This window comes from Mycobacterium sp. NGS54 (assembly GCF_059812465.1).
Map to the genome: position 1 here is coordinate 1 of NZ_JCALCS010000005.1, position 57671 is coordinate 57671.

Annotated in this window: 44 protein-coding genes, 2 tRNA genes and 4 pseudogenes (1 of these 50 running past the window's edge); 31 read left to right on the forward strand and 19 right to left on the reverse strand. The window is 67.3% G+C overall.

Annotated features, from left to right (window positions below):
- Window positions 1-76 (forward strand): annotated as a pseudogene (locus AC5Y5E_RS15895) (type VII secretion protein EsxI); the annotation flags it as partial.
- Between the two features lie 65 nt (window positions 77-141).
- Here the strand turns inward: AC5Y5E_RS15895 and AC5Y5E_RS15900 are convergent.
- A complete protein-coding gene (locus tag AC5Y5E_RS15900) occupies window positions 142-2133 on the reverse strand; it encodes a TPM domain-containing protein (protein ID WP_499903951.1) in 1992 nt (663 codons plus the stop codon).
- Window positions 2134-2173: 40 nt separating this feature from the next.
- Here AC5Y5E_RS15900 and AC5Y5E_RS15905 point away from each other — a divergent pair, with 40 nt between their 5' ends.
- From AC5Y5E_RS15905 to dnaG, 3 genes are read left to right on the forward strand one after another with little or no spacing between them, the layout of a single operon-like run.
- On the forward strand, window positions 2174-3442 hold the full coding sequence (locus AC5Y5E_RS15905; protein WP_499903952.1) for a deoxyguanosinetriphosphate triphosphohydrolase: 1269 nt from the start codon (window positions 2174-2176) through the stop codon (window positions 3440-3442).
- Window positions 3443-3452: 10 nt separating this feature from the next.
- Window positions 3453-4061 carry a superoxide dismutase[Cu-Zn] gene (sodC, locus tag AC5Y5E_RS15910; RefSeq protein ID WP_499903953.1) on the forward strand — a complete coding sequence of 203 codons (609 nt, stop codon included), beginning with the start codon at window positions 3453-3455 and terminating at the stop codon, window positions 4059-4061.
- A 27-nt stretch (window positions 4062-4088) separates the two neighbouring features.
- Window positions 4089-6023, forward strand: a complete 1935-nt coding sequence (gene dnaG, locus AC5Y5E_RS15915; protein WP_499903954.1) for a DNA primase — start codon at window positions 4089-4091, stop codon at window positions 6021-6023.
- On the opposite strand, the gene AC5Y5E_RS15920 is transcribed toward dnaG, so the two are convergent.
- Entirely contained in the window at window positions 5998-6276 is a 279-nt protein-coding gene (locus tag AC5Y5E_RS15920; RefSeq protein ID WP_499904263.1) for a hypothetical protein, read from the reverse strand. The genes dnaG and AC5Y5E_RS15920 overlap by 26 nt on opposite strands.
- 163 nt (window positions 6277-6439) lie before the next feature.
- Between AC5Y5E_RS15920 and AC5Y5E_RS15925 the strand changes: the two genes are divergently transcribed.
- Both AC5Y5E_RS15925 and AC5Y5E_RS15930 read left to right on the forward strand, forming a co-directional pair.
- Window positions 6440-6512, forward strand: a tRNA-Asn gene (locus AC5Y5E_RS15925).
- A gap of 76 nt (window positions 6513-6588) precedes the next feature.
- A pseudogene (locus AC5Y5E_RS15930) lies at window positions 6589-6876 on the forward strand (muconolactone Delta-isomerase family protein); the annotation flags it as partial.
- Here the strand turns inward: AC5Y5E_RS15930 and AC5Y5E_RS15935 are convergent.
- The 6 genes from AC5Y5E_RS15935 to AC5Y5E_RS15960 form a co-directional block, all read right to left on the reverse strand.
- Window positions 6876-7160, reverse strand: coding sequence for a hypothetical protein (locus tag AC5Y5E_RS15935; RefSeq protein ID WP_499903955.1), 285 nt, complete (start codon window positions 7158-7160; stop codon window positions 6876-6878). The pseudogene AC5Y5E_RS15930 and the gene AC5Y5E_RS15935 overlap by 1 nt on opposite strands.
- A 246-nt stretch (window positions 7161-7406) precedes the next feature.
- A complete protein-coding gene (gene cysE, locus AC5Y5E_RS15940; RefSeq protein ID WP_499903956.1) occupies window positions 7407-8090 on the reverse strand; it encodes a serine O-acetyltransferase in 684 nt (227 codons plus the stop codon).
- A gap of 2 nt (window positions 8091-8092) precedes the next feature.
- Entirely contained in the window at window positions 8093-9025 is a 933-nt protein-coding gene (cysK, locus tag AC5Y5E_RS15945; protein ID WP_499903957.1) for a cysteine synthase A, read from the reverse strand.
- Between the two features lie 324 nt (window positions 9026-9349).
- Window positions 9350-10996 (reverse strand): NAD-dependent malic enzyme, encoded by a 1647-nt coding sequence (locus AC5Y5E_RS15950; RefSeq protein ID WP_499903958.1) that lies wholly within the window; start codon window positions 10994-10996, stop codon window positions 9350-9352.
- Window positions 10997-11050: 54 nt separating this feature from the next.
- Window positions 11051-11332 (reverse strand): hypothetical protein, encoded by a 282-nt coding sequence (locus tag AC5Y5E_RS15955; protein WP_499903959.1) that lies wholly within the window; start codon window positions 11330-11332, stop codon window positions 11051-11053.
- A 104-nt stretch (window positions 11333-11436) separates the two neighbouring features.
- The gene (locus AC5Y5E_RS15960; RefSeq protein ID WP_499904264.1) at window positions 11437-15567 is read right to left on the reverse strand and encodes a bifunctional nitrate reductase/sulfite reductase flavoprotein subunit alpha; all 4131 of its coding nucleotides are present in this window, start codon (window positions 15565-15567) and stop codon (window positions 11437-11439) included.
- 319 nt (window positions 15568-15886) lie between these two features.
- On the opposite strand from AC5Y5E_RS15960, the gene AC5Y5E_RS15965 reads away from it, so the two are divergent.
- Window positions 15887-16369, forward strand: a complete 483-nt coding sequence (locus tag AC5Y5E_RS15965; RefSeq protein ID WP_499903960.1) for an LppP/LprE family lipoprotein — start codon at window positions 15887-15889, stop codon at window positions 16367-16369.
- 40 nt (window positions 16370-16409) lie between these two features.
- On the opposite strand, the gene AC5Y5E_RS15970 is transcribed toward AC5Y5E_RS15965, so the two are convergent.
- Window positions 16410-18350: an acyl-CoA dehydrogenase family protein gene (locus tag AC5Y5E_RS15970; RefSeq protein WP_499903961.1), complete on the reverse strand. Its 1941-nt coding sequence runs from the start codon at window positions 18348-18350 to the stop codon at window positions 16410-16412.
- Between the two features lie 120 nt (window positions 18351-18470).
- Here AC5Y5E_RS15970 and AC5Y5E_RS15975 point away from each other — a divergent pair, with 120 nt between their 5' ends.
- Window positions 18471-19034: a methyltransferase family protein gene (locus AC5Y5E_RS15975; protein WP_499903962.1), complete on the forward strand. Its 564-nt coding sequence runs from the start codon at window positions 18471-18473 to the stop codon at window positions 19032-19034.
- Here AC5Y5E_RS15975 and AC5Y5E_RS15980 read toward each other — a convergent pair.
- Entirely contained in the window at window positions 19031-21418 is a 2388-nt protein-coding gene (locus AC5Y5E_RS15980) for an ATP-binding cassette domain-containing protein (RefSeq protein WP_499903963.1), read from the reverse strand. The two genes, AC5Y5E_RS15975 and AC5Y5E_RS15980, sit on opposite strands and share 4 nt — an antisense overlap.
- Window positions 21419-21498: 80 nt before the next feature.
- Window positions 21499-21996 (reverse strand): MarR family winged helix-turn-helix transcriptional regulator, encoded by a 498-nt coding sequence (locus tag AC5Y5E_RS15985; RefSeq protein WP_499903964.1) that lies wholly within the window; start codon window positions 21994-21996, stop codon window positions 21499-21501.
- 118 nt (window positions 21997-22114) lie between these two features.
- Between AC5Y5E_RS15985 and AC5Y5E_RS15990 the strand changes: the two genes are divergently transcribed.
- From AC5Y5E_RS15990 to AC5Y5E_RS16005, 4 genes are read left to right on the forward strand one after another with little or no spacing between them, the layout of a single operon-like run.
- Entirely contained in the window at window positions 22115-24166 is a 2052-nt protein-coding gene (locus AC5Y5E_RS15990; RefSeq protein ID WP_499903965.1) for an ATP-binding cassette domain-containing protein, read from the forward strand.
- Entirely contained in the window at window positions 24163-25014 is an 852-nt protein-coding gene (locus AC5Y5E_RS15995) for a CbiQ family ECF transporter T component (RefSeq protein WP_499903966.1), read from the forward strand. The genes AC5Y5E_RS15990 and AC5Y5E_RS15995 overlap by 4 nt, the downstream gene beginning before the upstream one ends.
- Window positions 25015-25016: 2 nt before the next feature.
- On the forward strand, window positions 25017-25469 hold the full coding sequence (locus tag AC5Y5E_RS16000; protein ID WP_499903967.1) for an SRPBCC family protein: 453 nt from the start codon (window positions 25017-25019) through the stop codon (window positions 25467-25469).
- Window positions 25462-27270 carry a sulfatase-like hydrolase/transferase gene (locus tag AC5Y5E_RS16005; RefSeq protein WP_499903968.1) on the forward strand — a complete coding sequence of 603 codons (1809 nt, stop codon included), beginning with the start codon at window positions 25462-25464 and terminating at the stop codon, window positions 27268-27270. The genes AC5Y5E_RS16000 and AC5Y5E_RS16005 overlap by 8 nt, the downstream gene beginning before the upstream one ends.
- Window positions 27271-27285: 15 nt before the next feature.
- Here AC5Y5E_RS16005 and AC5Y5E_RS16010 read toward each other — a convergent pair whose 3' ends face one another.
- Entirely contained in the window at window positions 27286-27732 is a 447-nt protein-coding gene (locus AC5Y5E_RS16010) for an Rv2324 family transcriptional regulator (protein WP_499903969.1), read from the reverse strand.
- A gap of 111 nt (window positions 27733-27843) precedes the next feature.
- On the opposite strand from AC5Y5E_RS16010, the gene ddaH reads away from it, so the two are divergent.
- The 4 genes from ddaH to AC5Y5E_RS16030 are packed head-to-tail and all read left to right on the forward strand — an operon-like array spanning window position 27844 to window position 32256.
- Entirely contained in the window at window positions 27844-28689 is an 846-nt protein-coding gene (gene ddaH / locus AC5Y5E_RS16015; RefSeq protein WP_499903970.1) for a dimethylargininase, read from the forward strand.
- Window positions 28686-29921 carry an ornithine--oxo-acid transaminase gene (gene rocD, locus AC5Y5E_RS16020; protein WP_499903971.1) on the forward strand — a complete coding sequence of 412 codons (1236 nt, stop codon included), beginning with the start codon at window positions 28686-28688 and terminating at the stop codon, window positions 29919-29921. The genes ddaH and rocD overlap by 4 nt, the downstream gene beginning before the upstream one ends.
- A gap of 29 nt (window positions 29922-29950) precedes the next feature.
- Complete coding sequence (locus AC5Y5E_RS16025; RefSeq protein WP_499903972.1) at window positions 29951-31381, forward strand: amino acid permease; 1431 nt, start codon at window positions 29951-29953, stop codon at window positions 31379-31381.
- Window positions 31378-32256, forward strand: a complete 879-nt coding sequence (locus AC5Y5E_RS16030) for a universal stress protein (RefSeq protein WP_499903973.1) — start codon at window positions 31378-31380, stop codon at window positions 32254-32256. The genes AC5Y5E_RS16025 and AC5Y5E_RS16030 overlap by 4 nt, the downstream gene beginning before the upstream one ends.
- Before the next feature lie 92 nt (window positions 32257-32348).
- On the opposite strand, the gene AC5Y5E_RS16035 is transcribed toward AC5Y5E_RS16030, so the two are convergent.
- The 4 genes from AC5Y5E_RS16035 to AC5Y5E_RS16050 all read right to left on the reverse strand — a co-directional run bounded on the left by AC5Y5E_RS16035 (window position 32349) and on the right by AC5Y5E_RS16050 (window position 36402).
- The gene (locus tag AC5Y5E_RS16035; RefSeq protein WP_499903974.1) at window positions 32349-33308 is read right to left on the reverse strand and encodes an SPFH domain-containing protein; all 960 of its coding nucleotides are present in this window, start codon (window positions 33306-33308) and stop codon (window positions 32349-32351) included.
- Between the two features lie 79 nt (window positions 33309-33387).
- Window positions 33388-34725 (reverse strand): ABC transporter substrate-binding protein, encoded by a 1338-nt coding sequence (locus AC5Y5E_RS16040; protein WP_499903975.1) that lies wholly within the window; start codon window positions 34723-34725, stop codon window positions 33388-33390.
- Window positions 34722-35546 carry a carbohydrate ABC transporter permease gene (locus AC5Y5E_RS16045; RefSeq protein WP_499903976.1) on the reverse strand — a complete coding sequence of 275 codons (825 nt, stop codon included), beginning with the start codon at window positions 35544-35546 and terminating at the stop codon, window positions 34722-34724. Before AC5Y5E_RS16045 ends, AC5Y5E_RS16040 begins: the two co-directional genes overlap by 4 nt.
- On the reverse strand, window positions 35533-36402 hold the full coding sequence (locus AC5Y5E_RS16050) for a carbohydrate ABC transporter permease (RefSeq protein WP_499904265.1): 870 nt from the start codon (window positions 36400-36402) through the stop codon (window positions 35533-35535). Before AC5Y5E_RS16050 ends, AC5Y5E_RS16045 begins: the two co-directional genes overlap by 14 nt.
- Window positions 36403-36476: 74 nt before the next feature.
- On the opposite strand from AC5Y5E_RS16050, the gene AC5Y5E_RS16055 reads away from it, so the two are divergent.
- The 3 genes from AC5Y5E_RS16055 to AC5Y5E_RS16065 are packed head-to-tail and all read left to right on the forward strand — an operon-like array spanning window position 36477 to window position 40202.
- On the forward strand, window positions 36477-37994 hold the full coding sequence (locus AC5Y5E_RS16055) for a TldD/PmbA family protein (RefSeq protein ID WP_499903977.1): 1518 nt from the start codon (window positions 36477-36479) through the stop codon (window positions 37992-37994).
- Window positions 37991-39364: a metallopeptidase TldD-related protein gene (locus AC5Y5E_RS16060; protein WP_499903978.1), complete on the forward strand. Its 1374-nt coding sequence runs from the start codon at window positions 37991-37993 to the stop codon at window positions 39362-39364. The genes AC5Y5E_RS16055 and AC5Y5E_RS16060 overlap by 4 nt, the downstream gene beginning before the upstream one ends.
- A gap of 10 nt (window positions 39365-39374) precedes the next feature.
- Window positions 39375-40202, forward strand: coding sequence for a carboxymuconolactone decarboxylase family protein (locus AC5Y5E_RS16065; protein ID WP_499903979.1), 828 nt, complete (start codon window positions 39375-39377; stop codon window positions 40200-40202).
- Here AC5Y5E_RS16065 and AC5Y5E_RS16070 read toward each other — a convergent pair.
- Window positions 40184-42760, reverse strand: coding sequence for a cation-translocating P-type ATPase (locus AC5Y5E_RS16070; RefSeq protein ID WP_499903980.1), 2577 nt, complete (start codon window positions 42758-42760; stop codon window positions 40184-40186). The genes AC5Y5E_RS16065 and AC5Y5E_RS16070 overlap by 19 nt on opposite strands.
- Before the next feature lie 253 nt (window positions 42761-43013).
- Between AC5Y5E_RS16070 and AC5Y5E_RS16075 the strand changes: the two genes are divergently transcribed.
- A tRNA-Ile gene (locus AC5Y5E_RS16075) sits at window positions 43014-43087 on the forward strand.
- A gap of 99 nt (window positions 43088-43186) precedes the next feature.
- The gene (locus AC5Y5E_RS16080; protein ID WP_499903981.1) at window positions 43187-44470 is read left to right on the forward strand and encodes a tyrosine-type recombinase/integrase; all 1284 of its coding nucleotides are present in this window, start codon (window positions 43187-43189) and stop codon (window positions 44468-44470) included.
- A 2-nt stretch (window positions 44471-44472) separates the two neighbouring features.
- Here the strand turns inward: AC5Y5E_RS16080 and AC5Y5E_RS16085 are convergent, their stop codons facing one another.
- Window positions 44473-44703 carry a helix-turn-helix domain-containing protein gene (locus AC5Y5E_RS16085; protein WP_083174122.1) on the reverse strand — a complete coding sequence of 77 codons (231 nt, stop codon included), beginning with the start codon at window positions 44701-44703 and terminating at the stop codon, window positions 44473-44475.
- A 674-nt stretch (window positions 44704-45377) separates the two neighbouring features.
- Here AC5Y5E_RS16085 and mobF point away from each other — a divergent pair.
- From mobF to AC5Y5E_RS16115, 6 genes and pseudogenes are all read left to right on the forward strand, one after another.
- A pseudogene (mobF, locus tag AC5Y5E_RS16090) lies at window positions 45378-46701 on the forward strand (MobF family relaxase); the annotation flags it as partial.
- Between the two features lie 4 nt (window positions 46702-46705).
- Window positions 46706-47098 (forward strand): annotated as a pseudogene (locus tag AC5Y5E_RS16095) (integrase core domain-containing protein); the annotation flags it as partial.
- Window positions 47099-48054: 956 nt separating this feature from the next.
- Complete coding sequence (locus tag AC5Y5E_RS16100; RefSeq protein ID WP_083174124.1) at window positions 48055-49197, forward strand: acyl-CoA dehydrogenase family protein; 1143 nt, start codon at window positions 48055-48057, stop codon at window positions 49195-49197.
- 71 nt (window positions 49198-49268) lie between these two features.
- Window positions 49269-50498, forward strand: coding sequence for a CaiB/BaiF CoA transferase family protein (locus AC5Y5E_RS16105; RefSeq protein ID WP_083174125.1), 1230 nt, complete (start codon window positions 49269-49271; stop codon window positions 50496-50498).
- A gap of 161 nt (window positions 50499-50659) precedes the next feature.
- Window positions 50660-51487 carry an SDR family NAD(P)-dependent oxidoreductase gene (locus AC5Y5E_RS16110; RefSeq protein WP_499903982.1) on the forward strand — a complete coding sequence of 276 codons (828 nt, stop codon included), beginning with the start codon at window positions 50660-50662 and terminating at the stop codon, window positions 51485-51487.
- Complete coding sequence (locus AC5Y5E_RS16115; RefSeq protein ID WP_083174127.1) at window positions 51487-52239, forward strand: SDR family NAD(P)-dependent oxidoreductase; 753 nt, start codon at window positions 51487-51489, stop codon at window positions 52237-52239. Before AC5Y5E_RS16110 ends, AC5Y5E_RS16115 begins: the two co-directional genes overlap by 1 nt.
- Window positions 52240-52290: 51 nt before the next feature.
- Here the strand turns inward: AC5Y5E_RS16115 and AC5Y5E_RS16120 are convergent, their stop codons facing one another.
- Window positions 52291-53163 (reverse strand): SDR family oxidoreductase, encoded by an 873-nt coding sequence (locus AC5Y5E_RS16120; RefSeq protein WP_083174128.1) that lies wholly within the window; start codon window positions 53161-53163, stop codon window positions 52291-52293.
- A gap of 361 nt (window positions 53164-53524) precedes the next feature.
- Here AC5Y5E_RS16120 and AC5Y5E_RS16125 point away from each other — a divergent pair, with 361 nt between their 5' ends.
- The 4 genes from AC5Y5E_RS16125 to AC5Y5E_RS16140 form a co-directional block, all read left to right on the forward strand.
- Window positions 53525-54712, forward strand: a complete 1188-nt coding sequence (locus AC5Y5E_RS16125; protein WP_499903983.1) for an amidohydrolase family protein — start codon at window positions 53525-53527, stop codon at window positions 54710-54712.
- Window positions 54713-54771: 59 nt separating this feature from the next.
- A complete protein-coding gene (locus tag AC5Y5E_RS16130; RefSeq protein ID WP_499903984.1) occupies window positions 54772-56022 on the forward strand; it encodes an acyl-CoA dehydrogenase family protein in 1251 nt (416 codons plus the stop codon).
- 127 nt (window positions 56023-56149) lie between these two features.
- A complete protein-coding gene (locus AC5Y5E_RS16135; RefSeq protein ID WP_499903985.1) occupies window positions 56150-57292 on the forward strand; it encodes a thiolase family protein in 1143 nt (380 codons plus the stop codon).
- Window positions 57289-57671 carry the beginning of a crotonase/enoyl-CoA hydratase family protein gene (locus tag AC5Y5E_RS16140; RefSeq protein ID WP_232078300.1) on the forward strand. Its footprint extends 424 nt past the window's final position, so 383 of the gene's 807 nt are visible here — the first part of the coding sequence; its start codon is at window positions 57289-57291; its stop codon lies off the right edge, out of view. The genes AC5Y5E_RS16135 and AC5Y5E_RS16140 overlap by 4 nt, the downstream gene beginning before the upstream one ends.

Genomic DNA, 57671 nt, shown 5'->3' on the forward strand with positions numbered 1-57671 from the left:
TCATGGCCAGAAGGTGCAAAACGCCGGCAGCAACATGTCCAGCACGGACAGCGCCGTCGGGTCCAGCTGGGCCTGATTCGCAGCTTCAAGGCGGGGCCGCACACCGACCGGTGTGCGGCCCCGTTCTTTGTCTGACGGGTCTCAGAACCGCCCGCCGCCGCCCATCAGGCCGCCTCCGGATGAGCCCGAGGCGCTCGGACCGCCGCCGAATGAGGCGGGGCCCCACCCGCGGAACCCGCCGCGCATGCCCGCGCTGAGCAGGTCGCCGATGATGATCCCGCCGATCATGGCGCCGGTGTCGCTGCTGCCGCGGCGGGCATAGAAGCGCTGGGCCTGCTGGACGTCCGCGTTCGCCAGCGCCTGGGCGTTGGCGGCCAGCGTCGATGCCGCGTTGGCGTGGGCAATCGCCTCGGACAGGTTGGTCGTCCTCTTGTCCTGTGCGGCCTGCAGGTGTCGTTTGGCCTCGGCGAGCCGGGTCCGGGCCTCGGCTCCGATGCTGCCCCGACGGGTGTCGATGTATTCGGAGACGCCGCGCACCCGCGCCTGGGCGGTGAACGCGGCCTGCTCGAAGGAACGCTCGAGCCGCTCGGCGGTCGCCTGCTCCTGGGCGACGGCGGCCAGGATTCGGTTGAGGCCGGCGTCGGCCTTCGTCAGCCGGGCGAAGGCGCCCAGGGGGTCGGCGGCGCCAGCGCCGCGGGCCCCGGTGATGGCGGCGGCCGCCTCGTCGCGCGCGGCGCCGAGTTCGGCGGTGCGGCCCGCCCCGGCACCACGCGGCTTCTGCAGCTGCTCGTCGGCGCGCTTGATGCCCGCTTGGATCTCGTCGATGAGCGCGGGCAAGGTGGCGACGGCATGCCTGACGTCCGTCGCCGCGTTGTCGATCGCATCCAGCAGAGCGCGGGCCTGCCCGAGCGCCGCCTCGGCGGCATGGATCGCGTCGACCAACGCGGTCTGCTGTCCGCCCTGGGCGCCGGCCAGGTCGCGGCCGGAGCCGATGTTGCGGTCCGCGAACGCCAGCCTCTCCTTGGTGCTTGCGATGTTGCCGGACACCGAAGTCAGCGCCGCGGCGTCGAATTCCTTGCGCAGCTCGGCCAGCCGCTGCTCGGCGGGGGCGATGCGGGCGGTGAGTTCGACGTACTGCTGGGTCAGCGCGTCCAGCCGCGCCGGCGCGTTGACCACCAAAACGCGTAGCCCTTCGAACGCCTCCCGTTGTGACTCGAGCTCGCGGTTGGCGTGGGCCGCCGAGACGATCACCCGGGTGAGCATCTCCCGGCGTTGCGCGGGCGTCTCCGGCATGCTGTCGTCCAGCTGCTGGCGGACCGTAAAGGCTTGCGATAGAGCGACTTTGGCGTTGTTCACCGCCTGGATGAACGGTTGGGTCCGCTCCTCGCCGAACTCGTCGATCGCCAGCGTCAACTCGTTGGCGCTGGTGCGCACCGCGTTGTCGACCTCCACCACCAGCGAGCGCGACAGGTCGTCGAGGGCCGCCAGCGGCACCGCAGCCAGCGCGTTCGGATCGGTGGGGTCGACGCGCCCCGCCGCGGCCAACTCGGCGGCGCGCCGCCGTCCTCGGCGATAGTGCATCGCCACCAGCAGGGCCACCACGGCGACGGCGACGGCGCCCAGCGCGACCAGCAGGACCAGGCGGCCCGACGACGGCGGCGTCGTGTCGAGCCCGTTGGCCGCCGCAACCGCGGCGCCGCTCCAGTCGCCGTCGTGCAGCGCGGGTTCGATCTTGGTGCGCCGCAGCTGATCGACCTGACCCGCGCTGACGCTCTTGATCGCGGACGGGACGAAGAACGCGTACGCCCGGCCGGTGGTGGCGACTGCCAGCAGCGCGTCGTAGTCACCCAGGTCGCTGACGCTTCGGGTGCGCCTCGCCCAGTTCTCGGGGCTCTCCCCGGAGAAGTCGTCGACGTAGACCACCCACAGCCGGATGTGGCGATCGGCGTAGAGCTTGTCGGTGGCCGACGCCACCGCCGCGCGACCGGAATCCGACAGCGCGTTCGCGTTGTCGGTCACCTGATCCGGCAGCCGAAACGGCGGGTGGGCGCCCGCCGTCGGCGCCAGCAGCAGCCCGGCGCCGAGACCCGCGAGGATCGTCAGGATCACGCCGAGCAGCCGAGCAGAGCGCATAGGACAATCTAGCCCGCGTTCCCTGGCAGACTGTGCGGCGGTGAGCATGCAACAGCACGACCCCTACGACGACTTCGACCGCCAGCGGCAGGTGCGCGAAGCGGCGAAGACGGCGGGTCTGCCGGGTACGGAGGGTCAGCACCGCACCGACTTCGCCCGGGACCGCGCCCGGGTGTTGCACAGCGCCGCATTGCGCCGGCTCGCCGACAAGACGCAGGTGGTCGGGCCCCGCGAGGGTGACACCCCACGCACCCGCTTGACCCACTCGCTGGAGGTGGCCCAGATCGGGCGTGGAATGGCGGTGGGGCTGGGCTGTGACCTCGACCTCGTGGAGCTGGCCGGCCTCGCCCACGACATCGGGCATCCGCCCTACGGGCACAACGGCGAACGCGCGCTCGACGAGTTCGCGGCCGCGCACGGCGGGTTCGAGGGTAACGCCCAGAATTTTCGGATTTTGACCAGCATCGAGCCCAAAATCATTGACGCGCAAGGCAATAGCGCGGGACTGAATCTGACGCGGGCGTCCCTGGACGCGGTCACCAAATACCCGTGGACCCGAGGTCGTGGGCCGGGGAGCAAGTTCGGCTTCTACGACGAGGACCGCGAGGCTGCTGCCTGGGTTCGTCAGGGGGCGCCGGCGGATCGGACGTGCCTGGAGGCCCAGGTGATGGACTGGGCCGACGACGTCGCATATTCGGTGCACGACGTCGAGGACGGCGTCGTCTCGCAGCGCATCGACCTGCGCGTGCTCGCCGACGACGACGAGGCGGCAGCCCTGGCCAAGCTGGGGGAGAGCGAATTCTCCCGGGTCAGCGCCGACGACTTCATGGCCGCCGCGCGACGGTTGTCGGGCCTGCCCGTCGTCGCAGCCGTCGGCAAGTACGACGCCACGCTGGCCGCGGCGGTGGCGCTCAAGCAATTGACCAGTGAATTGGTGGGCCGGTTCGCCTCGGCCGCCATTGCGACCACGCGTGCGGCCGCCGGCGCGGGGCCGCTGGTGCGCTACAGGGCCGACCTGCAGGTTCCCGATTTGGTGCGGGCCGAGGTCGCCCTGCTGAAAATCCTGGCGCTGCAGTTCATCATGTCGGACCCTCGGCACCTGGAAACCCAAGCGCGGCAGCGCGACCGCGTCCACCGCGTGGCGCGATGGCTGTACTCCGGGGCGCCCGGAACCCTCGACCCCGTGTTCGCCGCGGCGTTCAACACCGCGGCCGACGAACGGGCCCGGCTCCGGGTCGTCGTCGATCAGATCGCCTCGTACACCGAGGGTCGGCTGGAGCGGATCGACGCCCATGAGGCGACCGGATAGCGTTACCCGCATGACCAAACTCAGCGCCGTTGCCGCCGCCTTGCTGTCGCTTTCCGTCGTGGCCCTGAACGCGTGCAGTTCGCCCCAGCACGCGACCAGCCAGACAGGCACCACACCCCCGGTCCAAAGCGGTTCTCCGGCATCGTCGGCGACGTCGGGCCCGCCGCCCGCCGCCGGATCGCTGACCGCGCAACTGAAATCGGCGGACGGCAAGGACGTCGCGACGGCCACCTTCGACTTCAGCAACGGCTACGCCACCGTCACGGTCAAGACGGTCGCCGGCGGCATCCTCACGCCCGGTTTCCACGACATGCACATCCACGCGGTCGGCAAGTGTGAGCCGAATTCGGTCGCCCCGAACGGCGGCCCGCCCGGAAACTTCCTGTCCGCGGGCGGGCATTTCCAGGCGCCCGGGCACTCCGGGATGCCCGAGAGCGGCGACCTGACCATGCTCGAAGTGCGCCAGGACGGTTCGGCGTACCTGGTGACCACCTCCGACGCGTTCACCCGGGACCAGCTGCTGGCCGGGGACAAGACCGCGTTGATGATCCATGGCGCCCAACACAGCGACCAGGCGATGGACCGGATCGCGTGCGGCGTCATCGGGCCGGCAAGCTGATCCGGTCCGGCGTCTTACACTGGGCCGATGGCCGGCCGGATCTCTGATCGCGATATCGCCGCCATCCGCGAACGGGCCCGCATCGAAGATGTCGTCGGCGACTACGTCCAGCTCAAGCGCGCCGGCGCCGATTCGCTCAAGGGCCTGTGCCCGTTTCACAACGAGAAGTCGCCGTCGTTCCACGTCCGCCCGAACCACGGCCACTTCCACTGCTTCGGCTGCGGCGAGGGCGGCGACGTGTACGCGTTCGTCCAGAAGATCGAGCACGTCAGCTTCGTCGAGGCGGTCGAACTGCTAGCCGACCGGGTCGGCCACACCATCACCTACACCGGCGCCGCCGCCACCAACGTGCAGCGCGACCGCGGCAGCCGCAGCAGGCTCGTCGCGGCCAACGCGGCCGCCGCCGAGTTCTACGCGGCGGCCCTGGAGTCCGACGAGGCGGCGCCGGGCCGCCAGTACCTGACGGAACGGAACTTCGACGCCGAGGCGGCGCGCCGTTTCGGCTGCGGATTCGCCCCGTCGGGCTGGGACTCGCTGACAAAACACTTGCAGCGCAAGGGTTTCGAGTTCAAGGAGCTGGAGGCGGCCGGCCTGTCGCGGGAGGGGCGCCGCGGGCCGATGGACCGCTTCCACCGGCGGTTGTTGTGGCCCATCCGCACCGCGGCCGGCGAGGTGATCGGGTTCGGGGCCCGCCGCCTGTTCGATGACGACCCGATGGAAGCCAAGTACATCAACACGCCCGAGACGGTGCTCTACAAGAAGTCGTCGGTGATGTTCGGCATCGACCTGGCCAAGCGCGACATCGCCAAGGGGCACCAGGCCGTCGTCGTCGAGGGCTACACCGACGTGATGGCGATGCACCTGGCCGGCGTCACCACCGCCGTCGCCTCCTGCGGCACCGCGTTCGGCGAGGAGCACCTGGCCATGCTGCGCAGGTTGATGATGGACGACAGCTTCTTTCGCGGCGAACTGATCTACGTCTTCGACGGCGACGCGGCCGGCCGCGCCGCGGCGCTCAAGGCGTTCGGCGGCGAGCAGAACCTGGCCGGGCAGTCCTTCGTCGCGGTCGCGCCGGACGGCATGGACCCGTGCGATCTGCGGCTGAAGGCGGGCGACGCCGCGCTGCGCGACCTGGTGGCCCGGCGAACCCCGCTGTTCGAGTTCGCCATTCGCACCACGATCGCCGAGATGGACCTGGACAGCGCCGAGGGCAGGGTGGCCGCGCTGCGCCGGTGCGTGCCCATGGTCAGCCAGATCAAGGACCCCACGCTGCGCGACGAGTACGCCCGCCAGCTCGCGGGCTGGGTCGGCTGGGACGACGTCGCGCAAGTCATCGAGCGGGTCCGCGGCGAGGCCAAACGGACCGCCTCGCCGGCCCGGGGTGGTGCCGGGTCGGAGGCACCCCGACGGGCCGAGCGGCAGCCCGCCGCCCCGGCCCCGACCGAGGCCAGGGAATCGCGAGCCGCGCGGCCCGACCCGCGCGACCCGACCCTGTGGGCCCAGCGCGAGGCCCTCAAGTCGGCGTTGCAGTACCCGGCGCTGGCGGGCCCGGTGTTCGACACGCTGACCGTGGAGAGCTTCACGCACCCCGGGTACGCGGCCGTCCGGGCGGCCATCGAGTCCGCGGGCGGTACCTCGACCGGCGCCACCGGGGCGGAGTGGCTCGAGGCGGTGCGGCAGCAGACCACCTCGGCCCTGACGACGGGCCTGATCAGTGAGCTGGGCGTGGAGACCATCCAGGTCGACGAAGAGAAGCTGCCGCGCTACATCGGGGGCGTGCTCGCCCGCCTGCAGGAGGTCTGGATGGGCCGGCAGATCGCCGAGGTGAAGTCCAAACTGCAGCGCATGTCGCCCATCGAGCAGGGCGACGAGTATCACGCGCTATTCGGCGACCTGGTCGCCATGGAGGCCTATCGGCGCAGCCTGCTGGAGCAGGCTAGCGGCGACGATCTGACGGGGTGAGGGCCGGATCCGCCGGTTGTTCTCCACCGCGTTCCATGACGGCCGTCTGCTCGTCGATCTCTGTCAGGGTGACAAAACCGGCGTCGGGCGAGATCCGGTTGGCGATCTTGCGGCGACCCCCCTCGATCATGGACTTGGCCACGGGGCTGCTGGTCAGCGCGCGATACGTACCGACGAGCTGCTCGTATCGGCGGCGTCCGGCCTTCGAGCCCAGCACATAACCCAGTCCAAGCACCACGACATACCGGATCAAAGCGTTCCTCCCGACGATCGATGGCTCCATCCTGCCTCACCTTCGGGGGTTGGCGCGCGGGGCGGGTGGGCGTCAGGCCCACGCGCCGGTAACGGCCAGGCACCTCCCGCCTAGTTGGGTGCGGTCGTGCCAGTACGCTAGAGTCGTCCGGCGATCGGTTTAATCCCCTGTAGCTCAATTGGCAGAGCATTCGGCTGTTAACCGAAGGGTTGGTGGTTCGAGTCCACCCGGGGGAGCGAGGTTGAGCCTCAGTCGTCCACGCTCTGGCCGCCAGGTCGGCCATGGAAGTTTCAGTGCCTCGCAGGAGGTCTCATGGAATTCCTCGTCACCATGACCACGCACGTCCCGGACGGAACGCCACCGGAGACCGTCGACGGCATCCGGGCCCGCGAGGCCGCGCATTCCCGCGAACTGGCCGAACAGGGGCACCTGCTGCGGCTGTGGCGTCCGCCGCTGCAACCGGGCGAGTGGCGCACTCTGGGGCTGTTCGCCGCAACCGACGCGGACGAACTCGAGCGGGTGCTCGCCTCGATGCCGCTGCGCGTCTGGCGCACCGACGAGGTGACGCCGCTGACCCCGCACCCCAACGACCCCGCGGGTCACCACACGTAGCTCAGGCCCCATTCCTTTTCCGCGGCCAGCCGGGCCGCGTCGACGCCGGTCTGGGTTTCGTCGCTCCAGCTGGCCAGGGCCACCGGCGCCGAGGCCAGTTTGAACGGCGGCACCTCGTGCCGCTCGTCGGCCGCGAGCAGCTCCCGAAATGCGGCATGGGTGCTGTACCTGCGCCACCCGGCGAGTGTCCCCCCACGGCCGTATCGAGCGCCCAGCTTGGCCTGCTGAGGGCCTTCATCGATATGCCGTTGGCCGGCAAGGGTTCCGGCCATCGGTCGCCCGCCGCCTGAAAAGTTCTGCCGCGCAATGCAATAGCGGCAATCCTCGGAAAGAAATTGGGCAAGGCCACGTCTCGCGCAAGATGGGCGGACGTCAGCGAATCAACGGCAAGAGCAGCGCGTCGAGGCCTGTGGCATAGGACCGCTCTAGGGCATGGTCAACGGGCGCCGATGTGACATATGTGATTGGCTCACAAGGGATTTAAACCTTGCGCACCGCGCGGTGCGCTGCAATCATGCTCAGATTTGGAAGTCCTCGCCGTGCCACACGCCGGCCTCGGGCGGGCGGATCACGCGGCCATTCTGCGGGCCGTCGTTCGACGCCTCCAGCTTGGCCACCCTGGTGAGCAGGGACTGCAGGCTGACGCCCACCAGGTCGGGCATCTTCGAGTCGTCGGGGGTGCTCCGCCCGTGGCGGCTGATGACCTGCCCGGGGACCCCGATGACGACGGAACCCGACGGCACCGGCTTGACCACCACGGCGTTGGCGCCGATCCGGCTGTCGTCGCCGACTTTGATCGCGCCGAGGACCTTGGCTCCGGCGCCGATGATGACTCGGTCACCGACCGTCGGGTGTCGTTTCCCGGTCTCCGCGCCGCTGCCGCCGAGGGTGACGCCGTGATACAGCATGACGTCTTCGCCCAACTCGGCCGTCTCCCCGATCACCACGCCGGTCGCGTGGTCGATGAACAGGCCGGGGCCGAGGACGGCACCGGGGTGGATGTCGACGCCGGTGAAGATGCGGGTGAGCTCGGAGAACGTCCGCGCCGCAACCCTGGCGCCGCGGTTCCACAGCCAGTGGCTGATCCGGTGGCCCCAGATCGCGTGCACGCCCGGGTAGGCGAAGACGACCTCCAGCGTGGTGGGCTTGGCGGGATCGCGCTCCTTGGCCGCCCGGATGTCCCGCCGCATGGCAGCGAGCATGGTCAATCCGCCAAGTCGGCGAACAGCGCCGTGCTCAAATAGCGTTCGCCGAAGCTGGGCAGCACGACCACCACGAGCTTGCCGGCGTTCTCGGGCCGGCGGGCCACCTGCAACGCGGCCACCACCGCGGCGCCGGACGAGATGCCGGACAGCAGTCCCTCCTCGCGGGCGAGCCGCCGGGCCATGGTCAGCGAGTCCTCGTTGCCGACGGCAATGACCTCGTCGACCAGCTCCATGTCGAGGACCGGCGGGACGAATCCGGCGCCGATGCCCTGGATCGGGTGAGGCCCCTTCTGCCCGCCGGACAGCACCGCGGACGCGGCCGGCTCCACGGCGACGAACTGGGCCGACGGCTTGCGTTCCTTGATGACCTGGGCGACACCGGTGATGGTGCCGCCGGTGCCGACGCCGGCCACGAAGAAGTCCACCTTGCCGTCGGTGTCGCGCCACACCTCCTCGGCGGTCGTCGCGCGGTGGACCGCCGGGTTTGCGGGGTTCTCGAACTGCTGCGGCACGAAATACCGCTGGTCGGTCTTGGCCAGCTCCTCGGCCTTGGCGATGGCGCCGGGCATGCCGTCGGCCCCGGGGGTCAGGATCAGCTCGGCGCCGTAGGCCCGCAGCAGCATGCGCCGCTCGACGCTCATGGTGTCGGGCATGGTCAGCACGCATCGGTAGCCGCGGGCCGCGCACACCATTGCCAGCGCGATGCCGGTGTTTCCGCTCGTCGGCTCGAGGATGATCGTGTCGGGCTTGATCAGGCCGGCCTGCTCGGCCGCGTCCAGCATGGCGACCCCGATGCGGTCCTTCACGCTGTTTGCCGGGTTGAAGGATTCCAGCTTGGCGACGACGTCGGCGACGGCGCCTTCGGTGACTCGGCGCAGCCGCACCAGCGGCGTGTTTCCGATCAGCTGGGTGACATCGTCGGCGATGCTCATGAAGCTTCCTTAGCGGTCTCGGTTCAGGTCGGTACGTGGTTCGTCGGCCTGCCAGGTGTTACGAATTCGATGGCTCTTATCTTCCTGAGGACTTGGGATTGCTCGGCCCCTGGTGCCGTCCGGATCCGGAAAGCGCGAGGCTTGTTGAGCGTCGGAAGGCGTCAGGGGATCAACAACAGCGACAACAAGAGTCCACGGCGGGGCGGCGCGTAAGGACAAGGCGCGGCGATGTGGCCTGTTGCATAGTGCCAACTATAGGACATCCTCGTATTACGGCCCTTTTGCTGCCATGTTCGGCAGCCAGGCAGCGCAGCACGCAGGTGCTCAGTCGTAGACGGGCGCCCACATCGTGTCGGCCACGGCCCGCGCGACGTCCGCGTGGGTCTTCGTGGCGACCCCGTCTTCCACGGCGGCGTGATAGACGGCCTCCGCGACCGCCGTCGAGATCTCGCGGAGCTTCCGCACATCGGGCAACAGGGAATCGCCGGCATTTGTCGGGCAGGCCTGGTGCACAATGGCTTTCGCCGCAGCCTGCAGCATGCCAGGGGTGACGGTCCGAGCGCGGGAGACGATGATGCCCAACCCGATGCCCGGGAAAACCAACACGTTGTTGGCCTGACCGATGCTGTAGGTGACGCCATCGAATTCGACGGGAGCGACCGGGGTGCCGGTGGTGATCAGCGCCTTGCCGTTGGACCATTCCAGCAAGTCGGCCGGCATGGCCTCCATGCGTGAGGTCGGGTTTGACAGCGGGAAGATCATCGGGCGTTCGCAGGAAGCGGTCATCGCGTCGACGACCTTCTCGGTGAACGCCCCGAATACCGTTGAGGAGCCCAGCAGGATGGTGGGCGACGCGAGCTTGATCGCGTCCACCAACCCCACGCGATCCTCGGCGGCCACCCCGAGCCGTTGGCGGTTCTTCGCGTAGGGCACCTGGAAATCGCGCAGGTCGTCCATGTCGTCGAAGAGCAGGCCCTGCTTGTCGATCGGCCAGATCTGCGACGCGGCCTGCTCGGCCGTCGCGCCGTCGGCGACCATCGCGTCTCGGATCTGATCCGCGACCCCGATCCCGGCGGTGCCGGCTCCGAAGACGATCGTTTTCTGGTCGCGCATCGGGATACCGGTGACATGACAACCGCCGTAGACGGCGGCGACCACCACCGCGCCGGTTCCCTGGATGTCGTCGTTGAAGACGCAGTACTCGTCGCCGTAGGTTTTCAGAATATGCCGGGCATTGAGCGGCCCGAAGTCTTCGAAATGCAGGATCGCGTGCGGAAACAAGCCGTGCGCCGTCTCGATGTAGCGCTTGATGAACGCGTCGTACTCCTCGCCGCGGCGCCGGGCGTGGCGGTTGCCCAGGTAGAACGGATCGGCCAGCAGCTGTTCGTTGTCGGTGCCGACGTCGAGCGACACCGCGATGCAGCGGCGCGGATCGATCCCGCCGCCCGCGGTGTAGAGCGCCAGTTTGCCGACGGCGATCTGGATGCCACCGACGCCCCAGTCACCGATGCCGAGGATCGCCTCGGCGTCGGTGCACACGATCAGGTCGACATCGCCGGGTCCCAGGCCGAAAGTCTCGAAGGCCTCAGCGATTTCGTCCGGCTCATCGATGCTCAGAAAGAGCCCGCGCTGCCCGCGGTATTCATCCGAGAAGCGCTGAATGGCCTCACCGACGGTGGGCGTGTACACCACGGGCATCAATTCGGGCAGGTGGTCCTGCAGCACCTTGAAGTACAGCAGCTCGTGCCGGTAATGCAGCTGTTCGAGAAGCAGGTTGCGGCCCAAATCCGTACCGAGGCTTTGCAGTTGATGCCACACGCGGTCGGCTTGCTCGTCGAGCGTGAGCACCGCCGACGGAAGACGCCCGGTCAGCCCCAGGCGTCGGCGTTGCTCGTGGGTGAATCCCACGCCGCGGTTCAGGCTCGGCGCGGCCAGTGCCGGCGGGATCCGCGGCGTGTGGGGATCGCTCATCACAACACCGTAGCGCCGATCCTGGTCAGCGCTGGGAACGGAGGGTGAAGATCGCTAACTGCTGGAGACGGACTCGGTCGCGTTCAGGGCCCCGTCTTCGGGGACTTCACAGGCGCAGGGCTGTGCGCCGTTGTGCACCCACCGCGATAGCCGGCTGCCCTGCTTGCGCATGACGTGCTGCACGTAGACCTTGTCGCGCTGCACGCGGGAGAACGCCATGTCCAGGTTGATCGGCAACCCCGCCCAGTCGACTTGACCCGGCGCCGACGCCCTGCCGTCGGGATGCAGCGGACACTGCCGCCGCGGGCAGATTGGCCTTTCAGAATCGCGAGCCACGCTACGTCACTCCTTTTGGTGCGCGACCTAATGAGTGAATGTTGCGTCAGCGATGTTTCGGCTGCGGGTGTGCGACGTTTCCGTCGTATTACGGGTGGCGCGCCCTAGTAGACGTCGCGGTGGTAGCGCTTGTCGGCGCTCAGCGATCGCACGTATTCCCGTGCCGCCTCCGGGTCGAGGTTGCCCTGTTCGGCGGCGATTTCGCAGAGCGTGCGGTCGACGTCCTTGGCCATGGGGTCGGCGTTGCCGCAGACGTACAGTTGCGCGCCGTCCTGCAACCAGCGCCACAGCTGGTCCCCGCGCTTGCGCATCAGGTGCTGCACGTAGATCTTGTCGCGCTGGTCGCGCGAGAACGCCAGGTCCAGCTCGGTGAGCAGCCCGTCGGCGCGCATCTGTTCGATCTCGTCGCGGTAGTAGTAGTCGGTCGCGGCGTGTTGTTCGCCGAAGAACAGCCAATTGGGGGCGGTGTGGCCCAGCGCGCGGCGCTCCTGCAGGAAGCCGCGGAACGGCGCGATCCCGGTGCCCGGTCCGATCATGATCATCGGGGTGTCCGGGTCGCTGGGCGGCCGGAAGTTGCTCGACGGCTGCAGATAGACGGCGACGCGATCGCCGGGGGAGCGGTCGGCGAGGTAGGTCGAACACACCCCGCGGCGTGGGACGCCCTGGAAGTTGTAGCGCACCGGCGAGACCGTCAGGTGAACTTCGCCCGGGTACTCTTTGGGGCTCGACGAGATCGAGTACAGCCGCGGCTGAAGGCGTTTGAGGACCCGCAGCCACTCGTGGGCCGACGCGTAGACCGGCAGCTGCGCCAGCAGGTCCACCAACTGGCGTCCCCATGTCCAGTTGTTCAGCTCGGCCTTGTTTTCCGGCCGCAGCAGTTCGGCCAGTTTCCGGTTGCCGGTGCGCTCCTGCACGAACCGCACCAAATCACGGCTGATGTGGGCGATCTCGGTTCGCTCGGTGAGCGCCGAGCGCAACGACATCAAACCGTGCTCGCCGACCTCGACCGGGGTCTGTCCATCCAGTCCGGTGACCGACAGCCATTCGTCGACGAGCCGGTCGCTGTTGCGCGGCCACACCCCGAGCGCGTCGCCGGCCTCGTAGCTGATCGTGTCCTCGGGCACCCGGAACACCAACTGCCGCACGTCCTTTGCCGACTCCGGCCCGCCCAGCTTGATGTTGCGGGCCATGTCGGTGATCAGGGGTTGCTTCTTGGAGTAGCCGACGGCACCGGGCCCGTTGGCCGGCCGGGTCGGCGCGGCGACCGGGGAGGCGAGCGCCGCCGGCGCCCCACCGTCCCGGCCCACCGGCGCCGGCGTGCGGGCCAGCGCCTCGATAACCCCGGCCAACCATTTTGCCGCGCCGTCTTCGTAGTCGGGTTCGCAGTCGACCCGGTCGACGATTCGGGTGGCTCCGCGCTCGGCGAGCAGCTCGTCGAGCTTGCGGCCGTGGCCACAGAAGTCGTCGTAGTTTGAGTCGCCCAGCGCAAGCACCGCGTAGCGGGTGTCGGTGAATCGCGGTGCGCCATCGGAAGTTAACGCCCGCCACAGCCCGGTGCCGTTGTCCGGTGGTTCGCCGTCACCGGTGGTGCTGGTGACCAGCAGTAGCTCTCGCGTCGCCGGCAGCTGCGCCAGCGGGAAGTCGTCCATGGCGTGCAGCGCGACCGGCAGGGCGGCCTCGCGCAACTGCGCAGCGACGTCGGCGGCGAGTTCCTCCGCGTTTCCGGTCTGCGACGCCCACAACACCACGACTGCCGACCGCTCGGGGATGGGGCCGGGTGTCTCGACGATCGGTTCCTGGACAGCCGGCGCCTCGGTGCGGGCGAACAGGCCGGCCAGCAGGCCGTCGATCCACAGCCGGGTGTTGGAATCGAACGGGGCGTTCTGGGGCAGGGTCGGCACCCCGGCAAGGCGACTGCCGGCGTCCGAGCGCAGCCCCGAGACGAGTCCGGCCAGGTAGGCGCGGCCCAGCGGGCCGAACTGTGGCGCCGGTTCCTTTGTCACGCCGAGGAGTTCGGCGAGAGTATCGACGCGGGCCGGACTGATCTCGTCGTCGTTCGGCAGTGTGCCGCTCGAATCGGGTTGCGCGACTGCGACCTTCGTGAGGGATATGGCGCAGGCCTTGAACTCCGGCTGGTGGGAAACCGGGTCGACGGCGTCGTTGGTGACGGCGTTGATCGACAGGTACTCGCCGAAGGCGTCGTTCCAGTGGAAGGGCGCAAAGCAATTGCCGGGCCGGACCCGGTCGGTGATCACGGCGGGCAGCACGGCCCGGCCACGGCGCGAGGCGATTTCGACCGGGTCGTCGTCACGGATCTGCAGGCGGGCCGCGTCGTCGGGATGGATTTCGACGAACGGTCCGGGGTTGAGCTTGTTGAGTTTGGCGACCTTCCCGGTCTTGGTCATCGTGTGCCATTGATGCGGCAGGCGCCCGGTGTTGAGCAGGAAAGGGAAGTCGTCGTCGGGCATTTCGTCGGGCAACAGGTGTGGACGGGCGAAGAACACCGCGCGCCCGCTCGCGGTGGGGAACGCCAGCCGGGGCACGGCGCCGTCCTCGCGGACCAGCCGGGCCTGGCTCACACCGTCGTTCAGGTAGCGGATGGGGTGACGGTCGCCGGCGCCGTCCGGCGGGCACGGCCACTGCAGCGGCGTCTCGCACAACCGCTGATAGCTGGCGCCGCGCAGGTCGTAACCCGTAGCGGGGTTCGAGAATCTCTTGATCTCCTCGAACACTTCCTCCGCGCAGTGGTAGCTGAACGCCTCCGAAAACCCCATTGCGCAGGCGATTCGGGCGATGATCTGCCAGTCCGGCAGCGCCTGGCCGGGCGCTTCGACGGCCGGCTGGAACAGGGTCAGGTTACGCTCGGAATTGACCATCACCCCTTCGGACTCCGACCACAGGGCAGCCGGCAACAAGAGGTCGGCGTACTCGGTGGTCTCGGTCTCCAGGAACGCGTCCTGGGCGATCACCATCTCTGCGCTTTCCAGGCCCGCCAGCACGGTTTTCCGGTTCGCCACCGAGGCAACGGGATTGGTGCAGACGATCCAACAGGCCTTGATTTCGCCGTCGGCCATCCGGGAAAACATGTCCACGGTGCCGGTGCCGACCTTGGTGCGCAGCGACCCCCGGGGAATGCCCCACTGGTGCTCGACGAACTCGCGGTCGGCGGCCGACGCCACCGAGCGCTGACCTGGCAGACCCGGCCCCATGTAGCCCATTTCGCGCCCGCCCATGGCGTTGGGCTGCCCGGTGAGCGAGAAGGGACCGCTGCCGGTTTTGCAGATGGTGCCGGTGGCCAGGTGCAGGTTGCAGATCGCGTTGGTGTTCCAGGTGCCGTGCGTGCTCTGGTTGAGTCCCATCGTCCAGCAGCTCATGAAGTTTTCGGCTTCGCCGATCCAGCGGGCGGCCGTGCGGATGTCTTCGGTTGCGATGCCGGTGATTTCGCCGACCCGCTCCGGCGTGTACTGAGCGAGGAAGCTCGGCATCACCTCCCAGCCTTCGGTGAATTCGGCGATGAATTCGGGATCGGTGTGCCCGTTTTGGACGATCAGGTGCAGCAGCCCGTTGAGCAGCGCGAGATCGGTCCCGGGGGCGAGCTGCAGGAACAGGTCGGCCTTCTCGGCGGTCGCGGTGCGTCGCGGGTCCACCACGATCAGCTTGGCGCCGGCCTTGACGCGATCCATCATGCGCAGGAACAGGATCGGGTGGCAGTCGGCCATGTTGGAGCCGATGACGAGGAACACGTCGGCCGCGTCGAAGTCCTGGTACGAGCCGGGCGGTCCGTCGGCGCCCAGGGACAGCTTGTATCCGGAACCCGCGCTGGCCATGCACAGCCGCGAATTCGACTCGATCTGGTTGGTTCCGATGAAACCCTTGGTCAGCTTGTTCGCCAAATACTGGGCCTCGATGGACATCTGGCCCGACACGTACATGGCGAAGGAGTCGGGGCCGTCCTGATCGATGATCTCGCGGAGCCGCTTGGCGCACTGGGTTATCGCGTCGTCGATGTCGATCGGCTCGAGGGGCTCGCCGCGGTCGGCTCGCACGTGCGCCGATTCCATCCGGCCCGGCGCGGCCAACAGGTCGGCTGTCGTCGCGCCCTTGGTGCACAGCCGGCCAAAGTTGGCCGGGTGGCTTTTGCTTCCAACAGTTCGCGTAACGTGACGGCCGCCGCTCGCCGGGTCTGCTGTGACGTGTAACACCATGCCGCAACCGACACCACAGTAGGCGCACATGCTCTGCACGGCGTCCGTGCGAACGTCGTGGGGCTCTTTGGCCACGCCTACTTTCCTCCCCTCGCGCGCAAGGGCCTAATGCGCTAAATAGTGCGGCAATGATGTTTCGGCATCGGGCGCCCGATGTTTCCGCCGTTTTACGGCTTGCTTTCACCGAATCCGCATTGGTGTGTGAGGTCGCCGCAACGCCGCGTAATCGCAGGTCAGCACCGATCCGCGACGTCGGCAAGACTACCCGCGGGCCTCGGTGATTTGCCTCTCAGAAGGGCGCCTCCGACGAAACAAATGGGACATTCACAGTTTTCGTTAAGCTCACAATGTGCGCCGCTCGTTTGTGATTCTGCTGATCTTGCTGGCGTCGGCGTGCGGCGGAAAACCGACGACACAGCCGGCCTCGCGGGCCGATACTTGTAAGGAGTCCGACGGTCCGAACGCCGACACGGTGCGGCAGGCCATCGCCTCCGTCCCGGTCGAAGTGCCCGGCTCGACCTGGGTCGAAATCGCGCGGGGGCACACCAAGAAGTGCCGCCTGTTTTGGGTTCAGATCATCCCGACCATCGCCAGCGAGTCAACTCCGCAGCAGCTGCTTTTCTTCGACCACAACACCCCGCTGGGCCCACCCACGCCGAACCCGAAGCCGTACATCACCGTGCTGCCGCCGTCCGACGACACGATCACCGTCCAGTACCAATGGCAGGTCGGCAAGGACGAACCGTGCTGTCCCACCGGAATCGGCACCGTGAAGTTCCAGATCGGGTCGGACGGCAAGCTGCAGGCGCTCGGCAAGATCCCGCATCAGTAGCGCTCGTTGACCCGGCGCCCAAAGCCGCGCCGCCAAAGCCTCAGTCGGGCAGGTTCTCCGGGTGCAGCATCTCGGCGTAGCGCAGCGGCTCCGGGATGCCGAACCCGTCGACCAGCGTCTCCGCGTAGGGGCGCAGCTTGCGGCATCGATCGTTGATGCCGCGGGTGACCGCCTTGGCTCGCCCGGTCGACAGGTAGCCGTGTTCGATGTACCAGGCCTTGTCGTCCTCGATCACCGACAATGCGTACACGTCGCAGACCATTTCGAGCAGTCCGCGAGCCTCCGTGTCCTCGCACGAGTCGATCCCGGCGACGAACGCTTCCAGCACGATTCGGTCGATGTGCGCGCTCGCCGCGTGCAGCACGTGATCCTGCACGGCGTTGAACGCGTCGAATTCCGACATCTCTTTAGATTTGCCCTGCAGCCGACGCGCCACCGACGAGAGCAGATAGTCCTCACGCTCCTCGAACATGGTGACCTGGGTGCCGCGGTTGAACAGGCTGCCTTCCTCTTCGCTGTCCTGGCGGGCGTCGATGATCGTCTGCATAATCGCCTCGGCCGCAGTGCGTTTCCGCACCCGCTCACCGACGGTGTTGGCGGCGAAGCGCACCCATTCGACCGGGCTCATGCTGCGGATGTCGTCGGCATAAGCCGTCAGCAGCTCCTTGGCCACCAATTGGGTCAGCACGTGGTTGTCGCCCTCGAACGTGGTGAACACGTCGGTGTCGCCGCGCAGCCCGATCAGCCGGTTCTCGGCCATGTAGCCCGCGCCGCCGCAGGCCTCCCGCGCCTCCTGGATTGCTCGCGACGCGTGCCAGGTGTTGGCCGCCTTCAGTCCGGCGGCCCGCGCTTCCAGCTCCCGCTGCTCGTCGGCGTCGGGCGCGTCCGCGGTCTGGATGTCGTGGCACCTGCTGACCAGTTCGTTCTGGGCGAACTGCAGCGCGTATGACCGGGCGATCAACGGGAACAGCCGGCGCTGGTGCACCAGGTAGTCCATGATCAGCACCTCGGTGTCCTCGCCGGGCGCATTGAATTGCCTGCGCTGCAACGCATATCGAGTGGCGATGTCCAGCGCGACGCGCGCGGCGGCGCCCGCGCTGCCGCCCACGGTGATGCGGCCGCGAACCAGCGTGCCCAGCATGGTGAAGAACCGGCGGTTGGGGTTGTCGATCGGGGAGCTGTAGGTGCCGTCCGGCGCCACGTCGCCGTACTTGTTCAGCAGGTTCACCCGCGGGACGCGGACATGGTCGAAGACGATGCGGCCGTTGTCCACACCGGGCAGGCCGCCCTTGTACTCGCAGTCCGACGTCGTGACCCCGGGCAGGTCGTTGCCGTCGGCGTCGCGGATCGGGACCAGCAGGCAGTGCACGCCGTGGTTGACCGGCTTGCCGTCCTCGGTGGTGATGAGTTGCGCGAAAACCGATGCCATGGTGGCGGTTTCGGCGGCGCCCCCGATGTAATCCTTGCGGGCCGTCGGGGTGGGGGAGTCGACGACGAACTCCTCGGTCTCGGGGTCGTAGGTCGCGGTGGTCTCCACCGACTGAACGTCGCTGCCGTGCCCGGTCTCGGTCATGGCGAAACAGCCGCGCAATTCGAGGCTGATGATCTTCTTCACATAGGCCTCGTGGTGGCGCTCGGTGCCCAGGTTCTCGACGGCACCGCCGAACAGCCCCCACTGGACACCGGCCTTCACCATCAGCGACAGGTCGGACATCGCGAGCATCTCGATCATCGTGATCGCGGCGCCCACGTCGCCGGTCCCACCGTGCTCCTTGCGGAAGTTGTCGGCGGCGACCCCGAAGGCCGCCATGATCCGCATTTGCTCGGCCACCTTGGTGCGGGCGATCACGGTGTTCGGCGTGTAATGCGGGCGGAACAGCTCCTCGGTCATCGTGGCCCGCATCCGGTTCTTCACGTCGCGCCACCGCCCGTCCAGGGCGTTGCGCAGGTGTTCGGCCGTGCTTTTCGTGTCTGGCGCCATAAAGGGACGGTAACCCGCTGCTCAGGCCTTGAAACAGGCCTTGCACAACAATCGCGCAACGCCCGCATTTTCGCGCCGAGTACACGCTGGGCGCCGCGCTGCAAGTGTCATGATCGAGCGATGCCGCAGTATTTCGCCGCTGCCATGATCGTGCTCCTGATCGGCACCGTCCTCGCCAGAGTCATGCTGCTGCGCAGAACCGGCACCCAAGCAATGCATTTCGGGAAGCTGGACAAGACCGACTTCCTGATCCCGCCCGTCGCGCTGTTCTACTTCTACACGGTGTTCGCCGCCGCCTTCGGGTGGCCGCTGGCCAGCCGTCAGCGGTTCCACTCGACGTTGCTCGCCTGGCTGGGAGTGGCCCTCTGCCTGGTCGGGGTCCTGATCCTGGTGTTCAGCCTGGTGTCATTCGGCGCCAGCTTCCGCGTCGGCATCGACGTCGACCAGCCCGGCCGGCTGGTGACGACCGGCATATTCGCGGTGAGCCGCAACCCGATCTACGTCGGGTTCTTCGTTTTCCTCGTCGGCCAGCTCCTGGTGTTCCCCAACTGGGTTCCGTTGATCTACCTGGTCGCCGCCACCGCGCTGTTCCACCGGCAAGTGTTGCGCGAGGAAGCGTTCATGCGGCAGCGCTACGGCGACGAATTCGCCGACTATTGCCGCCGCGTGCGGCGCTACGTCTAGCCCGAGCCGGCAGACGGCCGCTTCGGCGCGCGCAGCCGGAAAAGGGCGAAGCCGGCCGCGCCGGCGCCGAAGCCCAAGAGCATCACCATGTCGAACACCCACCAGCCCGAATAGTGCGTCCACATCTGGGCGTTGGCGGCCAGCGCGTCGACCCTGCGCAGATCGGCGACCGACGCCGACGCCGCGAAACCCCACTGGGCCGGAACGAACCAGGAAATCTGCTGGAAGCCCCACTTGCTCACCAGCTGCACCAGGCTGCCGTTGAACAGCAGCGAGGCTAGGACCACCAGCACCAGCAGCGGCAGCACCTCGCGCAGCCGGTTGCCCGTCGCGGACAACGCCAGCCCGACGACCGCCGACACGAGGGCCGTCGCGGCCACGCTCAGATAGAGCTCGGCGGTGGCCCCGCTGGAAAAGCCCAACAGCACCGGGCCGTGCACCGGCCCGCCTTTCACCACGACGACGATCGCGAAGAAGATGCCGGTCAGGACGAGCGCGGCCAGGCCGAAGACGACGATCTTGGCGCCCAGGTACGCCGGGGCCGAGAGCCCGACGGCCTGCTCGCGCCGGAAGGCGCGGCGCTCCTCGACCAGCGTGCGGATGGTCAGGGCGGTGCCCACGATCACCGCGGCGATGTTGAGCGCGGCCAGGATCTCGATGGCCTCGTGCGGGTTGGAACTGCTCGGGTTGGGCCGTTCCAGGCCGGACTCGCCGGGAATCAACAGTGTCAGCGCCGCCAACACAAAGGGCAGGATCGCCAGGAACAGCACGTAGATGTGGTCGGCGAAGAGCAGGCGGAGCTGGCGGCGCACGAGCACCCGGACTTGCCGCTTCGCGGCGAGCCCTTGGGGCGGCGGCCACGGCGGTGCCACTTCCGGCGGCGTGGGCGGGGCCAGTCCTTGCTGCCGGGCCCGGAACTCGTCGTGCGCGCCGTCGGGATCCGCCCCGATCCGCTCGATGACGTCGGCCCAGTCGGTGGTGCCCATCGCGGGCTCGACCTGCAACGGGGTCCCGAGGAAAGCCGTGGCGCCCCGCGCGGTGAGGACCAACACCTGGTCGCAGAGGTTGAGATTGCCCAGTGATGCGTGCGACGGAATCGCAACCACCACGACACAGCCGATGTCGGCCTGGCGACGCAGGACTGCCATCACGCGGTCTTGCTGCGGCGCATCCAGCCCGGCGCCCGGATCGTCGACCACGAGCAGGGTCGGCCGGGTGACCAGTTCGACCGCCAGCGACGCACGCCGGCGCACCTCGGGTGGGAGTTTGCTGATCCGCGTCGCGCGGTGGGGCGTCAGCTCCAGCTCCTCGATCACCTGGTCCACCACCCGCCGACGGTGCTCGGCCGCGGTGTCCGGCGGCAGGCGCAGTTCGGCGGCGTAGCCCAAGGCTTGTTCGATCGTGAGCCGCGGGTGCAGGCAGTCGTCGCCGCGCACGACACCAATGCGGGCGCGCATCGACTCGGGCTCGGCGTACACGTCGTGGCCGTCGACCGTCGTTCGGCCGGAACTGAGTTCCCTTGTGCCGGAGAGCAGTTCGAGCAGTGCCGAGTTGCGCGCCGCCGACGGTCCCACGATCGCGGTCATGGTGCCCAGACCAGCCGTGAACGAGATGTCGGTGAGCACCTCGTGCCCGTCGACCGTAAGCCCCAGCTGGTATGCCGCGACCCCGCTGGTCCGCGCTCCGGACCTGAGCGGCAGCCGATACGTGGAGTTGCCTTCCTGAGTGCGCAAGGACGGGCTTGGGGTCCGCAGCTTGCGCGTGGTCATCCGCTCGATCAGGCCCGGACCGTCGGACGGTTCGGGTTCGATCGCCTCGGGCGCCTCCGCGACGGGCGGCGCGGGCGGTTCCGGCGGGGCGGGCGGACCCGGCGGCTCGACCGCGGGCGGTGGGGGTGGCGGGATGCGCATCCGCTGGGTCGTGCGCTCGGTCGGCGCCCGCAAGCTGGGGTCGTTCGGGCGCTGCCCGGTGCCGGGAGGCGGGGGTTGCGGCGGACGGGGCGGTCCCGGGGGCTGCCGGAACCGCGGCGGCGGCGGCGGGCCCGGTGGCCGCCCGGGCGGGTCGATCTGGAAAACCAGCCGCGGGCCGCGCTGCGGATCGCCGATCGTGATCGCCTGGCCGGAGTGGATGTCGACGGCCGGCACCCGCCAGCCGTTGACGAACATCCCGCGGGGGCTGTTGTCGATGGCCACCCAGTGCCTACCGGTGAACCGCAGCACCACATCGGGGTGAGGCGCCGCCGGGTTGCCCGGTGGTCCGAGCGCGATGTCGACTCCAGGTCCGTAGCCCACCAGCACGTCGCGACCGGGCGCGAAGACGTATCTCGTCGGTCCGACCCATACGGTCAACGGGGAGGCCGGGAAGGCGGAAGCCTCGGGCCGCATCACCGCCACCTTTCGTCACCGGTCAGTCCGAACTTCCAGTGTCTACCCGCCCGCGGCGATGCATCCACCGCACGATGCCATCAGAGAGTGTGGCGGCGCGGCGTCGACGCGGCGTTCTCGAGGAGCCGCCGCAGGACCCCGACCGCCTCCTTCAGCACCTCGCGGTCCGCCGGCTCGAGCAGGGCCAGCTGCGGTTCGATCGCGGCGGCCCGGTCGGAACGGACGGCGTCGAGCGTGCGTATCCCGTCGGCCGTGATGCGGATGCGGACCGCCCGGGCGTCGCCGGGATCGACGGTCCGCGTGACCAGGCCGGCGTCCTCGAGGCGGCGCACCTGCGTGGTCATGGTCGGTTGCGAACAGTGGTCGACGCCGGCGAGGTCGCCGATTCGCGCCTCCCCATGGGCCTCGATGGTGGCCAGCAGCCGCGCCTGCGCGGCGGGCAGCGGCATCTGGATGCGCTGGGTCGCCAGTCGGTTCAGGCGGGCGACGACGGCGAGGAGATCGGCTCCGAGGCCGGACTGGGACTCGGTGGTTGCGGCGTCAACGACATCGGTGTGGTTGGCGGCGGATGCGTTCATACATCCATGGTTGCATAGCTTTGCTAAGCGAGACGAGCGCCACACGCGTCGGCGCAAAAACCCAGCGTATGTGGTGTGGCGCGGGGACTTGCCGGCGCGGCCTGGCAGAATCGGTGAGGTGACCGTCCCCCGACCATCCCGTTCACACCAACGGGGTGGACCGCTGCGGCCGGTCGAGTTGGCGCAGGCCGCCGTCATGGGGGCGCTGTGCGCGGTCATCGCCATCATCTCGGTGATCGTCCCGTTCGCCGCGGGACTCGCCCTGCTGGGTACCGTGCCCACCGGGCTGCTGGCCTACCGCTACCGGTTCCGCGTCCTGATGGCCGCGACGGTCGCGGCCGCGATGATCGCCTTCCTGATCGCCGGGTTGGGCGGTCTCATGACCGTCATCCATTGCGTCTACATCGGCGGCCTGACCGGAATCATCAAGCGGAAGCGCCGCGGCCTGCCCACGGTGATCTTCTGGTCCTTGATCGCCGGGTTGGCCTTCGGCGCCGCGGACGTCATCGGGCTGACCGTGATGAGCCGGCTGCGTCGCCTGATCTTCGACGTCATCACCGCGGACGTGAACGGGGTCGCGGCGTTCCTGACCCGGGTGCACATGCAGGGCGTCGGTGCGGACTTGAAGCGCTATTTCGCTCTCGGCGTGCAGCATTGGCAGCTGCTGGTGCTCATCTATTACGTCATCGGCATCCTGATCGTGTCGCTGATCGGCTGGTGGGCGTTGTCCCGCCTGCTGGACCGGATGCGCGGCATCCCCGACGTGCACCAGCTGGACGCCCGGGACGGCGAGGCCGAGCAGGGGGCCGTCGGCCCGGTTCCGGTGCGGCTGGATAAGGTGCGTTTCCGTTACCCGGGTGCCCGCCGGGACGCGCTGCGCGAGCTCAGCCTGGACCTCCGGGTCGGCGAACACGTCGCGATCACCGGACCCAACGGATCCGGGAAGACCACGCTGATGCTGGTTCTGGCCGGCCGCGAACCGACGTCGGGCACGGTGGAGCGCCCCGGCGCGGTGGGCCTGGGCAAGCTGGGCGGCACCGCGGTCGTGCTGCAGCACCCCGAAAGCCAGGTGCTGGGCACGCGGGTCGCCGACGACGTGGTGTGGGGTCTGCCGCCCGGCACCAAGATCGACGTGGACCGCCTGCTGAGCGAGGTCGGCCTCGACGGGCTCGCGCAACGCGACACCGGAAGCCTGTCCGGGGGCGAGCTGCAGCGCCTCGCGCTCGCCGCGGCGCTGGCCAGGGAGCCGGCGTTGCTCATCGCCGACGAGGTGACCACCATGGTCGACCAGCAGGGCCGGGATGCGTTGCTGCGCGTGCTGTCCGATCTTCCCAAGCGACACCGCACCGCCCTGGTGCACATCACGCACTACAACACCGAGGCCGAGTCCGCCGATCGCACAGTCGATCTCAGCGATTCCCCGGACAACTCCGTGATGGTCGAGACCGTGCCGGCGCCGGCCGCAACCAATGGAGCCGCGGTACACCACGGCTCGCGGGCGCCGGTGATCGAACTCGTCGGCGTCGGCCACGAATACGGCAGCGGCACCCCGTGGGCCAAAACCGCACTGCGCGACGTCAGCTTCACGGTGGAGCAGGGAGACGGCGTGCTGATCCACGGCGGCAACGGCTCGGGCAAGTCGACGCTGGCCTGGATCATGGCCGGGCTCACGGTGCCGACGAGCGGTACCTGCCTCATGGATGGCCGGCCCATCCACGAGCAGGTCGGTGCGGTGGCGTTGTCGTTCCAGGCGGCCCGGCTGCAACTGATGCGCGGCCGCGTGGACCTGGAAGTCGCCTCGGCAGCGGGCTTTTCGCCGCGTGACAAGGATCGCGTCGCCGCGGCGCTGGCCGTCGTCGGACTCGATCCCACGCTGGCCAGGCGGCCGATCGACCAGCTCAGCGGCGGGCAGATGCGCCGCGTGGTGCTGGCCGGACTCCTGGCCCGTTCACCGCGGGCGCTGATCCTCGACGAGCCGCTGGCCGGGTTGGACGCCGCCAGCCAGCGCGGCCTGCTGCGCCTGCTGGAAGACCTGCGCCGCGAGCAGGACCTGACGGTGGTGGTCATTTCGCACGACTTCGTCGGGCTGGAGGACCTGTGCCCGCGCACCCTGCACCTGCGCAACGGCACGCTCGAGCCCGTTCCGGCCCCGGCAGGGGGCATGGCATGACCGCAACCTCCGTCCCGGAGCGCGCCTCGACCCGACGCACGCCGCGTCCGGTCGTGCTGCTCGTCCCGGTGCCCGGAACGTCGACCATTCACGAGCTGTGGGCGGGCACCAAACTGCTTGTTGTTTTCGGTGTTTCGGCGCTGCTGACGTTCTACCCGGGCTGGGTGACGATCGGGTTGGTGGCGGCGCTGGTCTTGGCGGCGGTCCGGATCGCGCGCATTCCGCGCGGCGCGGTGCCGTCGATCCCGCGGTGGTTGTGGATCGTCATCGCCCTGGGCGGCATCACCGCCGTGCTGGGCGGCGGCGGCCCGAAAGTCTCGATCGGCGGCCTCGAGCTCGGCCTCGGGGGTGGTTTGCACTTCCTGCGGATCACCGCGCTGTCGATCGTGCTGCTCGCGCTCGGCGCGATGGTGTCCTGGACCACCAACGTCGCCGAAATAGGGCCCGCGCTGGCCACTTTGGGCCGGCCGTTCAAACTGTTGCGGATCCCGGTCGACGAATGGGCGGCGGCCCTGGCGCTGGCGCTGCGCGCCTTCCCGATGCTGATCGACGAGTTCCAGGTGCTCTACGCCGCCCGCCGGCTGCGGCCCAAACGGATACCGCGGAGCCGCAAGGCCCGTCGCCGCCGGCACGCCCTGGAGCTGATCGACCTGCTGGCCGCCGCCACCACCGTGACCCTGCGGCGCGCCGACGAGATGGGCGACGCGATCACTGCCCGCGGCGGCACCGGTCAAATCTCGGCCAACCCGGCCCGGCCCAAGCTCGCGGATTGGGTGACCATCGCGATCACCCTCGCGGTCAGCGGCCTGGCGGTGGTGCTCGAGGCGATGATTCACACAATGCGCTAGGCATGGCCGACGTCGCCCGCAGCCGCGGCATCGCGGCCCGCCCCCAACCGATCTGGGACGTCCTCGCGGACTTCGGCGCGATCAGCTCGTGGGCCGACAACGTCGACCACTCGTGCATCCTGTTCTCCGGAGCCGACGGGGCCGCCATCGGTACCGCGAGGCGCGTCCAGGTCAAACGCGACGCCCTCGTCGAACGGATCACCGAGTTCGACCCGCCGCGCGCCCTGGCCTACGACGTCGAGGGCCTGCCGGGCCGCGTGCGCAGGATGACCAACCGCTGGACGCTCGCCCCGGGCCCCGCCGGCTCGACGGTCGTGACCCTCACCAGCACGGTCGAAATCGGTGACAGCCCAGCACAGAAACTGGCCGAACGCGTGTTGTGTCGCTTTCTCGCGCGACAGTCCGACGTGATGCTCGCCGGGCTGGCGAATCGATTGGAGAACGCCCGTGTCTGATCGCCCCGACGTCATCATCGTCATGACCGACGAGGAGCGCGCGGTCCCGCCGTACGAGACCCCCGCGGTGTTGGCGTGGCGCAACCGAATACTCAGCGGCCGCAAGTGGTTTGACGACCACGGCGTCAGCTTCGCCCGGCACTACACCGGCTCGCTGGCCTGCGTGCCCAGCCGCCCAACGATTTTCACGGGCCAGTACCCCGACCTGCACGGGGTCACCCAGACCGACGGCATCGGAAAGACGGCCGACGATTCCCGCATGCGCTGGCTGCGCCAGGGCGAGGTGCCCACCCTCGGCAACTGGTTCCGGGCAGCCGGATACGACACCCACTACGACGGCAAGTGGCACATCTCGCACGCCGATCTCGTCGATCAGTCCACCGGGCGTTCACTGCCGACCAACGACGACGACGGCGTCGTCGATGACGCGGCGGTGCGGCGCTACCTGGACGCCGATCCGCTTGGGCCGTTCGGCTTTTCGGGATGGGTCGGCCCCGAACCGCATGGCGCGCTGCTGGCCAACGCGGGCATTCGCCGGGATCCCCTGATCGCCGATCGCGTCGTCGGCTGGCTCACCGACCGCTATGCCCGCCGTCGCGCCGGCGACCCCGACGCGCTGCGCCCCTTCCTGTTGGTCGCCAGCTTCGTCAACCCGCACGACATCGTCCTGTTCCCCACCTGGTCGCGCCGGGGTCCGGTCAAGCCGTCGCCGTTGGATCCGCCGCCGGTGCCCCCGGCGCCCACCGCCGACGAGGACCTGTCGACGAAGCCGGCCGCCCAAATCGCCTTCCGCGAGGCGTATTACTCCGGCTACGGTCCGGCGCCGGCGATCAGCCGGACTTACGATCGCAACGCCCAGCGCTACCGCGACCTGTACTACCGGCTGCACGCCGAGGTGGACGGGCCGATCGACCGGGTGAGGCGGGCGGTGACCGAGGGTGGCTCGGCCAACGCGGTGCTGGTGCGCACCGCCGATCACGGGGACCTGCTGGGCGCCCACGGTGGGCTGCACCAGAAATGGTTCAACCTGTACGACGAGGCCACCCGCGTTCCGTTCGTGATCGCGCGGATTGGTTCGGGCGCCACGCGGCCCCGCACCGTCACCGCGCCGACGTCGCACGTCGACCTGGTGCCGACGCTGCTTTCGGCCGCCGGCATCGAAGTCGCCGCCGTCGCTGCCACGCTGGCCGAGTCGTTCTCCGAAGTCCACGAGCTGCCGGGCCGCGACCTCATGCCCGTGGTGGACGGGGCACCCGCCGATGACGCGCGGGCCGTTTACCTGATGACCCGCGACAACATGCTCGAGGGCGACAGCGGCGCCTCGGGGCTCGCGCGCCGCCTGAAGCGCACCGTCAATCCGCCCGCCCCGCTGCGCATTCGGGTGCCCGCCCATACCGCGTCCAATTTCGAGGGGCTGGTGCTCCGCGTCGACAACGCGACGGCATCCGGGGGCGCCGGGCACCTGTGGAAGCTGGTCCGCACCTTCGATGACCCGGCCACCTGGACCGAACCAGGGGTGCGTCACCTCGCGGCCAACGGGCTCGGCGGCGAGGCGTACCGGACATCGCCCGTGGACGACCAATGGGAGCTGTACGACCTGACCGCCGACCCGATCGAAGCCGACAACCGCTGGACCGATCCCGATCTGCATGACCTGCGCCAGCACTTGCGGACGCAGCTCAAGCACGCCCGGGCCGTTTCCGTCCCGGAGCGAAACCTCCCGTGGCCCTACGTATCTCGCCGGCCACCCGCGCCGCGGCCGTCGAGGCTGAGGCGGCTGGTTCGGCTTTTCGGCCGCTGACTCGCTCGCGGACCGCTAGGTCCGCATGCGGTCGATCAGGTTCGACAGCACCACGATGCTTTCGCTGCGCTCGATGTGCGCGCTCGAACGGATGCGCTCCAGCGCCGCCTCCAGGTGTCGCATGTCGCGGGCCAGCACGTGCAGGATCGCATCCGACGTGCCGGTCACGGTGGCCGCGCTGACCACCTCCGGCATGTTCACCCACGCCGCCCGCAGCTGCTCGGGGGAGATCGTGCCGTGGCAGAACACCTGCACGTAGGCTTCCGTCTTCCAGCCGAGCGCGTTGGGGTCGACGACCGTGGTGAAGCCCTTGATCACACCGTCATCGAGCATCCGGTCGACGCGGCGCTTGACCGCCGGCGCCGACAGGTTCACCGTCTGGCCGATCTCGGCGAAGGTGGCCCGCGCGTTCTGGGTCAGCTCGGTCAGGATGCGCTCGTCGGTCTCGTCGAGACGGTCCATAAGCCACTCCTTAACAAATCGCCGCATCAACGACTCTAGCGCAATAAATCGACACTAGACGCGCAAGAATCGTCGTTTGCTTGTTTGAAGCGTCGCAAATACCGTTGATTTATGACGGATTCATACGTTGCCGCGCCGGCGCCCGCCACGCCCGTCCGGATGTCCCGGGCCCGCCGGTACGCGATGACCCCGCCGGACTTCTTCGCCGTCGAGTACGCGATCAACCCCTGGATGGACGTCGGCACGCCCGTCGACGCCCAGCTGGCCCGGGCGCAGTGGGACGCCCTGCGCGAGACGTACCTGCGGCTGGGCCACCACGTGGACCTCGTCGAGCCCGTGCCCGGGCTCCCGGACATGGTCTACGCCGCCAACGGCGGCTTCATCGCCCGCGGCATCGCGATCGTCGCCCGGTTCCGCTTCGCCGAGCGGGCCGGCGAGTCCCGCGCCTATTCCGAATGGATGTCATCGCTCGGGTATCGGCCCGTGGCCACCCGCCACGTCAACGAGGGGCAGGGCGATCTGCTGATGCTCGGCGATATGGTGTTGGCCGGCTACGGGTTTCGCACCGACCGGCGCGCACACCCGGAAATCGCCGCGGCGCTAGGCGTTCCGGTCGTCTCGCTTGAGCTGGTGGACCCCCGCTTCTATCATCTCGACACCGCGCTGGCCGTCCTCGACGATCACACGATCGCGTTCTACCCTCCGGCGTTCAGCGCGGCGGCGCAAGACCGACTGCACGCACTGTTTCCCGACACGATCGTGGTGGGAAGCGCCGACGCCTACGTGCTCGGCCTCAACGTGGTCTCCGACGGGCTGCACGTCGTGCTCCCCTCGGCGGCAACGGGTTTCGCCGCACAACTGCACGAGGCCGGCTTCGAGCCGGTCGGCGTGGACTTGTCCGAATTGCTCAAGGGCGGCGGTTCCGTCAAGTGCTGCACATTGGAGGTATTCCCATGACCGTCCTCGACGCCCGGGCCGCACATGACACCGACGCGGCGATCGAACTGGTCGAAAGGCACGCGGCGCATAACTATTCGCCGCTTCCCGTGGTCGCGGCAAGTGCCGAGGGCGCCTGGATCACCGACGTCGACGGCCGCCGCTATCTGGACTTCCTGGCCGCCTACTCGGCGGTCAACTTCGGTCATCGCAACCCCGAGATCACCGCGACCGCCCACGCGCAACTGGACACCGTTACGCTGGTGAGCCGCGCGTTCCATTCCGACACCCTCGGGCCGTTCTGCGCCGCGCTCGCCGGACTGTGCGGCAAAGACATGGTGTTGCCGATGAACTCGGGCGCCGAAGCCGTCGAGAGCGGCCTGAAGGTCGCCCGCAAATGGGGCGCCGAGGTCAAAGGCGTAGCCCCGGGCCGGGCCAACATCATCGTGGCGGACAACAACTTCCATGGCCGCACCATCAGCATCGTCAGCTTCTCGTCGGACCCGGCGGCGCGCGACGGGTTCGGGCCGTTCACGCCGGGCTTCCGCTCGGTGCCGTTCGGCCACGCCGCAGCGCTGGCCCGCGCGATCGACGACGACACGGTGGCGGTGCTGCTGGAGCCGATCCAGGGCGAGGCCGGGATCGTCGTCCCGCCCGCCAACTACCTGCCCACCGTCCGCGCGCTGTGCAGCGAGCACAACGTGCTGATGATCGCCGACGAGATCCAGGCGGGGCTGGCCCGCACCGGCTACACCTTCGCGTGTGACCGGTGGCGCGTCGTGCCGGACGTCTACCTGCTCGGCAAGGCGCTCGGCGGCGGCGTGCTGCCCCTGTCGGCGGTGGTCGCGAACCGCGAAATCCTCGGCGTGCTGCGGCCCGGCGAACACGGCTCGACCTTCGGTGGCAACCCACTGGCGGCGGCGATCGGCACCACGGTCGTCGCCATGCTGGCGCGTGGCGAATTCCAGGCCCGGTCGGCCCAATTGGGTGCGCACCTGCACCGCCGGCTGCAGGGGCTGATCGGCGACGGTGTGGTGGCGGTTCGGGGCCTCGGGCTGTGGGCCGGCGTCGACATCGAACCCGCCCTGGGCACCGGCAAGGAAATCAGCCTGCGGCTGGCCCGGCGCGGGGTGCTGGTGAAGGACACCCACGGTTCGACGCTGCGGTTCGCGCCGCCGCTGGTGATCACCCGGCAGGAGATCGACTGGGCGATTGACCAGTTCGCTACGGTGTTGCGGGAGGCTCGCGCATAATCAGCTGATCCACGCAACAGGGGGCGCACGTGCCATCCAGCTCGATCAGCCTGACGGAGCAAATGCTGCGGCGCCGTCCCGTCGTCGGCGCCCATGCCGCGCGCGGCGCGGCCGACCACCTCAAGCGCAGCATCGGCACGTTCCAGCTCACCATGTTCGGGGTCGGTTCGACGATCGGCACCGGCATCTTCTTCGTCATGTCCCAGGCGGTGCCCGAGGCCGGCCCGGGCGTGATCGTCTCATTCCTCATCGCCGGCATCGCGGCCGGACTCGCGGCCCTCTGCTACGCCGAATTGGCCGCCGCAGTGCCGGTTTCGGGGTCGTCGTACTCCTACGCCTACACCACGCTCGGCGAGGTGGTCGCGATGGGAGTGGCGGCGTGCCTGCTGCTGGAATACGGCGTGTCCACCGCCGCGGTCTCGGTCACCTGGAGCGGCTACCTCAACAAGTTGCTGAGCAATCTGTTCGGATTCCAACTGCCGCATGCTTTGTCGGCGGCGCCGTGGGACGCCGAACCGGGCTATGTGAACGTGCCGGCGATCATCCTGATCGTGATGTGCGCGCTGCTGCTGATCCGCGGCGCCAGCGAATCGGCACGGGTCAATGCGATCATGGTGCTCACCAAGCTCGGGGTGCTGGTCATGTTCGTGATCCTCGCGTTCACCGCCTTCGACGCCGACCGGCTCAAGGACTTCGCCCCGTTCGGCGTCGCCGGCATCGGCTCGGCGGCCGGCACCATCTTCTTCTCCTACATCGGCCTTGACGCGGTGTCGACGGCCGGCGACGAGGTGAAGGATCCGCAGAAGACCATGCCGCGCGCCATAATCGCGGCCCTGACGATCGTCACCACCGTCTACCTCCTCGTCGCGGTGGCCGCGCTCGGCACCCAGTCGTGGCGAGACTTCGCCGCGCAACAAGAGGCCGGCCTCGCCACGATCCTCGACAACGTCACCCACAGCCGGTGGGCCAGCACGATTCTCGCGGCCGGCGCGGTGATCTCGATCTTCTCGGTCACGCTCGTCTCCATGTACGGCCAGACCCGCATCCTGTTCGCGATGGGCCGCGACGGGCTGCTTCCGTCGCGATTCGCCAGCGTGAATGCACGGACCATGACCCCGGTGAGCAACACGGCCATCGTCGCGGTCGCGGCAGGCACGCTGGCGGCCTTCGTCCCGCTCGACAAGCTGGCCGACATGGTGTCCATCGGCACGCTGACGGCGTTCATCGTCGTGTCGGTCGGCGTGATCATCCTGCGGGTGCGCGAGCCGGACTTGCCGCGGGCGTTCAAGGTGCCGGGTTACCCTGTCACGCCGGCACTTTCGGTGCTGGCGTGCGGCTACATCCTGGTCAGCCTGCACTGGTACACCTGGATAGCGTTCTCCGGATGGATCGCGGTGGCGCTGGTCTTCTACTTCGCCTGGGGCCGCCACCATAGCGCCCTCAACGAGGAAACGCCGTGACCGTGGTCGCCGGTTACCGGGCCGGCGAGGTGGGCCTGTCGGGGCTGCACCTGGCCGTCCGCGCCGCACGGACGCTCGGGACGACGCTCACCGTGGTGACCATCGTGCCCAGGCCCTGGCTGACTCCGTCATTCGCGCGTGTCGACGCCGAGTACGAGCAGTGGGCCGAGCGTCTGGCGGCCGACTCGGCCGAGGAGGCCGCGCGGTACCTGCACGATCTGTGCGACGGCGTCGACGTCACCTACCTGCATCGCGCTCACCGCTCGGTGTCCGGGGGACTGATCGAGGTGGTCGAGGAGGTGGGCGCCGACGTCGTCGTGCTGGGGTCGCTGCCCAGCGGTGGGCCCGGGCTGGTTGTCATCGGCACGACCGCCGACTGGTTGCTGCACGCGTCGCCCGTCCCGGTGGCCATCAGCCCCCGCGGATATCGTGCGCACACAGGCGGATTGACGCGGATCACCTGCGCCTACGCCGCCACGGCCGACTCGATCGAGGTGGTCCGGCGCTGTTCCGAGACCGCCCAGCGATTCGGGGTGCCGCTGCGGGTGATGACCTTCGCCGTCCGGGGCAAGACGATGTATCCCCCGGAGGTGGGATTCGACGTCGAGGACGAGATCCTCGAGGCGTGGGCGTCGCAGGCGCGCGAGATCATGGCGAACCTGAAGACCGACGGTGTGGTCGGCGAAGACGTTGCGCTGCAAGTGGTTACCGGTCATGACTGGAACGAGGCACTGGGCAAGGCGGACTGGCGCGACGGCGACATCCTGGCGCTGGGGACCCGACCGCGCGACGAAATCCGCAGGGTTTTCCTCGGTTCCCGCAGTGCCAAGATCATCCGCGAGAGCCCGGTGCCGGTGCTGGTGCTCCCCGGTTAGCGGCTGCCGAGCGTCACGCCAGCGTGGCGCTCGCGGTCGACCGCCACGCGAGCGTGACGGTCGCGTCCGATGGCTTTGTCAGCGCCACGCGGTTAGCGCGGCACCTGCACCAGCGGTTGGCCGCCGATCTGGCCCCAGCACCCGGCGGGGTCGCGCCCATTCTTCACCTGATCGTTCAGGCAGTTGAAGATCGCGATCCGCAGATCCGGTGGCGGCTGGTTGGCGCGCTGCTCGGCGGCCAACCGGTTCTGCTCAGCGGTCTTGACGTCCTGCTGGGCATTGATCGTTTCCTGAACCTTCTGGTTGTAGGCGTCAATGCGCTGCTGGGTCGGCTGGTCGTAGAAGATCCGCGGGATCCGCACGTCGAGGATCTCGATCTCGGAGCCCACCGCGTCCTGCAGATCCTTCTTGACCTGGCCGGCCATCGCGGGCAAGTCCGCGCCCTGGGCCGGCGCGGTCATCTGCGCCGACGCGCCCGGTGCGTTCGCCGCCGCCGCCAACATGACCTGTGGGTTGAACGTGGCGAACACCTTCGACAACGCCACCTGCGCCTGCCGGTCCACCAACTGCTCCTTGATCGTCTGGAACACGTTGGCCCCGCCGTAATCCTGGAACAGTTTGGGGGCCGCGCCCTCGCGCAGCCGCCAGTTCAAGTTCTCGTCCACGTAGGCGTTGGAGTTGTTGGCCAGCCGCACGTTGATCGCCGCCGGGTTGTTGTTGGCGCCCCTGCCCTGGCTGGCGTCGTCGAAACTGTTCGACTCGAACGCCTGCAACTGGATCGCCTCCGAGAGCTCACTCACCTTGCGCCACGGCGCATGCCACACGATCCCGGCGCCGTGCACACCCACCGGCTTGCCGAATTCGGTGATGATGCCGACGTTTCGTGTGTCCACCCGGTCGTAGGCGCTGATGAGCGTGAAGACCACGCCGAACAACGCCGCGGTCGCGGTGATGCCCCACCACGTCGACCGCTTGTCCAGGAGCAGGCTCGCGACGAGAGCCACCGCGGCCACCAGGAAGAACAGGATCGCAATAATCCACCACCCGGGCATGACATTCCTTCCCTTTATGCAGGTCGGGCCAGCGTACCGCCCGTCGACGGGCGTGGGAACGCTTTCGCGGGACCGGCGGCTAGCGCTGCGCGGCGGCGTTGGCCGCCGCCTGCGCCTTCCGCAAGGTAACGGCGACATCACCTCGACCCAAGAACATTTCGTCGAAATAGCTCTGCAGGGCCGTGTACCCCGCGGCGAAGCCGGCGCCGCCCGGCGCGGGGATCCGGGGGCCCTTCAGCACGGAGAAGAACGGCCTGACGTCGATGCCCTCGGTGGCCCAGTGGTCGAAGTAGACCGGCTGAGCCGACAGCACCGCGGGAATGGCCGCACCGTCGCGGCCCAGGTAGGCGTTGCCCTCGCGGCTGGCCATCCAGGCCAGCACCTGGCGCACCGCGTCCGGGTGCTTGGTCGCTGAATTACCAGCCGCGGCAATGCCGTTGGTGACGCTCACCCGGCCGGCCGGCCCCGTGGGCATCATGGCCACGCCCCAGCGGAAGCGCGCATCGCGGGCCACCGGCTTCAGGTTGTAGGTGCCGGACTGGAACAGCGCCATCCGGCCGGCCAGGAACTGATTGCGGGAGAAGTCGCCGTTGTCGTTGGTGTCGGAGGCCGGCGGCGCGACGTGGTCGTCGTTGATGAGACCGACGAGATAGCGGAAGGCCGACACCGCCGCGGGGTTGTCGAAGGCGAACTCATCGCCGCGCTGGAATACGCCACCCGCCGAGCCGATGTAGTTCAGGTAGATGCCCTGCGGGTCGTTGGCCGCGTTGTATCCCCACTGCCGCACCCGACCGGGGTCGAAACGCGGTGTGCCCGCGGGGTTTCCGTCGGCGTCGAGGGTCAGCCGGGCCAGCAGGGGTCGCAGCGTGTCGCCGCCGTCGGGGCTCCACCGCAACGTGTCAAGTTGGGCGGGGTCGATTCCGGCCGCCCCGAGCAGGTCGGCGTTGTAGTAGAGCGCGATCCCGCCGTCGGTCAGCTGCGGCACCCCCCACAGCACGCCGCCGCGGGTGAACTGCTCGACCACGGCCGGGTCCCAGTCGGCGGTGGCGTCCGGGCCCAGCATCTTGCCGACGTCGAGCAACCGGCCATCCTCGGCGTAGGCGGCGAGGTACGCGTTGGACAGCCAGAAGATGTCGTCGGCGCTGCCGCCCGCGACGTCGGTGCGCAGCGTGTTGAAGTACGTCGAGTAGGCGACGATATTGGTGCGGACCTCGATATCGCGGTGCATGCGGTTGAATTCCGCGAACGACTGCTGATACGCCGCGGCGATCTGGTCGGCCCAGACCCGCACTTTGATGACGATCTTGCCGCCGTGGGGTTCGGCGGAATAGTCCAACAGCACCGCCATGGCGGCCAGCAGCACCGCCACCAGCACCAGCGCGCCGGCGACCAGCGTCGAGGAGCGCGGCCGGGTCATTTGAGCCCCGAGACGACGATCGACGCGACGATATGGCGCTGGAAGCCGACGAAGAGCGTGACGAGCGGCACGATCGCGAGCGTCGTCGCCGCCATCACCAACGTCCACTGGGAGTTGAACCGCGACTGCAGATCCGCCGTCGCCACGGTGAGCACCCGCCATTTGTGCCCGCTGGTGATCACCAGCGGCCACATGAAGTTGTTCCACTGCGACACCACCGTGATCAACGCCAGCGCGGCCAGGACGGGACGGCTGGACGGGATCACCACGTGCACGATCACGTCCAGGGTGGTGGCCCCGTCGAGGCGCGCGGCGTTGATCAAGTCGTTCGGGATGATGCGAAAGTGCTCGCGCAGCAGGAAAATCGCGTACGGCGAGCCGAACATGAACGGCAGCACCAAAGCCCAGAACGTGTTACGCAGGCCCAGCTGCGCCATCATCAGATACATCGGCACCACCGTGACCGTCGCGGGCACCATCAGCGTGGCGATGTAGACCCAGAAAAGCGCGTCGCGCCCGGGAAAGTGCAAGCGCGCGAACGCGTATCCGGCCAGCACCGAAAACGTCAGCTGCCCCACCAGGATCACCGCCGTCATCAGCGCGGTGACGGCCGCCGCGCGGCCGAACCCGGCCCCGCCCAGATCGGAGTAGTTGGCCAGCGTGGGCGGGCGGGGCAGTTGCAGCGGCGTGCCGGTGGCGAACTGGTGCGCCGAGGTGAAGGAGGTCAGCAGTCCAAGTGCGAACGGCGCCAACGTGATCAGCGCGCCCAGCGTCAGCCCGGCGTAGACGACCGTGTTGAAGAGGCGGCTAGACGAGGTCATAGCTGATCCGTCGCCGGAAGTACAGGTGCTGGATGACGGTGACCCCGATCAGGATGACGAACAGCACCACCGCCATGACCGACGCCCGCCCGATCGCCGCCGCCCCGAACGCCTCGGCGTAGATGCGGTGGGCCACCAGGTCGGTGCTGCCGCCCGGCCCCCCACCGGTCAGGGCGTACACCATGTCGAAAACCTGTGCGGTGCTGACGATCCCGGTCACCAGGACGAAGAACGTCGTCGGGCGCAGCATGGGCAGGGTGATACGCCAGAACCGTTGCCACGCGTTGGCGCCGTCGGTGCGCGCGGCGGCGTGTATGTCGTCGGGAATGGCCAGCAGGCCCGCCAGGAACGACAGCGAGACGTAGCCGACGTTGGTCCACACCACGACGGCCGACACCAGCGGCAGCGCGAAGCTGGGATCGGAGAGCCACCCGATGCTGTGCCCGAGCACGGCGCTGACGGCGCCGTCGGTGGGGGCCAGGATCCAGCGCCACAGCACCGCGATCGCCAGGGGTGCGCAGATCCACGGCAGCACGTAGACGGTGCGAAACAGCCCGGTCCCGGGGAGGCGGCGGGCCAGCATGGACGCGGCCAGCAGCCCGAGGATCGTCTGCGCGGGAACCACGATCGCGACGAAGACGGCGGTGACGATCAGCGAGTTGGCGAAGCCCGAGTCGGCCAGCACCGAGCGCCAGTTGGCCAGGCCCACATAGCGCAGCGGGCCCAGCAGGTCCCACCGGTACAGGCTGAGCCAGATCACCACGAGGATGGGCAGCAATAGAAAGGCCAGCACACCGAACAGGCTGGGCGCCAACAGGGCGTAGCCCAGCGCGGTGGATCGAGGCTGTTTCCTCAGTACGGCGCTGGCCATGCAGGTAATTAAAGCGGGCGCCGCCGTCGTTTGGGGCGAGCGGTCGTTACGGTGGTGCGGTGACACCGAACCGGGGCATCGATCCCGACTTCCTGGGCCTGCCACGCCACGAGCTCGCCGACGCCGCGTTGTCGGCGGCCAAAGCGGCCGGGGCCAGCTACGCCGACCTGCGGCTTCACCGCCTGAGCAGCGAGATCATCCAGTTGCGCGACGGCGAGCTGGAGACCGCCGTCGTCAGCCGCGAGGTGGGCCTGGCGGTGCGGGTGATCGTCGACGGCACCTGGGGATTCGCCTCGCATGCGGAGTTGGCGCCCGCCGTGGCGGCTGAGACCGCGCGCCGCGCCGTGCATGTGGCCACCACGCTGGCGATGCTCAACAACGAGCGCGTCGAGCTCGCCGACGAGCCCGTGTACGCCGACGCGACCTGGGTGTCGAGCTACCGGATCGACCCGTTCGAGGTGCCCGGTCCCGACAAGATCGCCGTGCTGGAGGAGTACTCCGGGCGCTTGCTGGGCTCCGACGGCGTCGACCACGTGTCGGCGGGCCTGACCGCCGTCAAGGAGCAGACGTTCTACGCCGACACCTTCGGATCGTCGATCACCCAGCAGCGGGTACGGGTGCTGCCGTCGCTGGAGGCGGTGACCGTGGACCCCGCGGCCGGCAGCTTCGACTCGATGCGCACGCTGGCCCCGCCGATGGGGCGTGGCTGGGAGGCGCTGGCCGACGACGAGATATGGAACTGGACCGACGAGCTCGCCCAGCTGCCGTCGTTGCTCGCGGAGAAGGTCAAGTCGCCCAGCGTGGTGGCCGGGCCGACGGATTTAGTGATCGACCCGACCAACTTGTGGCTGACCATCCACGAATCCATCGGCCACGCAACCGAATACGATCGCGCGATCGGCTACGAGGCCGCCTACGCCGGAACGTCGTTCGCCACCCCCGACAAGCTGGGCACCATGCGCTACGGCTCGCCGGTGATGAACGTGACCGCCGACCGCACCGTCGAACACGGCCTGGCCAGCGTCGGATACGACGACGAGGGAGTGGCCGCCCAGAGCTGGGATCTGGTGCGCGACGGCATCTTCGTGGGCTACCAGCTCGACCGGGTTTTCGCCCCGCGGCTGGGGCAGCCGCGTTCCAACGGGTGCTCGTATGCGGACTCGCCGCATCACGTGCCGATCCAGCGGATGGCGAACGTGTCGTTGCAGCCCGCCGCCGAGGACATCAGCACCGCCGATCTGATTGGCCGCGTCGAGAATGGCATCTACATCGTCGGCGACAAATCGTGGTCGATCGATATGCAGCGCTACAACTTTCAGTTCACCGGGCAGCGATTCTTCCGGATCCGCGACGGCCGCCTGGACGGCCAGCTGCGCGACGTCGCCTACCAGGCCACCACCACCGATTTCTGGAATTCCATGGAAGCCGTGGGCGGCGTGTCGACGTGGCGGCTGGGCGGCGCGTTCAACTGCGGCAAGGCGCAACCGGGCCAGGTCGCCCCGGTCAGTCATGGCTGTCCGGCGGCGCTGTTCCGCGGGGTCAACGTGCTCAACACGGTCAGCGAGGGCGCCCGATGATCACCCCGCAGCACGTCGTCAACCTGGTGCTGGACGAGGCGGCCAAGCTCGGCGGCGCCAGCGAGACCATGGTGCTGGTCACCGACAAGATCGAGGCCACGCTGCGCTGGGCGGGCAATTCCATGACCACCAACGGGGTTTCGGTCAACCGCAGCATCACCGTGATTTCGGTAGTGCGGCAAGGCGACAGCGCACACATCGGCACGGTGGTCTCCGCCGAGGTGGATCCGCGGGTGATTCCGGGGCTGGTGGCGAGGTCCCAGGAGGCGGCCCGCTCGGCGCCGGAGGCCGGTGACGCCGCCTCGCTGCTGGTCGATACCGGGGTGCCCGCCGACTGGGACGCGCCCGTGCCGGGCACCGGGCCGCTGGTGTTCGCCGATGTCGCGGACTCGCTGAGCCGGGGCTTCCGCGGCGCCGATCGGTTGTACGGCTTTGCGCACCACAGTGTTTCGACGACGTTCCTCGCGTCGTCGACCGGGCTGCGCCGGCGATTCAGCCAGCCGACCGGTGCGGTGGAGATCAACGCGAAACGCGGCGACGCCAGCGCCTGGGCGGGCATCGGCACCGCGGATTTCGTTGACGTGCCGACCGATTCGTTGCTCGAGCAATTGTCGACGAGGCTGGGTTGGGCCAAGCGCAGCGTCGCCCTGCCCGCGGGGCGCTACGAGACGATCATGCCGCCCTCGACGGTGGCCGACATGATGATCTACCTGGCCTGGTCGATGGCCGGCCGCGGCACGGAAGAGGGCCGCACGGCACTGTCGGCGCCCGGCGGCGGGACGCGGGTGGGGGAGCGGCTGACCGACCTGCCGCTGACGATGTTCTCCGACCCGATGGCGCCGGGGCTGGTGTGCACGCCGTTCGTCGCGGTCAGCGCCTCCTCGGAGACGGTGTCAGTGTTCGACAACGGCATGCAGATCGGCCAGGTCGACTGGATTCGCAACGGCGTCATCAATGCGTTGGCCTATCCGCGGGCCACGGCCGAGAAATTCGGCGCCAAGGTGGCGGTCGCCGCCGACAACCTGGTGATGACCGGCGGGTCGGCCGAGCCCGCCGACATGATCGCGTCCACCGAGCGCGGCCTGCTGCTGACCACGCTGTGGTACATCCGCGAGGTCGACCCGACCACGCTGCTGCTCACCGGCCTGACCCGCGACGGGGTCTACCTGATCGAGGACGGCGAGGTGACCGCGGCGGTCAACAACTTCCGGTTCAATGAGAGCCCGCTGGACCTGCTGAGGCGGGCCACCGAGGCCGGCGTGAGCGAAAAAACGCTGCCGCGGGAATGGGGCGACTGGGCCACCCGGGCGGCCATGCCGTCGCTGCGGATCCCCGATTTCTATATGTCTTCGGTGAGCCAGGCGCAGTAGCGTGTGACAAATGCTGACGCAATTGGTGGCTTTGTCTCCGGGAGATGGGCGTCTTGCGGGCCTGGTCCGGCGGGTGTGTGCGCAGACGATGTCGCTGCCGCCGTTGCCCTCCGCGGTCGAGGTTTCCGGGCCGGCGTCGGAGGCCGAGGCCGTCGTCGCCGAGTTCGCCGAGCAGTTCAGCGCCGACGTCTCGGTGATCACCGGTGAGCAGCGGTCCCGGTTGTGGAAACAGCTGGGGGACAGCACCTTCAGCGTGGTGACGCAGATGTACATCGCCGATTTCGTGCCGCGGGTGCGGGCCGGGCTGGAGGCGCTGGGCGTCGGGACGGAACACCTGGGTTGGGTGAGCGGGCCGATCAACTGGGACCACACGACCGAGCCTGCGGACGTGGTGTTCAACGAGTTTCTGCCCGCGGTGGCGCGGATGCGCGCGCTGGACCCGGTCACCGCCGAGCTGGTCCGGCTGCGCGGCGCGGCGCAGCACAACTGCCGGCTGTGCAAATCGCTGCGCGAGACCACCGCGCTGGACGCCGGGGGATCCGAGTCACTGTACGGCGACATCGAAGGGTACGAGGACTCAAGTCAGTTAACCCGCCGCGCTAAAGCAGCGCTGCGCTATACCGATGGGTTAATTTGGACGCCTGCGCACCTCGTCGCCGACGTTGCCGCCGAGGTGCGCTCGGGGTTTTCCGAGGCCGAGGCCGTCGAGCTCACCTTCGACGTCATGCGCAACGCCAGCAATAAGGTCGCCGTGTCGCTGGATGCCGACGCCCCGCGGGTCGAGCAGGGCACGGAGCGTTACCTGCTCGACGTCGACGGTCAGACGGTTTTCGCCTGACGGCGCGCTCGCACGTACTTATCCAACGCATCGACGCCGAGCAGAATTGCCACCGATCCAAGCGCGACCGCCCATCCCCACAGCGGGGGATTCCACTGGCCGAGCAGCCTGGCAATGGGCGGCACCCAGAGCAGGACCAAGGAGATAGTCAGCCCGATGAGCGCCGCCGGGATCAAGAGCCGGTTGGTGGTCCAGCCCAGCGCACCGGGCCAACGTGAAGAGGACCGGCAGGCGAAGACGTTGGCCGTCTGAGCCAAGACGACGGTGATGAACGCCGCACCGGATGCCATCGCAAGGTGGTGCCCGGTGGGGAAGGGATTCGCGGGACGCCAGCCGAGCGCTATCAAAGACACCAGAAATGCGGTGAGGGACAGGGCGGCCTCGAGTGGGCCCAGCACTCCGAAGGCCCGGCGCAGCACGGTGTGGTTCATCAGCCGGCCGCGAACGGGGGGCCCCTCGAGCAGGTGCTTGGCGGGCGGCTCGGCCCCGAGCGCGACCGCGGACAGCGTGTCGGTGCCGATGTCGAGCGCGATGATCTGCAGGACACCCAGCGCGAGCGGGAACAGGCCGCCCGACAGTGCCCAGACGAGAAACGGTGCGAGCTCGGCGACGTTGTCGGTCAGGTGGTAGGTCAGGAACCTGCGGATGTTGACGAAGGTCGCCCGGCCCTGCTCGATGCCGGCCACGATCCCTGCGAACGAGTCATCGAGCAGGACGAGGTCGGCCGCCTCGCGGGCGACGTCGGTCCCGGACCGGCCCATGGCCACACCGATGTCGGCCTCGTGCAGCGCCGGCGCGTCGTTGACCCCATCTCCCGTCATCGCCACGACGTGACCCCGTGAGCGAAGCGCGCGGGCGATGCGGAGTTTGTCCTCCGGGGCGACGCGGGCGATCACGAGCCCGTCGCGGTCGAGCAGAGCGGCCAGATGCTGTTCGTCGTCGGGCAGGCTTGCCCCCGATAGCACCGCTGAGTCCGGCAACCGCAGCCGGACCTCGTCGGCGATGGCCGTGGCGGTGGCCGGATGGTCACCGGTCACCATCGCCACCTTGACTCCCGCCCTCCGGCAGGCCTGGAGCGACTCCGAGACGTCGTCCCGAGGCGGGTCCTCCAGCGCCACGAGTCCCAGCAGTTGCAGCTGCTGATCACACTCCTTCTGGTCCCGCGGAGTACGGCCGTTACGCGGACTCGCTGCGATGGCGAGCACCCGCAGCCCGCGGGCGGTGAGGATCTCGACCGCCTGATGGGCCGCCGGGTCGTCACCGCAGAGCGGGAGCACGGCGTCCGGCGCTCCCTTCACCAAGATCTCGTCGGCCAACACCACGGCCATTCGGCGCAGCCGGGGATCGAAAGGAAACCGCAGTTCCGCCGGGCCGATACGACGGTCCTCGACCGTGTCGATGCCCAGTCGCCGGGCGAGGGTATCGAGGGCGGCCTCCATGGGATCCCCGTGCGCCCGCCACTGCCCATCGACCTCTTCGGCGTATCCCGTGGAGCAGCGCTCGCCGGCGAGGGCGAGCGCGCGGACGGAATCCGCTGCGGCGGATGAGGACCACGCCAGTCTGGCCGTTGGCCCGTAGCCGGCGCCCTCGATGGTCAGGGACCCGGCGGGCGTCCAGGCTTCCACGACGGTCATCTGGTTGCGCGTGAGGGTGCCCGTCTTGTCGGTGCAGATAAAGGTGGTGGAGCCTAGCGTCTCGACGGCCTCGAGATTGCGGACGAGGATCTGCCGCTTGGCCATTTGCTCGGAGCCCCAGGCGAGGGACAGTGTGACCGTGGGAAGCAGGGCTTCCGGGACGAGGGCAACCGTGACGCCGATCGCGAACACGAAGGCTTGCTGGATCGGGTTGCCCACGACGACTGAGATGAGCAGGAACAGCACGCCCACGCCGATCGCGATCGCCGCGATGAGTCGAACGACGCTGCGCAGGCCGCGGGTCAGTGGAGTGTCGGGCTTGGTCGTCGACGTTGTCAGCCGGGTGATCCCGGCCAGGCGCGTCTGTTGGCCGATCGCGGTGACCAGGGCGCGTGAATCTCCCTCGACGACGAAGGTGCCTGCGAACAGCGCTTCCCCTTCGGCGACGGAGCCGGCCTCGCTCTCGCCGGTGAGCATGGAGGAGTCGACCAGTAGTCGATTCTGGGTGAGCACCACGGCGTCGGCCGGCACCCGGTCGCCGCTTTCGAGCAGCAGAAGGTCGTCCACCACCACGTCCTCGGACTCGATCACCTGCCGACGGCCGTCACGCCAGACCGTGACGCGGGTCGGCAGCATTTCCTGGAGCCGATCGGCGGCCCGGTCGGCCCGTGCTTGCTGGATCAACGCGAAGACTCCGTTGAGCACGATCACCGCAATGATCGCGACACTGAGTTGAGGAAGCTTCGCGAAAAACGCGAGCGCTGCAGCCCCCCAGAGCAGTAACGCGAAGAAGTGCGTCAGCTCCCCGAGCAATCGGCGTGCGACCGACGGCCGTTTCGACTCGGGCAGCCTGTTGACGCCGCCGCGTTCGCGGCGTTCGGCGGCCTCCGCGGTCGTCAGGCCGGGCGTCATGACGTCGGCCATGTATCTCCTCTCAGCTGAGCCGCGACGCGGGATCTCTCGACCGCGATGACAAGCGCGCTAATGAACATCCGTCGAGTTCTCTTCTTCATGATGGCGCTAACCGCGGGCCCGAGCAGAGATTGAGCAGACCTAGCGACGGGGAGATGGCGCCTGCCAGGCGTTACCCGACCCTGACCTGCCCGCTCGACGGGGTCGTCCAATCAAAGGTGACTCTAGGCGCTGGGCTACCGTTTCCTACGGAAAGATCAATCTGGGGGCGGTAGCTCAGTTGGTTAGAGCCGCGGACTCATAATCCGTTGGTCGCGGGTTCGAGCCCCGCCCGCCCCACACGCAAATACCAGTTCAAATTATATATCTAGTCAGTCTTTATAGTTTGCTGAAATTGTATGGTCCGCACACAGTCCGCAGGACGGTATCCTTGGCCTGGTGAAGCGCAGCGCGCGCGCAGGCGTGGAAGATCGCTGGCACCGCCCGCCGCGGCGGGGTGAGCAGGTCCCGTATCCGACCGACCACCCGAGTTCCGGCAGCTGGTGTGTGGACCCCAAGCACGGGACGCCCTGCACGCAGGTCACTACCGCCCGCCACGCCCAGGGCAAGCGATGGATGGCCCGATGGGTCGACCACGACGGCAACGAGCGGACCAAAGCGTTCGACCGCAAGGCCGAAGCCCAGAACCACATCGGCACCGTGACCACAGCCCTCAGCACCGGCATGTACGCAGACCCGAGGCGTGCGTCGATGACCTTTGGCGTGGTCGCGGAGCGATGGTTCACGGTCAAAGCGCAGAATCGGTCTGCGCTCAGACGGCTGAAGCGGAAGACACTCGTGGGCTATCGGCGGCTCCTGGACGTCGTGGTGCTGCCGAAGTGGAGGGACGTACAGCTCAAGGATATCGATCACGACGCGATACAGGCTTGGGTGTGGTGGCTGGCCACTGATCCTGCTGCCCGTCAGCGCGCGCCCAAGCGGACCGAGGACGACGACGCGCCGGCCGGCTTGTCGGCCGCGCGAGTTATCCAGTCCTTCCAAGTGGTTGATCAGGTTCTCGCGTTTGCGGTGCGCAAGCGCTACGTCGGCGCCAATCCGGCCGATGGCGTGGAGCAACCCCGGAAGTCCTCGCGCGAGGATGTGGCGCTGAGCCATGACCAAGTACGGCGGCTCGCCGAGGCCCGCGCCGAGATCCGAGCGATGGTGTACGTGTTGGCCTACGGCGGCATGCGGTACGGGGAACTGGCTGCCGCGCGGGTAGGGGATGTGGACCTGACGCGGCGGCGCATCCGGGTATCCCGGTCGGTCACGTACGTCACCGGTGATGGGCACGTCGAGGACGACACCAAGACACACCAGGACCGCACCGTGCCTATCTTGACCGAGTTCTTGGCTGCCACTTTGGCCGACGTGATCGCGGACCGCGACCCGTCCGAGTACCTGTTCCCACATCACGATGGCGGCCCGACACCGCTGGACTGGTTTCGGTGGCGTTTCGACCGGGCAGCCGATGAGGCATGCCTAACCGGCATCAGCCCAAAGACCCTGCGACACACCGCTGGATCGTTGGCATTGAGCGCTGGCGCGTCTGTGGTGACGGTTCAGAAGCTTTTGGGACACAGATCACCGATGACGACGATGAACGTTTACAGTCACATGCTGCCGGACGACTTCGACAACCTGGCGAAGGCAATGGATCAGGCCGCTCGCATGGCGGACTAGGCTCACCCACCCCTCGCTGTCGCCGCCTTCTCGGTGGCCACCCAAGCGTCAAGGTCGGTCCTGTCGTAGAACACCTTGCCGCCAAGGGAATACGACAGTGGACCGCTTCCGCACGTTCGATACCAGCGCAGTGTGTTGACTGGGATATTGAGGTACTCAGACGCTTGTCGCAATGTCAGTCGGTCGGACATAGGGTTACCGCCCTGTAATGACGAGCGTTGCGCGGCCGTCATGCCAAGTCACGCCTTGGCTGAACGATTTGCTCTTTCTCGCGCCCAACCGCGCCGCTCGACGGGGGTGGGTCGTGGAGGCTCCAGACCCGCAGGCCCGTTAACTCGTGAACTTGGCCGGCCGTGAGCATCTCCCGGCCGTTGGATGTGGAGCTCGTCATCGTGGCTCGCTGAGGTTGGCGGGTTCGCGAACTTTGTACGCCGGCTCACCGGTGAACGGCATACCGTAACTGTAAGCCGCTATTCACACCCCTCTGTGCGCAATTTTCGGCCACTCGGTCGCGAACGTCGAGCTGGCGCGCGCCCAGGCTGACTAGCCCACGATAACGCAAAGTGGTTGTCCGACCGGATTATCCAGTTGCTCCACCTGTTCCAACCCGAACGGCCGCGTGGAGCGCCCAATCGGGCACCGTCGTAGCAACATGCCCAACACCTCTGCACTCCAACACTTCCCAACGCGTACTAGAAACATCTCAAAATTACCATCCCGAATCCAAGTCTCTTCCCAACTTATCCCAAATCAACGTCATTACAAGGACTTCCATTCATGGCACCCCCAAATACCTCTGGCACATTGGCACAAGGGTGCGATACTGATCTGGGGCTGCGCGGTGCCCAGCCCCAGATCCCAGCCGCTACAGCTGGTTTCGCTCGCGGAGGCTGTGAGGTGGTCGCCAGTGTTGACGATCTCGCGGCTATCGCGTTGGAGCATCAACTATTACAACGACACCGCCCGGCGGGCCGCACACGCCACCGTCGATCACCAGCGTGCCAATGGGGGGCTGGGGGAGTATTACTCGGAAGGCGACACTCGGGCGCCTGACCTGGTTGATCGCCGGGGACGCCGCCCGCACCGTGGAGCTCGTCGGGCTGGACTGGCGTGCAATCGACGGAGGTATCGCCGATCCTGAGGTGGTGGGGCGCTGGCTGGATGAGGGGATCGCACCCAACCGCGAAGCGGGCCGGGCTTTTACGAAGGGCAGTGTGCACGGGTTCGATTTGACCTTTGCCGCGCCCAAGAGTGTGTCGCTGCTTCGCGCCTTGACCGACGACGCCGGCGAAAAAGCGATGCAGGCCGCCCATTCGCGTGCGATCAGCGCGGCCATGATTTATCTGCATCAACATGCCGGATACACGCGCGTGCACAACCCGCGCACGGGCAGGAAGGACTTGCAGCGGTTGCCCGGTTTGGTGGCGATCGCCCATCAGCATGAAATCTCGCGCTGTGGAGATCCGCATCTGCACTCGCACGTGATTGTGCCCAACCGCCAGGCCCGCGCCGACGGCGCGCTGGTGTCACTGGATTCCAAGTCGCTATTTCACGAAGCCAAGGCTGCCGGCATCGTGTATCAGGCGACGCTGCGTCATGAGTTGCACGCCGAGTTGGGTGTGGAGTGGGCGTCGGTGGACCCGTTGACCGGGATGGCCGAGATCGCCGCGGTGCCACACGAGAGCATCCGGGCGTGGTCGCGGCGCTCCAGCCGGTTGCGGGAGTGGGCGCGCAACAACCTGGCGCTGGTGGATGGGGCGCCGAGCGCGCAACAGTTGGCGGCCGCGCAGAAAGCGACGCGGTCCGCCAAGCCGGAATCAGTGTCGTGGGCTGAGCTCAAAGCGCAGTGGCGCGCTGATGCGCGGGGTCTGCACTTGGACCGCGCAGCGCATGCGGCGGCGCGCGCCCAGCGGCGCGCGGCCCCGCGGCTGTTGACCGATCGGGCGCGGTTGGCGCGCCTGGTCGCCGAGATCGACAAGGCCGCGTGCACGCGCGCGGACCTGGTGGAGTGGGTGGGTGCGCTGCTGCCAGTGGACGCGCCCGGGGATGCGCGCACGCTGATCGAGCAGATCGTCGACATGGTCGGGATGCGCATCAGCGCGCCTCGGCAGGCGCATCACCGTGAGGGCCATGAGATGTTCACCGTGGACGCGGTGATCACCGAGGAGGAGCGCATTTTCGCCCTGGTGGACGCGACCGACCCCCGCGCGCGCCTGGATGTGCGCGCCGCCGGCGGCGTACTCAGAGATCCTGCCCGACGAGAAGGGGCCCACCTGCGCGGGCTTTCTCACCCGAGCTGCCGACTACTTTGCTGCACAAGGTATTTCGCGTATCGAGCGAGTGCTCACCGACAACCACTTCAGCTACCGCCGATCGACCCAGGTGGCCACTGCTATCACCCAACTGGGAGCTACACACAACTTCATCAAGCCACACTGCCCATGGCAAAACGGCAAGGTGGAAAGGTTCAACCGCACCCTGCAAACCGAGTGGGCCTACCACCAGGTCTTCGGCTCCAACGCCGAGCGGGCCTGCGCCCTTGCGCCCTGGCTCGAGCTCTACAACACTCGACGACGCCACAGCGCACTCGAAGGGCGACCCCCGATCAGCCGACTGCGACCAACCTGATGGCCGAGTACAGCTAGGCGACGAACAAATCATGAATCTGACAGTCAGTTCGGTTGCTTCGACGGCATCCGATGACCGGCACGACGGTTCCTGCACGCCAACCTGAAGTGCGCATCGATGGAGGAAACGAAGCGGGTTATTCGGGAGACTTGGGATTCGGCAAGAGGATGCGCACTGGTCGCGCCACTGCCACCAACGGTGCGATCCTGGGCATGCCCGACGAAACGTATTGCCGGGAAACAAGATCGACGGGCTGCACATCGTTCTCCTGGGATCGCCGAACGGCCTCGTGTTCGAGTTCGCAGAGCGCCCCTCGACGGTCTTCACCCGGTAATGGCCTGCTCACCGAATTGAACCGCCCTAACCGCGGCTCCTCGACAGCGACTGGCGGCGCTCGCCTTCGAGTGAGGGCTTGGCCGGTTTGGGGCTCGACCGCCCCTAACGGCAATACGATGAGCTGGTGATCTACCTCGGGACGCTGCGCTTTCTCTGCGCCGATCTGCGACGCCTGTCGCCGCGGAACAGGCCGGCTCGGGTGCCGAATGTAGACGGTCGGCAGCGGCTTTGCTGACTTAGGGGAGTGCGGACAGAATCTTCGAGCCAAAGGTCGCGGGGGTGGCGGCCCGCCAGGCGGCCCGCGTGTGACTGCTGCCCATGGGCGCACGCTTATGCGATAACACGGATCCGTCGAGACAGTCTGCGGAGAAACGGGATGAGCATCGCAATGCCGCACGTCGTCGTGGTTTGCATCGCGGGAAGGCGGATTGGAGAGGCTCCGCGGGCCTAGGAAAATTCGACTCGTTAGTATAATCTGTCTGAAAACCAAAAATGCATCTGGCGGATTGCCGACGAACCACGCGACACCCGCATCGCGGATCCCGCTGAGGCAGATCCCATCGGCAGCCAGCCAGCCAGCCAGCCACCGCGCGTGGCTAACGAAAGCGCAGGGGTATCGGGTGAGACGCCTCATTTTCAATGCCGAGCACGAGCAACTCCGTGCGACTACTAAGAACTTCATCGAACGTGAGGTCGCGCCTTACGCCGACGAATGGGAGAGGCTGCGGATCGTTGACCGATCGGCGTTCATCGCAGCCGGCAAATACGGTCTGATCGGTTTCAATATGCCCGAGGAATTCGGCGGCGGCGGCAGCGACGACTTCCGCTTCAACGCGGTGATCAATGAAGAGCTGTCCAAGTTCGGAACCCGCGTCCCCGCTCTCACGCTTCAGAACGACGTCGTCGGGCCGTATTTCAAGTCGCTGACGACTGACGAGCAGAAGAGGCGCTGGTTGCCGGGAATCATCAGCGGACAAACCATCGTCGCAATTGCTATGACCGAGCCTGGTGCGGGTAGTGATCTGGCCGGGATCCGTACCTCCGCGGTGCGCGACGGCGACGAATGGGTCCTGAACGGGTCGAAGACCTTCATCTCATCAGGAATCAACGCAGATCTCGTCGTCGTCGTGACGCGGACCGATCCCTCTGCTGGCCACCGGGGGTTCACGCTCCTTGTGGTGGAGCGTGACATGCCGGGCTTCATCCGTGGCCGAAAGCTCGACAAGCTCGGTCTGCACACACACGACACCGCCGAACTCCATTTCGAGCGCGTTCGCGTGCCGATGGCGAACGTCCTGGGCGAGGTAGGCCGCGGGTTCTACCACCTGATGCACAACCTTCCCTCGGAGCGACTGTCGATCGCCATCTCCGCGATTGCCGGCGCCCGAGAAACTTGGCGGCAGACTCTGCAATATGCGAAGGATCGCAAGGCGTTCGGTCAATCGATCGGCAGCTTCCAGCACAACAGATTCTTACTGGCCGAGATGGATACCGAACTAGACGTCTCCGAGCAGTACATCGACAGATGCCTGTCAGCGGTCGTCGATGACGACCTATCGGCGGTCGAGGCGGCGAAGGCCAAATGGTGGTGCACGGAAGTTGCGAAGAAGGTCGTCGACGGCTGCGTGCAGCTCCACGGCGGCTACGGCTACATGAGGGAGTACCGGGTTGCTAACGACTACGCAGACGTACGCATCCAGACGATCCTCGGGGGAACGACCGAGATCATGAAAGACCTGATCGGGCGTGACCTCGGGCTTTGACTTCGCAGCGGACGTCCTGACGTCGCGACGCGCATCTGCGACTAATCGATCGAGATCAAGAGGGTGTCGACATGGATAAACCCCTGGCGGGTGTGCGAGTCCTGGAAGTAGCGCAGTTCACCTTCGTGCCGTCAGCAGGGGCCATACTCGCCGACTGGGGCGCTGATGTTATCAAGGTCGAGAATCCGGTGACGGGCGACGCCCAGCGTAACCTGTTCACGGCGTCGCACAGCGAGTGGTCAGAGCCATCGAGCCCGTTCACGCCACACATCGAGGCGCCCAATCGAGGTAAGAGGAGTATCGGGCTGGGTCTGACGTCCCCGCTGGCGCGGCCGATCTTGGAGGCGCTGCTCCGGCGCAGCGACGTCATCCTGACCAACCACCTGCCAGTTGTCCGCTCCAAGTTGCGCATTGATGTCGATGACGTGCGCAGCATCAATCCCGACATCATCTATGCGGTGGGTAGTGGATTCGGCGGTCGTGGTCCCGGCAGGGACCGGCCGGGTTATGACACCACCGCATTTTGGGCGAGAGGGGGTAGTGCAGACGGGGCGACGTCGTGCCTTGCCGGAGAGCCGACGTACATGCCGTGCGGTGCGTATGGCGACAACATCGGCGGGCTGGCTATCGCCGGTGGCGTGGCCGCCGCGCTCTACCGACGTCGCGTGTCCGGACAACCGTCGGTGATCGACGTGTCACTGCTGGGCGTCGGGGCATGGGCGACGCAGTTCGATGTCAACATGGCGCTGATGAGCGGCGGGCACCTGCCAAAGGTGGAACTCGACACGCCCGTGGCCGGTAATCCGCTCGTCGCGAGCTACCGCACGCGCGACGGCCGGTTCGTTCAGTTGGCAATGCTCGATCCGTTGCCTTATTGGTCGGAGTTCTGCATGTGCATGGGCAGCCCTGAAGCCGCCGCGGACAAGCGCTTCGCCACGCACGATGCTATCGCCGAGAATATCCACTCGGCATGTGAGATCGTCGCGAATTTGATCGGCCGATATCCTCTCGACGAATGCGAGCGTCGGCTCAGCGGATGTAGTGGCGCGTGGGCGGTGTGGCAGGACAGTTGGGACCTCGCCAACGATGACGACCTGGTCGCCAACGGCGGGATCGTCGAAGTCGTTGACGCGCAGGGTGTTCCGCGCAAGCTGGTGGCGAATCCGATTCAATTCGATATTTCGACTGCTCCGTCGAAGCGGGCGCCGCAATTCGCCGAACACACCGACGCCATCCTGCGCGAGATCGGGGTCGACGACGTCACGTTTGGCGAGCTCAAGATGGAAGGCGTCATTGTCTAAGACGCTAGCTTCTGAGGATTCGTTGTCGCGATGGGACCAGTCTAAGCTAGAATCTATTCAGATATAGAAAGTACGGCCACGACCGATCTCCCCGATGCGTGTCTCTCGATCTGGATCGCGGAGCGTTTACGCAAGGTGCCAGCAGAGGACGGTGTCAGCACATGGGTTCGAGTGATTCACTGAGGGGCAAAGTCGCCGTCATTACCGGCGGAGCCAGCGGGATCGGTTTGGCGACGGCACGAAGTCTGGCGGATCGTGGTTGCAAGCTCGTGCTGGCCGACATCGAACAGGCGGCTTTGAACTCCGCTGGAGCGGAACTGCCCGCCGGCACCGAAGTATTGCTAGTCCGTACTGATGTCTCCAAGCGTGCAGACGTCGAGAGCCTTGCAGCGCGCACCAGTCAGCGCTTCGGCCCGGTCGACATCTTGTTTCTCAATGCCGGCGTGGGAGCCACGGGGCCGCTGGTCGATGCGACGCACGAGGACTGGGAGTGGATGATCGGTGTCAATCTCTGGGGTCCCATTCACGGTGTCGAGGCGTTTCTCCCATCGATCGTGCGGGCCGACCGGGATGCGCACATCTTCTTCACGGCTTCATTCGCGGGCGTCGTCACGAATGAAGGACTGGGTCCTTACTCGGTCACTAAATACGGTGTCGTGGCGCTCGCCGAGACGTTGCATCGTGAGCTGCGCAAGTCGTTGGTGAAGGTCAGCGTGCTCTGCCCGATGAAGGTCGGCACCAACATCGAGGCCTCGCATCGCAACCGACCGGAAAGTCTCGGCGGTCCGAGCGCAGGAACCGATGTCGATTTCGACGACCCTGGGTTCGCGGGTCGCATCGTGTCGGCGGACGAGGTCGCGAAAATCGTCGTCGACGCGATTGGATCGAACGAACTGTACTTGTTCACCCACGACGAGTGCCGCGAGCCGATTGCGCGCCGGTTCCGAAAGATCGACGCCGCGTTTGAGGCGTCTGCGAGTCGAGCGTGATGGCCGACCGCACTCCTGCGCGTTCTGCCCTCATCACCGGCGCCTCTCGCGGGATCGGATTGGCAATCGCACGGCGGCTGGCCGCGCGGAACATGGCGCTTACCATCACCGCTCGCAACGAAGAAGCCCTGGCGGCGGTGCGCGACGATCTGCGCGAATTAGGCTCGCCTGCAGTACTTTCCATCGCTGTAGACATGGCTGATCCGGACGCTTCTGTCGGTCTGATCCAGCGACACCGCGACGAATACGGCGACATGTCGGCATTGATACTCAATGCTGGCGTGGGTACAGCGGGGTCGATCGCCGACTACCCCCTGAAGCGACTGGACAAGACCATCGCGGTGAACTTCCGGAGCCCGTTCGTCCTGATCCAGGAAGCCTTGCCGCTGCTGCGCTCGGCGGTCGCTCGGCATCCGTCCGAGGGGGCCAAGATCATCGTGCTTTCGTCGATCACCGCCATCTACGCCGAGGCCCAACTGGCTGCGTACGGCGCATCGAAGGCCGCGATAGCTTCGCTGGTGGACACGTTGAACGCCGAGGAGTCGGGCACCGGCATATCTGCTACCTCGATCGCACCCGCTTACGTCGACACCGACATGTCGGAGTGGGTGCGTGGTCGCATCGCTCCCGAGGCGATGATCCCGGCTGACGACGTGGCGACCCTGGTCGAGTGCTTGCTGAGGATGTCGGCGCGCTCGGTCATCGGTCGGGTCGTGATGGCGCGCGCAGGCACCGATGGCTATGAGGCGTAGCGCTCGACGGTGCCGCCGCGTCGTGCCCGCGGCGGCACCTCGGCCGTGTGTCTAGAGCGCGTCGACCTCGAAGGTGGCCAGCTTGGCGGATGAGACGTCAGTGATCTCGCCCCACTTCGCCGCGATGTCGTCGATGCTCGGCGCTGCCCCGGAGAAGGTCACACCGTCGTTCTGGAACAACACCGCGCGCTGCACCTTGCCCCCGCCAACGATGAACACCGAAGCGCTGTCGGAGTTCTCCTCCGTCATCAGGTAGCCCACCACCGGCGCAACATATTCGGGCGTCAGGCGCTCGAAGACCTCCGGGGTCATGATGTCTTGCGTCATGCGCGTCGCGGCGATCGGTGCCACGGCGTTGGCCATGATGTCGTATTTTGCGCCCTCTTGCGCCAGCGTATTGATCAGCCCGACGAGGCCGAGTTTGGCGGCACCGTAATTGGCCTGGCCGAAGTTGCCGAACAGCCCGCTGGTCGAGGTGGCGACCACGACGCGGCCGAAGTGCTGCTCGCGGAAATGCGGCCACGCGGCGCGGATAACGTTGTACCCGCCGTAGAGATGCACCTTCTGCACGGCGTCCCAGTTCTCGAACGTCATCTTGTGAAACGTGCCGTCACGCAAGATACCGGCATTGCTGACGACGCCGTCGATCTTGCCGAATTCGTCGAGCGCGGTCTTGACGATGTTTTCGGCACCGGCTGTCTCGGCCACGCTGTCGTAGTTGGCCACCGCCCGGCCGCCGGCGTTCAGGATCTCCTCGACCACGTCGTCAGCCATGTTCTTCCCGGCGCCCGTGCCGTCGCGCGCCCCGCCGAGATCGTTGACCACGACGCTGGCGCCCTCTCGCGCGAGCGTCAACGCATACTCACGTCCCAAGCCGCCCCCGGCTCCGGTGACGACGATGACGCGGTCCTGCACTCCTGGCATGGATGTTCCTTCCTGATAACGCCGAAGGGCGGATTCGATGGTGGTTCACGCTTCGACGAAGGCGAGCGCATGGCAGCGGCTGCGGTAGAAAATTAGTGAGTGACAGGCGAATACGTCTCGGAGCAGTCTTGGATCGAACGACGGAGCGGGCATGGCAAACTTTCAGCAGGATTCGGTACAGCAACAGAATCTATCACGAGGCAGAATAATGGAAAGCGGGCTGCTTCGACCTCGTGCGTGGTTGGCGGTGTGCCCGCACTCGGTCGCTTGCGTTCCGCCTTCGCGAGGTGCTACTTTCGAACATGTAGTAGAAAGTCGTCTGGCTGCTGCAGCTGCCGTGCCTGAATAGGAGGTTGCTCAATTGAGCGCCCCAGTGATCCCCATCATCGATACCGACACCCATCTAAGTGAACCGCCCGACCTGTGGACGTCCCGGCTGCCTTCGAAGTGGAGCGAGCTTGCTCCCAAGGTGGTCTTCGACGAGCGTCGGGGCGAAGATATCTGGATCATCGGGGGGCGCCGACTGTCCGGGGTGTCCGGCTATGCGATGGCGGGTTGGCATGAGTTTCCGCCCAAGCATCCGCCGTCCGCGGAGGCGGCGGACCCGGCAGCGTTCGACGCCAAGGAGCGGGTGAAGCGGATGGATTCGCTGAAGATCGCCGCCGAGGTTCCTTACCCGAATCTGCTGGCGTTTTCCATGGATGCCTTCATGGGCTACAACGAGCCCGAACTTGTCTTGGATTGCATCCGTGCGTACAACGACTTCTTGACCGAGTTCGCTTCTGTTGCTCCGGAGCGGTTCGTCTGCCTCACGACGCTGCCTTTCTGGGACCTGGACGAGGCGGTCAAGGAGTTGGAGCGGTGCCACGACAATGGCCACCGCGGCATCAACTTCATGGCCAAACCCTACAAGTTGGGTCTGCCGCGCCTGCGCGACGACCATTGGGCGCCGATCCTGAAGGCGGCCGAGGAACGTCAGCTTTCCGTCAACTTCCATGTCGGATATCAGTCTCAGACCGAAGAGGACTGGGTCCGCATGATCAAAGACGTCCAGGGCCCGGCCGACTACGCGCAGGAGACCACGATGTCGTTGATGGGACTGTGCGAGAACGTGTCTGAGCTGCTGCTGTCCGGCGTGTGTCACAAGTACCCGGGCCTGAACTTTGTCAATGTCGAAAGTGGCTTCGGGTGGATCCCGTATCTCATCGAGAGCGCGGACTGGAACTGGAAGAACTCCGGTGCTGCGAAGGCTCATCCGGACCGCGAACTTCCCAGCCACTACTTCCGCAACCAGATCTACACCACGTACTGGTTCGAACGCGAAACGGTGCGCTACATGGGCGCGGCGTACGCCGACAACCTGATGTTCGAGACGGACTTCCCCCACCCCACGAGCCTGTCTCCCGGGCCGGCCTCGACGGCGATATCTCCGCGGGAAGTGGTCGACGAGACGCTCAAGGAATTGCCCATGGACGCCTGTCGCAAGATCTTCTACGAGAATGCGGCCCGCCTATATCACATTGACGTAGAAGCCTGTCTTCAGGATTAGCGACTTGCCTCGGTCTGGTCCGAAATGGGCCAGACCGAGGTTTCAAAAGGAGTGATGAGGTGGCCGTGGCAATGAATGAAGTCGTCGGACCCACCGATTTGGGCGCCAAAGAGGTGTGCGACGCGCTGTTTGCCTTCATCGACCGAGAAGTCGCGAAAATTCAGCAACCCATCGAGGCGGCCCTGCACAACCCGCGGCTGTACTGGCGCGAAGACGGGCGCATCGCAGACGAGGTAGTGCAGGCCCGCAGGGCTGCGCGGATGGCTTCGGCCGAAGCCGGTTTCTACACAATGTTCTGCCCCTCCGAACTCGGCGGCGGCGGGCTGAGGGCCGAACTGTACTTCGAAGTGTTCGAGGCGCTCTGTTACCGGTACGGCTCACCCCAGACGCAGCTGGCCTTCCAAGTCCTCGCTCACGCCAGCACAGGTCCGACGGCGTTGTGGACCTACGCATCTGATGCTCTGAAGGCGGATCTGGTGCCCAAGCTCATGCGCGGCGAGGTACAGGGGTCATTTGCAATGTCGGAGCCCGACGCAGGCTCCGACGCCTGGATGATGACCACCACCGCTGTCCATGACGGAGATTACTGGGTGCTCAACGGCACCAAGCAATGGGCCTCGTGGGCGCCGACCGCTGACTTCTTGATCACGTTCGCCATCACCGACCGCGAGCGCTTCGCGGCGCGCAAGGGAGGACTGACCGGCTTCTACGTGCCCACCGATGTTCCCGGATACGACCTGTACTCGATCGTCAAGGTGTTCGACGAAATCGGCGGCGAAGAAGCAATCCTCACCTTCAACGACGTCCGCATTCCGGATCAGTACCGGCTCGGTGAAGTTGGCGAGGGCTTCCGTGTGGCAATGGAGGGCTCGGGCCTGCTGAAGATGACGAAGCTTGCGCGACTGATCGGTCTGGGTAGGTGGGCCAACGATAAGGCCGCCGACTATGCGAAGGTGCGCAAAACATTCGGGAAGACGCTAAGTGAGCACCAGTCGATCCAAAACATGCTTGCCGACAACTGCATGGACATTTACACATCGCGTTTGGCATCGCTTGACGTTGCCCGCAAACACGACGCCGGGGATCAGGCGCGATTCGAGTCTGCGATGAGCCACGTACTCGTCGCCGAGGCGATGTACCGCGTGTACGACCGGTCGATGCAGATTCTGGGCGGGATCGGACTGAGCAACGAAGCGGCGATGATCCATGGCTGGCACACGACACGCGTGTCGCGGATCAGTGAAGGTCCGCCAGAAGTTCAGCGGCGCACCATCGCCAAGTACCTCCTGTCGGGTGCCTACAAGTTCTAACTACTGCCACGTCGCGTCGGCGGTCCTCTCGATCACTGGTCACCGCCGACATCAACTGTGGCGCAACGGCTTCAGAAGAGCTATCGAAATGGCGTCCTTGACGCAACGAATGAAGGGAATGCAATCCATGGTCGACGCATACATCGTAGAGGCCGTCCGATCGCCCGTCGGTAAGCGCAACGGCGCACTGGCCGACGTCCATCCAGCGGAGCTCTCCGCGCAGGTGCTCGCCGCGCTGGTGGACCGAGCCGGCGTCGATCCGGCCGTCGTCGACGACGTGATCTGGGGCTGCGTTGGCCAGATCGGCGAACAGTCCAGTGACATCGCACGTACCGCGGCGCTGACTGCCGGATGGCCGGACACGGTCACCGGCGTGACGGTCGATCGGCAATGCGGATCGAGTCAGCAGAGCTTGCACTTCGCCGCCGCGGGCGTGATCGCCGGACAGTACGACGTCGTGGTCGCCGGGGGAGTGGAGTCGATGTCTCAGGTGATCATCGGTTCTGCGGCCGAATTCGGCGCCGGCCCTTTCCCCGAGCGGTTTCAAACGCGCTACGGAATCCCAAATCAAGGTGTGGGAGCGGAGCTGGTCGCCCAGCAGTGGGCACTGAGCCGAACACAGCTCGACGAGTTCTCCGCTCAATCCCACCAGAAGGCCGCAGCCGCACAGGATTCGCACGCTTTCGACGACCAGATCGTGCCCATTCTTCGCGCCGACGGTTCCCTCGTGACAGCCGATGAAGGTATTCGGCGCGGAACCTCGGTAGAAACGCTCGCTGGTCTCAAGCCGGCCTTCAAGGAGGACGGCGTCATCCATGCGGGCAACGCTTCACAAATCTCCGATGGGTCGGCGGCACTGCTGGTCATGTCGGGAGAGAAGGCCAAGGAGCTCGGCTGCACGCCGATCGCCCGCGTGCACACCGCTGTGCTCGCGGGCGCCGATCCAGTCCTGATGCTCACCGCGCCCATTCCGGCTACCCAGAAGGCGCTACGCAAGTCCGGACTCAACGTCCGCGACATCGGGGTGTTCGAGATCAACGAGGCATTCGCACCGGTGCCGATGGCATGGCAGCTCGAGATCGGCGCGGACGAGAAGCTGTTGAACCCCAACGGCGGCGCGATCGCCCTCGGCCATCCCCTCGGGGGCTCCGGTGCCCGACTGCTGACGACCATGGTCCATCACATGAGGGCGAACAACATCAGGTACGGGCTGCAATCGATGTGCGAAGGTGGCGGCCAGGCCAACGCGACCATCGTGGAGTTGGTGTGACGACGTCGGAGGCCGTGAGCACGGATGCGGCGCTCATCCGGAAGTCCGGACGGGTCCTCATCATCACCATCAACAGACCCGGCGCCCGCAATGCCGTAAACGAAGCGGTAAGTGCAGCCGTCGGTGATGCGCTCGAGGCAGCGCAGCATGATCCGACAGTCTGGGCGGTCGTGGTGACCGGTGCGGGTGACAAGTCGTTCTGCGCAGGGGCCGACCTCAAAGCGTTGTCTCGTGGCGAGAGTGTGTTGCATCCAGACCATCCGGAATGGGGTTTCGCCGGACTCGTCCACCACTTCATCGACAAGCCCGTCATCGCCGCGGTCAACGGCTCAGCGCTCGGTGGCGGCACCGAGCTGGCGCTGGCAAGCGATCTGGTCGT

Excerpts from the sequence above, each read along its gene's own strand:
- ddaH (WP_499903970.1), top strand. The coding sequence starts at position 27,844 with ATGACGGATTCATACGTTGCCGCGCCGGCGCCCGCCACGCCCGTCCGG.
- dnaG (WP_499903954.1), top strand. The coding sequence starts at position 4,089 with ATGGCCGGCCGGATCTCTGATCGCGATATCGCCGCCATCCGCGAACGG.
- AC5Y5E_RS15980 (WP_499903963.1), bottom strand. The coding sequence starts at position 21,418 with ATGCGGCCCGAGGCTTCCGCCTTCCCGGCCTCCCCGTTGACCGTATGG.
- AC5Y5E_RS16045 (WP_499903976.1), bottom strand. The coding sequence starts at position 35,546 with ATGACCTCGTCTAGCCGCCTCTTCAACACGGTCGTCTACGCCGGGCTG.
- AC5Y5E_RS15975 (WP_499903962.1), top strand. The coding sequence starts at position 18,471 with ATGCCGCAGTATTTCGCCGCTGCCATGATCGTGCTCCTGATCGGCACC.
- AC5Y5E_RS16115 (WP_083174127.1), top strand. The coding sequence starts at position 51,487 with ATGGCCGACCGCACTCCTGCGCGTTCTGCCCTCATCACCGGCGCCTCT.
- AC5Y5E_RS16000 (WP_499903967.1), top strand. The coding sequence starts at position 25,017 with ATGGCCGACGTCGCCCGCAGCCGCGGCATCGCGGCCCGCCCCCAACCG.
- AC5Y5E_RS16110 (WP_499903982.1), top strand. The coding sequence starts at position 50,660 with ATGGGTTCGAGTGATTCACTGAGGGGCAAAGTCGCCGTCATTACCGGC.
- AC5Y5E_RS16040 (WP_499903975.1), bottom strand. The coding sequence starts at position 34,725 with ATGACCCGGCCGCGCTCCTCGACGCTGGTCGCCGGCGCGCTGGTGCTG.
- sodC (WP_499903953.1), top strand. The coding sequence starts at position 3,453 with ATGACCAAACTCAGCGCCGTTGCCGCCGCCTTGCTGTCGCTTTCCGTC.
- cysE (WP_499903956.1), bottom strand. The coding sequence starts at position 8,090 with ATGCTCGCTGCCATGCGGCGGGACATCCGGGCGGCCAAGGAGCGCGAT.
- AC5Y5E_RS16070 (WP_499903980.1), bottom strand. The coding sequence starts at position 42,760 with ATGGCCGACGTCATGACGCCCGGCCTGACGACCGCGGAGGCCGCCGAA.
- AC5Y5E_RS15900 (WP_499903951.1), bottom strand. The coding sequence starts at position 2,133 with ATGCGCTCTGCTCGGCTGCTCGGCGTGATCCTGACGATCCTCGCGGGT.
- AC5Y5E_RS16060 (WP_499903978.1), top strand. The coding sequence starts at position 37,991 with ATGATCACCCCGCAGCACGTCGTCAACCTGGTGCTGGACGAGGCGGCC.
- AC5Y5E_RS16120 (WP_083174128.1), bottom strand. The coding sequence starts at position 53,163 with ATGCCAGGAGTGCAGGACCGCGTCATCGTCGTCACCGGAGCCGGGGGC.
- AC5Y5E_RS15995 (WP_499903966.1), top strand. The coding sequence starts at position 24,163 with ATGACCGCAACCTCCGTCCCGGAGCGCGCCTCGACCCGACGCACGCCG.
- cysK (WP_499903957.1), bottom strand. The coding sequence starts at position 9,025 with ATGAGCATCGCCGACGATGTCACCCAGCTGATCGGAAACACGCCGCTG.
- AC5Y5E_RS15985 (WP_499903964.1), bottom strand. The coding sequence starts at position 21,996 with ATGAACGCATCCGCCGCCAACCACACCGATGTCGTTGACGCCGCAACC.
- AC5Y5E_RS16065 (WP_499903979.1), top strand. The coding sequence starts at position 39,375 with ATGCTGACGCAATTGGTGGCTTTGTCTCCGGGAGATGGGCGTCTTGCG.
- AC5Y5E_RS16105 (WP_083174125.1), top strand. The coding sequence starts at position 49,269 with ATGGATAAACCCCTGGCGGGTGTGCGAGTCCTGGAAGTAGCGCAGTTC.
- AC5Y5E_RS16010 (WP_499903969.1), bottom strand. The coding sequence starts at position 27,732 with ATGGACCGTCTCGACGAGACCGACGAGCGCATCCTGACCGAGCTGACC.
- AC5Y5E_RS16085 (WP_083174122.1), bottom strand. The coding sequence starts at position 44,703 with ATGACGGCCGCGCAACGCTCGTCATTACAGGGCGGTAACCCTATGTCC.
- rocD (WP_499903971.1), top strand. The coding sequence starts at position 28,686 with ATGACCGTCCTCGACGCCCGGGCCGCACATGACACCGACGCGGCGATC.
- AC5Y5E_RS16035 (WP_499903974.1), bottom strand. The coding sequence starts at position 33,308 with ATGCCCGGGTGGTGGATTATTGCGATCCTGTTCTTCCTGGTGGCCGCG.
- AC5Y5E_RS15960 (WP_499904264.1), bottom strand. The coding sequence starts at position 15,567 with ATGTGCGCCTACTGTGGTGTCGGTTGCGGCATGGTGTTACACGTCACA.
- AC5Y5E_RS16135 (WP_499903985.1), top strand. The coding sequence starts at position 56,150 with ATGGTCGACGCATACATCGTAGAGGCCGTCCGATCGCCCGTCGGTAAG.
- AC5Y5E_RS15950 (WP_499903958.1), bottom strand. The coding sequence starts at position 10,996 with ATGAGCGATCCCCACACGCCGCGGATCCCGCCGGCACTGGCCGCGCCG.
- AC5Y5E_RS15970 (WP_499903961.1), bottom strand. The coding sequence starts at position 18,350 with ATGGCGCCAGACACGAAAAGCACGGCCGAACACCTGCGCAACGCCCTG.
- AC5Y5E_RS15935 (WP_499903955.1), bottom strand. The coding sequence starts at position 7,160 with ATGGCCGGAACCCTTGCCGGCCAACGGCATATCGATGAAGGCCCTCAG.